This window comes from Teichococcus vastitatis, assembly GCF_003604215.1.
Lineage (GTDB): Bacteria > Pseudomonadota > Alphaproteobacteria > Acetobacterales > Acetobacteraceae > Pseudoroseomonas > Pseudoroseomonas vastitatis.
In genome coordinates, this window is the sequence record NZ_QXGS01000014.1 from 1 (window position 1) to 56,603 (window position 56,603).

52 protein-coding genes (1 of these 52 running past the window's edge) are annotated in these 56,603 nt (G+C 67.5%); 30 read left to right on the top strand and 22 right to left on the bottom strand.

The window, feature by feature from the left end:
* Positions 1-133: 133 nt before the first annotated feature.
* From D2K64_RS15475 to D2K64_RS15500, 6 genes are all read right to left on the bottom strand, one after another.
* Positions 134-397 (bottom strand): hypothetical protein, encoded by a 264-nt coding sequence (locus D2K64_RS15475; RefSeq protein WP_157985875.1) that lies wholly within the window; start codon positions 395-397, stop codon positions 134-136.
* A 1,661-nt stretch (positions 398-2,058) separates the two neighbouring features.
* Positions 2,059-3,189, bottom strand: coding sequence for a branched-chain amino acid ABC transporter substrate-binding protein (locus tag D2K64_RS15480; protein WP_120009288.1), 1,131 nt, complete (start codon positions 3,187-3,189; stop codon positions 2,059-2,061).
* A 102-nt stretch (positions 3,190-3,291) separates the two neighbouring features.
* On the bottom strand, positions 3,292-4,008 hold the full coding sequence (locus D2K64_RS15485) for an ABC transporter ATP-binding protein (RefSeq protein ID WP_120009289.1): 717 nt from the start codon (positions 4,006-4,008) through the stop codon (positions 3,292-3,294).
* Positions 4,005-4,832 carry an ABC transporter ATP-binding protein gene (locus D2K64_RS15490; RefSeq protein WP_120009290.1) on the bottom strand — a complete coding sequence of 276 codons (828 nt, stop codon included), beginning with the start codon at positions 4,830-4,832 and terminating at the stop codon, positions 4,005-4,007. The genes D2K64_RS15485 and D2K64_RS15490 overlap by 4 nt, the downstream gene beginning before the upstream one ends.
* A complete protein-coding gene (gene livM, locus D2K64_RS15495; RefSeq protein WP_120009291.1) occupies positions 4,832-6,142 on the bottom strand; it encodes a high-affinity branched-chain amino acid ABC transporter permease LivM in 1,311 nt (436 codons plus the stop codon). Before livM ends, D2K64_RS15490 begins: the two co-directional genes overlap by 1 nt.
* The gene (locus D2K64_RS15500; protein WP_120009292.1) at positions 6,139-7,053 is read right to left on the bottom strand and encodes an ABC transporter permease subunit; all 915 of its coding nucleotides are present in this window, start codon (positions 7,051-7,053) and stop codon (positions 6,139-6,141) included. Before D2K64_RS15500 ends, livM begins: the two co-directional genes overlap by 4 nt.
* 408 nt (positions 7,054-7,461) lie before the next feature.
* Between D2K64_RS15500 and D2K64_RS15505 the strand changes: the two genes are divergently transcribed.
* The 15 genes from D2K64_RS15505 (at position 7,462) to D2K64_RS15570 (ending at position 21,767) form a co-directional block, all read left to right on the top strand.
* Positions 7,462-8,460: a LysR family transcriptional regulator gene (locus D2K64_RS15505; protein ID WP_120009293.1), complete on the top strand. Its 999-nt coding sequence runs from the start codon at positions 7,462-7,464 to the stop codon at positions 8,458-8,460.
* A gap of 149 nt (positions 8,461-8,609) precedes the next feature.
* Positions 8,610-9,500 (top strand): ABC transporter substrate-binding protein, encoded by an 891-nt coding sequence (locus D2K64_RS15510; protein WP_120009294.1) that lies wholly within the window; start codon positions 8,610-8,612, stop codon positions 9,498-9,500.
* A 20-nt stretch (positions 9,501-9,520) separates the two neighbouring features.
* A complete protein-coding gene (locus D2K64_RS15515; RefSeq protein ID WP_120009335.1) occupies positions 9,521-10,402 on the top strand; it encodes an NAD(P)-dependent oxidoreductase in 882 nt (293 codons plus the stop codon).
* Positions 10,403-10,456: 54 nt separating this feature from the next.
* The gene (locus tag D2K64_RS15520) at positions 10,457-11,443 is read left to right on the top strand and encodes a Bug family tripartite tricarboxylate transporter substrate binding protein (protein ID WP_120009336.1); all 987 of its coding nucleotides are present in this window, start codon (positions 10,457-10,459) and stop codon (positions 11,441-11,443) included.
* 16 nt (positions 11,444-11,459) lie between these two features.
* Complete coding sequence (locus D2K64_RS15525) at positions 11,460-12,326, top strand: amidohydrolase family protein (protein ID WP_120009295.1); 867 nt, start codon at positions 11,460-11,462, stop codon at positions 12,324-12,326.
* A 12-nt stretch (positions 12,327-12,338) separates the two neighbouring features.
* A complete protein-coding gene (locus tag D2K64_RS15530) occupies positions 12,339-13,067 on the top strand; it encodes a PIG-L deacetylase family protein (protein ID WP_120009296.1) in 729 nt (242 codons plus the stop codon).
* Positions 13,064-13,756 (top strand): 4-carboxy-4-hydroxy-2-oxoadipate aldolase/oxaloacetate decarboxylase, encoded by a 693-nt coding sequence (locus D2K64_RS15535; RefSeq protein ID WP_120009297.1) that lies wholly within the window; start codon positions 13,064-13,066, stop codon positions 13,754-13,756. The genes D2K64_RS15530 and D2K64_RS15535 overlap by 4 nt, the downstream gene beginning before the upstream one ends.
* A gap of 151 nt (positions 13,757-13,907) precedes the next feature.
* On the top strand, positions 13,908-14,828 hold the full coding sequence (locus D2K64_RS15540) for a Bug family tripartite tricarboxylate transporter substrate binding protein (protein WP_238384222.1): 921 nt from the start codon (positions 13,908-13,910) through the stop codon (positions 14,826-14,828).
* Between the two features lie 625 nt (positions 14,829-15,453).
* Positions 15,454-15,768, top strand: a complete 315-nt coding sequence (locus D2K64_RS24455; protein ID WP_157985876.1) for a hypothetical protein — start codon at positions 15,454-15,456, stop codon at positions 15,766-15,768.
* Between the two features lie 495 nt (positions 15,769-16,263).
* Positions 16,264-16,965 carry a GntR family transcriptional regulator gene (locus D2K64_RS15545; protein WP_120009298.1) on the top strand — a complete coding sequence of 234 codons (702 nt, stop codon included), beginning with the start codon at positions 16,264-16,266 and terminating at the stop codon, positions 16,963-16,965.
* A 53-nt stretch (positions 16,966-17,018) separates the two neighbouring features.
* Positions 17,019-17,696 carry an RraA family protein gene (locus D2K64_RS15550; protein WP_120009299.1) on the top strand — a complete coding sequence of 226 codons (678 nt, stop codon included), beginning with the start codon at positions 17,019-17,021 and terminating at the stop codon, positions 17,694-17,696.
* Positions 17,697-18,815, top strand: coding sequence for an Ldh family oxidoreductase (locus D2K64_RS15555; protein ID WP_120009300.1), 1,119 nt, complete (start codon positions 17,697-17,699; stop codon positions 18,813-18,815). It begins immediately after the preceding gene.
* A gap of 39 nt (positions 18,816-18,854) precedes the next feature.
* Complete coding sequence (locus tag D2K64_RS15560; RefSeq protein WP_120009301.1) at positions 18,855-19,823, top strand: Bug family tripartite tricarboxylate transporter substrate binding protein; 969 nt, start codon at positions 18,855-18,857, stop codon at positions 19,821-19,823.
* Between the two features lie 5 nt (positions 19,824-19,828).
* Positions 19,829-20,743, top strand: coding sequence for an NAD(P)-dependent oxidoreductase (locus tag D2K64_RS15565; protein WP_120009302.1), 915 nt, complete (start codon positions 19,829-19,831; stop codon positions 20,741-20,743).
* Positions 20,744-20,783: 40 nt separating this feature from the next.
* Positions 20,784-21,767: a Bug family tripartite tricarboxylate transporter substrate binding protein gene (locus D2K64_RS15570; RefSeq protein ID WP_120009303.1), complete on the top strand. Its 984-nt coding sequence runs from the start codon at positions 20,784-20,786 to the stop codon at positions 21,765-21,767.
* Positions 21,768-21,935: 168 nt separating this feature from the next.
* On the opposite strand, the gene D2K64_RS15575 is transcribed toward D2K64_RS15570, so the two are convergent.
* Genes D2K64_RS15575 through D2K64_RS15600 form a run of 6 tightly spaced genes read right to left on the bottom strand, consistent with a single transcriptional unit; the run spans position 21,936 to position 26,970 of the window.
* Positions 21,936-22,790 (bottom strand): HpcH/HpaI aldolase/citrate lyase family protein, encoded by an 855-nt coding sequence (locus D2K64_RS15575; RefSeq protein ID WP_120009304.1) that lies wholly within the window; start codon positions 22,788-22,790, stop codon positions 21,936-21,938.
* Entirely contained in the window at positions 22,790-23,251 is a 462-nt protein-coding gene (locus tag D2K64_RS15580) for a MaoC family dehydratase (RefSeq protein ID WP_120009305.1), read from the bottom strand. The genes D2K64_RS15575 and D2K64_RS15580 overlap by 1 nt, the downstream gene beginning before the upstream one ends.
* Before the next feature lie 26 nt (positions 23,252-23,277).
* Positions 23,278-24,444: an acyl-CoA dehydrogenase family protein gene (locus tag D2K64_RS15585; protein WP_120009306.1), complete on the bottom strand. Its 1,167-nt coding sequence runs from the start codon at positions 24,442-24,444 to the stop codon at positions 23,278-23,280.
* Positions 24,444-25,565 (bottom strand): CaiB/BaiF CoA transferase family protein, encoded by a 1,122-nt coding sequence (locus D2K64_RS15590; RefSeq protein WP_120009307.1) that lies wholly within the window; start codon positions 25,563-25,565, stop codon positions 24,444-24,446. Before D2K64_RS15590 ends, D2K64_RS15585 begins: the two co-directional genes overlap by 1 nt.
* Positions 25,562-26,563: a Bug family tripartite tricarboxylate transporter substrate binding protein gene (locus tag D2K64_RS15595; RefSeq protein WP_120009308.1), complete on the bottom strand. Its 1,002-nt coding sequence runs from the start codon at positions 26,561-26,563 to the stop codon at positions 25,562-25,564. The genes D2K64_RS15590 and D2K64_RS15595 overlap by 4 nt, the downstream gene beginning before the upstream one ends.
* Positions 26,560-26,970 (bottom strand): cupin domain-containing protein, encoded by a 411-nt coding sequence (locus D2K64_RS15600; protein WP_202910685.1) that lies wholly within the window; start codon positions 26,968-26,970, stop codon positions 26,560-26,562. The genes D2K64_RS15595 and D2K64_RS15600 overlap by 4 nt, the downstream gene beginning before the upstream one ends.
* A gap of 111 nt (positions 26,971-27,081) precedes the next feature.
* Between D2K64_RS15600 and D2K64_RS15605 the strand changes: the two genes are divergently transcribed.
* Together D2K64_RS15605 and D2K64_RS15610 are read left to right on the top strand one after the other, a co-directional pair.
* A complete protein-coding gene (locus D2K64_RS15605) occupies positions 27,082-28,038 on the top strand; it encodes a LysR family transcriptional regulator (RefSeq protein WP_120009309.1) in 957 nt (318 codons plus the stop codon).
* A 468-nt stretch (positions 28,039-28,506) separates the two neighbouring features.
* The gene (locus tag D2K64_RS15610) at positions 28,507-29,343 is read left to right on the top strand and encodes a tripartite tricarboxylate transporter substrate binding protein (RefSeq protein WP_202910686.1); all 837 of its coding nucleotides are present in this window, start codon (positions 28,507-28,509) and stop codon (positions 29,341-29,343) included.
* 787 nt (positions 29,344-30,130) lie between these two features.
* Here the strand turns inward: D2K64_RS15610 and D2K64_RS15615 are convergent.
* Entirely contained in the window at positions 30,131-30,313 is a 183-nt protein-coding gene (locus D2K64_RS15615) for a hypothetical protein (RefSeq protein WP_120009311.1), read from the bottom strand.
* Positions 30,314-30,654: 341 nt separating this feature from the next.
* Here D2K64_RS15615 and D2K64_RS15620 point away from each other — a divergent pair, with 341 nt between their 5' ends.
* The 4 genes from D2K64_RS15620 (at position 30,655) to D2K64_RS24460 (ending at position 37,605) form a co-directional block, all read left to right on the top strand.
* Positions 30,655-31,017, top strand: a complete 363-nt coding sequence (locus D2K64_RS15620; RefSeq protein ID WP_120009312.1) for a DUF6481 family protein — start codon at positions 30,655-30,657, stop codon at positions 31,015-31,017.
* A 257-nt stretch (positions 31,018-31,274) separates the two neighbouring features.
* The gene (locus D2K64_RS15625; protein ID WP_238384223.1) at positions 31,275-32,084 is read left to right on the top strand and encodes an ABC transporter substrate-binding protein; all 810 of its coding nucleotides are present in this window, start codon (positions 31,275-31,277) and stop codon (positions 32,082-32,084) included.
* A 578-nt stretch (positions 32,085-32,662) separates the two neighbouring features.
* Entirely contained in the window at positions 32,663-36,913 is a 4,251-nt protein-coding gene (locus tag D2K64_RS15630; protein ID WP_120009314.1) for a choice-of-anchor I family protein, read from the top strand.
* Between the two features lie 359 nt (positions 36,914-37,272).
* Entirely contained in the window at positions 37,273-37,605 is a 333-nt protein-coding gene (locus tag D2K64_RS24460; RefSeq protein WP_157985878.1) for a hypothetical protein, read from the top strand.
* A 168-nt stretch (positions 37,606-37,773) separates the two neighbouring features.
* Here D2K64_RS24460 and D2K64_RS15635 read toward each other — a convergent pair whose 3' ends face one another.
* From D2K64_RS15635 to D2K64_RS15645, 3 genes are all read right to left on the bottom strand, one after another.
* Positions 37,774-39,690, bottom strand: a complete 1,917-nt coding sequence (locus tag D2K64_RS15635) for a DNA/RNA non-specific endonuclease (protein WP_120009315.1) — start codon at positions 39,688-39,690, stop codon at positions 37,774-37,776.
* Between the two features lie 166 nt (positions 39,691-39,856).
* The gene (locus tag D2K64_RS15640) at positions 39,857-42,709 is read right to left on the bottom strand and encodes a glycerophosphodiester phosphodiesterase family protein (RefSeq protein ID WP_120009316.1); all 2,853 of its coding nucleotides are present in this window, start codon (positions 42,707-42,709) and stop codon (positions 39,857-39,859) included.
* Between the two features lie 368 nt (positions 42,710-43,077).
* Positions 43,078-43,701, bottom strand: a complete 624-nt coding sequence (locus D2K64_RS15645) for an antibiotic biosynthesis monooxygenase (RefSeq protein ID WP_120009317.1) — start codon at positions 43,699-43,701, stop codon at positions 43,078-43,080.
* Between the two features lie 213 nt (positions 43,702-43,914).
* Between D2K64_RS15645 and D2K64_RS25110 the strand changes: the two genes are divergently transcribed.
* The 3 genes from D2K64_RS25110 to D2K64_RS15655 all read left to right on the top strand — a co-directional run bounded on the left by D2K64_RS25110 (position 43,915) and on the right by D2K64_RS15655 (position 46,003).
* Positions 43,915-44,211, top strand: a complete 297-nt coding sequence (locus D2K64_RS25110; protein ID WP_202910687.1) for an ArsR/SmtB family transcription factor — start codon at positions 43,915-43,917, stop codon at positions 44,209-44,211.
* Between the two features lie 16 nt (positions 44,212-44,227).
* Positions 44,228-44,587, top strand: a complete 360-nt coding sequence (locus tag D2K64_RS25115) for a hypothetical protein (protein WP_202910688.1) — start codon at positions 44,228-44,230, stop codon at positions 44,585-44,587.
* A gap of 258 nt (positions 44,588-44,845) precedes the next feature.
* Positions 44,846-46,003, top strand: a complete 1,158-nt coding sequence (locus D2K64_RS15655) for a hypothetical protein (protein WP_157985880.1) — start codon at positions 44,846-44,848, stop codon at positions 46,001-46,003.
* A 105-nt stretch (positions 46,004-46,108) separates the two neighbouring features.
* Here the strand turns inward: D2K64_RS15655 and D2K64_RS15660 are convergent, their stop codons facing one another.
* Positions 46,109-46,843, bottom strand: coding sequence for a CGNR zinc finger domain-containing protein (locus tag D2K64_RS15660; RefSeq protein WP_162306200.1), 735 nt, complete (start codon positions 46,841-46,843; stop codon positions 46,109-46,111).
* Between D2K64_RS15660 and D2K64_RS15665 the strand changes: the two genes are divergently transcribed.
* Positions 46,842-47,873, top strand: a complete 1,032-nt coding sequence (locus D2K64_RS15665; protein WP_120009320.1) for a DMT family transporter — start codon at positions 46,842-46,844, stop codon at positions 47,871-47,873. The genes D2K64_RS15660 and D2K64_RS15665 overlap by 2 nt on opposite strands.
* Positions 47,874-47,949: 76 nt before the next feature.
* Here the strand turns inward: D2K64_RS15665 and D2K64_RS15670 are convergent, their stop codons facing one another.
* Entirely contained in the window at positions 47,950-48,615 is a 666-nt protein-coding gene (locus D2K64_RS15670) for an RES family NAD+ phosphorylase (RefSeq protein ID WP_238384225.1), read from the bottom strand.
* Positions 48,616-48,620: 5 nt separating this feature from the next.
* Positions 48,621-49,151 carry an MbcA/ParS/Xre antitoxin family protein gene (locus D2K64_RS15675; RefSeq protein WP_120009322.1) on the bottom strand — a complete coding sequence of 177 codons (531 nt, stop codon included), beginning with the start codon at positions 49,149-49,151 and terminating at the stop codon, positions 48,621-48,623.
* Between the two features lie 463 nt (positions 49,152-49,614).
* Between D2K64_RS15675 and D2K64_RS15680 the strand changes: the two genes are divergently transcribed.
* The gene (locus tag D2K64_RS15680; protein WP_120009323.1) at positions 49,615-49,926 is read left to right on the top strand and encodes a hypothetical protein; all 312 of its coding nucleotides are present in this window, start codon (positions 49,615-49,617) and stop codon (positions 49,924-49,926) included.
* Between the two features lie 147 nt (positions 49,927-50,073).
* Here the strand turns inward: D2K64_RS15680 and D2K64_RS15685 are convergent, their stop codons facing one another.
* Entirely contained in the window at positions 50,074-51,270 is a 1,197-nt protein-coding gene (locus D2K64_RS15685; RefSeq protein ID WP_202910689.1) for an acetyl-CoA C-acyltransferase, read from the bottom strand.
* A gap of 69 nt (positions 51,271-51,339) precedes the next feature.
* Positions 51,340-51,813: an AAC(3)-I family aminoglycoside N-acetyltransferase gene (locus D2K64_RS15690; protein WP_120009324.1), complete on the bottom strand. Its 474-nt coding sequence runs from the start codon at positions 51,811-51,813 to the stop codon at positions 51,340-51,342.
* Positions 51,814-52,086: 273 nt separating this feature from the next.
* Here D2K64_RS15690 and D2K64_RS15695 point away from each other — a divergent pair, with 273 nt between their 5' ends.
* Genes D2K64_RS15695 through D2K64_RS15710 form a run of 4 tightly spaced genes read left to right on the top strand, consistent with a single transcriptional unit; the run spans position 52,087 to position 55,537 of the window.
* On the top strand, positions 52,087-53,076 hold the full coding sequence (locus tag D2K64_RS15695; RefSeq protein ID WP_120009325.1) for a TRAP transporter substrate-binding protein: 990 nt from the start codon (positions 52,087-52,089) through the stop codon (positions 53,074-53,076).
* Positions 53,077-53,106: 30 nt separating this feature from the next.
* Positions 53,107-53,757 carry a cyclase family protein gene (locus tag D2K64_RS15700; protein WP_202910691.1) on the top strand — a complete coding sequence of 217 codons (651 nt, stop codon included), beginning with the start codon at positions 53,107-53,109 and terminating at the stop codon, positions 53,755-53,757.
* A complete protein-coding gene (locus D2K64_RS15705) occupies positions 53,754-54,263 on the top strand; it encodes a TRAP transporter small permease (protein ID WP_120009327.1) in 510 nt (169 codons plus the stop codon). The genes D2K64_RS15700 and D2K64_RS15705 overlap by 4 nt, the downstream gene beginning before the upstream one ends.
* Positions 54,260-55,537, top strand: a complete 1,278-nt coding sequence (locus D2K64_RS15710) for a TRAP transporter large permease (RefSeq protein WP_120009328.1) — start codon at positions 54,260-54,262, stop codon at positions 55,535-55,537. The genes D2K64_RS15705 and D2K64_RS15710 overlap by 4 nt, the downstream gene beginning before the upstream one ends.
* Before the next feature lie 193 nt (positions 55,538-55,730).
* Here D2K64_RS15710 and D2K64_RS15715 read toward each other — a convergent pair whose 3' ends face one another.
* A protein-coding gene (locus D2K64_RS15715; RefSeq protein WP_120009329.1) for an Ldh family oxidoreductase crosses the window boundary here: on the bottom strand, positions 55,731-56,603 show its 3' portion. The gene runs 219 nt beyond the window's last position; 873 of the gene's 1,092 nt are visible here — the last part of the coding sequence; its start codon lies beyond the right edge, outside the window; the stop codon is at positions 55,731-55,733.

Sequence of the window (56,603 nt, forward strand, 5' to 3'; positions counted from 1 at the left end):
ATCATCGAGGCGCCCTTCAGCATCATGGCGATGCCGCGGGCGGTGGTGGCGTCGTCTTCAACCAGGAGAGCACGCATGTCGGCAAGGTCCTGCGGCAGGGCGGGGAAGGGCGTGGGGAAAGCGCGGCGTCGGTTCAGGAATGCAGCGGCCGACCGTCGGCGGGGAGGATGTCGGCCAGGCCGGCCATCAGCGCGTCGAACCCGGCCAGCCCGCTGTCGGAAGGATCCGGCCCGTCCAGCTCGGCGGCGCAGTCCAGCACGTCCTGCAGGTAGTCCGCCGCCGTGAACAGGGCTTCGGAGCAGGGCTCGCCATCATGGCTGGCCAGCGTCGCCAGGTGCTGCAGCAGGGTGATGGCGGTGTTCATCTTGGAGGAGGGGAGGCAGGGGATCAGGGGCATCGGTTTCACCGAGAGGGTTATCACTCAACCTTGAGTAGTAGAGTTGTGAACCAAAACTACATCAGAGAGCAATCTCATTTTTACGCTATCCGCAGCCGGTTCCGCGTTTTTCTGGAGCCACCCTGCAGGCGAGATCGTCATAAGCTGATGAAAAAGCCAAGATCCTGGCGGGATCTGCCTCAAGGAAAGGCAGACATGAAAAAATGTCCACCTGATTACGACAACCAAAGGTTGTGTTCCGGCGACAAACGCCCGGATCGGCCGAGGCTATGTGGCCGTAACCATGGCGGGAGCCGGCCCCCCTTCTGTGGAACCGCCCGCGCTGCCCTGACGGACAGCGACCACTCCGTCTCACGCGCCATCACCTGATCGCCCCGCCCGGGCCAGCCAAGCTCCGCCGTTCCGCAGATGCCACATCGGATTGATCGGCGGTACAGCCTTAGCCACCAGGCGACAGCTGCTGATGTGGCCCCACATGACAGCGCAGCTTCGTCAACCACCTGGATGTCCATAACATTGCCGGTCGTATCCCGGCCGGCACTCCCGGCCGAACAAAGTGCAATCTGAAATCGCTGGAACGGCGAGGCTTCGCCGAGCGCATCGAGCTCCGCCGTCGTCAACTCTCTGCATTTCAAGCCAGAACCGATGCCGCACATGCCCGGATCTTCTTCCGGCATCGAGCATGTCCCCACCGCGCAGAAGCATGGCATGGCATGGCATTGTTCGTCCGTGATATCGGACTTGCTTAAGCGCGGAGGGAATCGGCATGGCCAATTTGGCCTACAACGTCAGCCGTCTTGCTTGGCAACCGACCGCGCCTGCTTGACACTGCGGCCTACTTGGATGGCAGCGTTGCCTCTCTCAGGTCAAATACTAGCTCAGGACGCATTGATCCAGAAGAGCATGGTGACCGCGAGGCAGATGGCGGACATGAAGGTGTGGGCGCATCGGTCTCCCCCCTTCTGTGGAACCGCCCGCGCTGCCCTGACGGGCAGCGACCACTCCGTCTCACGCGCCATCACCTGATCGCCCCGCCCGGGCCAGCCAGGCTCCGCCGTTCCGCAGGATCTGGAATGAGCAAGAAGCGCACCGTCCATCCGGAGGCCGCGCGGGTCAGCCTTCCCAAAGGGCCCCGGCCCGCATCTCGGATGTGGCCGGGTGCGGCGGCTCACCCAATCGCAGCACGGCAGGTGCAGGCCATCATGGCCGCCTGGCGCGCAGATGCCGAGTTGCACCAGAGCGAAGTTAACGGAGCAACTGGTGGAATGCCGAGAGGATCAAGCCGGCGCGACCAGATGGAGGATGGCGACAGCAGCGACAAGGTGGCTGCGGTCCAGGAGGCCGCGCCTTTGGGGCGCCTGTCGCGCCATGAACCAACCTGGCCGCCAGTGAAGGGGCACAGTGAGCGGGCGCCGAAACCTCGCCCAACCCCGCCCCACACCGCTGCGGTCGCACCTCACGAGCCGCAATCGACGCATCGGCACAAATGACGGCTACCAGACCGGAGCTCCGTGGACCCCGACTTGGTCATCTCCCGCAGTCGAGCCCCGGAGCCGCCCGATCATCGATGAGCCGGCAGCGCCCTCCGTTTTCGGAACCCGAGCAGCGGAACGCCGCGCCGGCCTCTCACCAGCACGGAGCGATGGCTCCGGCCGAACGCATCAGACCTCGCCGTAGGAGCCATTCTTCCAGACGTAGAAAACATAATCCGGAACGGTGACGTCGCCCTTGCTGTCGAAGCTGATCGGTCCCAGCACGCTGTTCCATGGGCCGCCGGATTTCAGCGTCTCCGACACCTTCTCGGGATCGGTGCTGTTGGCCTTCTTGGCCGCATCAGCCCAGATCTGCACCGCGGCATAGGTGTAGAGGACGTAGCCTTCCGGATCGACGTTCTTGGCCCGGAAGCGTGCCACCACTTCGGCCGCGCTGGGGCGCTTGCGCGGATCGGACGCGAAGGTCATCAGCGTGCCTTCGCCCGCGGCGCCGGCGATCTGCCAGAACTCATTCGTCACCAGCGCATCGCCGCCGATCAGCGTCACCGGCATGCCCTGTTCCTTGGCCTGACGCAGGATCAGCCCGGCCTCGGTATGGTAGCCGCCGACGTAGATGATCTCGACGCCCGAGGATTTCAGGCGCGACACCAGGGCGGAATAGTCACGCTCCCCCGGTGTGTAGGCTGCATAAACCGTTTCGGTCGTGCCGGCCGCGTTCAGCGACTTCTTGGTTTCATCGGCCAAGCCTTTTCCATAGGCCGAGTTGTCGTGAAGAATGGCGACCTTCTTGCCTGCAAAGGTCTTGGCGATGTAGGCGCCAGCCACCTTGCCCTGCTGGTCATCACGGCCACAGGTGCGGAAGGTGTTCCAGCCGCCGGCATCGGTGTATTGCGGGTTGGTGGAGGCTGGGCTGATCTGCAGCACGCCTTCCTCCGCGTAGACCTTGCTGGCCGGGATGGACGAACCCGAGCAGAAATGCCCGGCGATCAGCTTCACCTGACGGCTGGCCATCTGGTTGGCCACGGAGACGGCCTGGCGTGGGTCGCAGGCATCGTCGCCGATCTCCAGCGCCAGCTGCTGGCCCAGCACGCCGCCGGCCGCATTGAGATCGATCACCGCCTGTTCAGCGCCCGCGCGCAGCTGCGCGCCGAACGCGGCATATTGCCCGGTCATCGGCCCCACGGAGGCGATGCGCAGCGTACCGGATTGGGCGACCGCGTCCCGGCCGGCGCCCAAACCCGCCACGCCGGCGGCCGTCAACCCGGCCACGGTGCCAAGAAGCTGTCTGCGCTGCATCATCGGAGCCTCCGTTCTTCAGCCGCCGGAACCGATCGCCGGCTGGTGTTGTTTGTTGCAGCCTAGGAAGCTTCGCGCCGCTCCGCCAGTCCGATCTGCGGGGCGTCAATGACCTCCCAAATAGGCGTCGCGCACGTCCGGGCGCGCCAGCAACTCACGCCCGGTGCCAGACATGGTGATGCGCCCAGTGACCAGCACGTAGCCGCGATGCGCCAGGCGGAGCGCCTGGTTCGCATTCTGCTCCACCAGCAGCACGGTGAGGCCCGTCTCCATGTTGAGCTTGCGGATGGCCTGGAAGATCTGCCGCGACACCAGCGGCGCCAGCCCGAGCGAGGGCTCGTCCAGCAGCAGCAGGCGCGGGCGCGACATCAGGGCGCGGGCGATCGCCAGCATCTGCTGCTCGCCGCCGGACAGCGTTCCCGCGCGCTGCGCTTCCCGCTCCTTCAGTCGGGGGAACAATGTAAAGGCCTGATCCAGCCCTGGACAGGGATCGATGCCGGAGCTTTGCGCTCCCATCAGCAGGTTCTCGTGCACGCTCATGCGCGGGAAGATGCGCCGTCCTTCCGGCGATTGCGCGATGCCGCTGCGCATGATGTGGTGCGTCGGACGTTCCGTGATGTCCTGGCCGTCGAAACATATGCGGCCGGACCGCGCCCGGGGATCGCCGCAGATGGTCATCAGCAGCGTCGACTTTCCCGCGCCATTGGCACCGATCAGCGTCACGATCTCGCCCGGCGCCACGGTGACGGACACGCCCTTCAGTGCCTCCACCGCGCCATAGAAGGTGGAAACGTCCCGGATCTCCAGCAGGGGCGTACTCATGCCACGCCGTCCTCGTCCTCGTCGCCCTCGCCCAGATAGGCTGCAATCACCTTGTCGTCGGCACGGATGGCGGCCGGCGTGCCGTCGGCGATCTTGCCGCCGTGATCCAGCACCACGATGTGATCCGAAATTCCCATCACCACGCCCATGTCGTGCTCGATCAGCAGGATGGAGCAGGGCGGCGCGCCATCGGCCGCCGTGCCATCCCGGATGGCGCGCAGCAATTCGCCGAGGGCCGTGGATTCACGGGGGTTGAGGCCGGCCGCGGGCTCGTCCAGGCAGAGCAGCACCGGTTCCATGCACATGGCGCGCGCGATCTCCAGCCGGCGCTGCGCGCCGTAGGGCAGGCTTCCCGCCGGATCGTCGGCACGGTCGATCAGCCCGCAGGCTTCCAGCCAGGTGCTGGCCCGCCGGATCGCCGCCTGCTCCGCCGCCTTGTAGCCAGACAGGCCGAGCACGGCGCCGATGCCGAAGCCGGTGGACGCCATCAGCGTGCGGTGCTGCGCCACCAGCAGGTTCTCCAATGCCGTCATGCCGGCGAAGAGGCGGACGTTCTGGAAGGTGCGCGCGACCCCGGCCCGGGCGATGCGGTGGCCGGCCAGGCGGTGCAGCGCGACACCGTGCCCGCCATGATGAAGCGTCAGGCTGCCACTGGTGGGCCTGTAGAAGCCGGTGATGCAGTTGAACATCGTTGTCTTGCCGGCTCCGTTCGGACCGATCACGGCGGTGATCGCTCCCTGCGCGGCGGCAAAGGACACGTCCTTCACCGCGGTCAGGCCGCCGAAGCGCATGGTCAGGGATTCGACCGTCAGGATCGGCGCCATCAGCCGCGGCCCTCGGCCACCATGCTGGCGCTGATGGCCCGTTTCTCGCCCAAGGCAACGGTGGGGGTGCGGCTGCCGACCAGCCCGCGCGGCTTCCAGATCATGATCAGCACCATGGCGCCGCCGAACACCAGCATGCGCCATTCCTGCAGGTCGCGGAACACCTCGAAGCCGCCGATCAGCACCAGCGCCGCGACGGCGACGCCGAGCTGGCTGCCGAGGCCGCCCAGCACCACGATGGCCAGGATGATGGCGCTCTCGATGAAGGTGAAGGATTCCGGGCTGATGAAGGCCTGCCTTGTCGCGAAGAAGGCGCCGGCGAAGCCGCCGAACATGGCGCCCAGGGCGAAGGCCGTCAGCTTGGTGGTGGTGATGTTGATACCCAGGCTGCGGCAGGCGATCTCATCCTCCCGCATCGCTTCCCAGGCGCGGCCGAGCGGCTGGCGGCGCAGGCGCAGCGTGACCCAGTTGGTCAGCAGAGCGAGCGCCAGGATGAGGTAATAGAGGAAGACGACGCGGTGCGTCGGGCTCGGCTCCAGCCCAAAGAACTCGGCAAAGGAGCCGGGACCGCCCCCGACGGTGAAGGTCAGGCCGAAGAAGGTGGGGCGCGCGATGCCGGAGATGCCGTTCGGGCCGCCGGTCAGCGTCACCCAGTTCAGCAGAACCAAACGGATGATCTCGCCGAAGCCCAGCGTGACGATGGCCAGGTAGTCTCCGCGCAGGCGCAGCACGGGAAAGCCCAGCAGGATCCCCCAGAAGGCGGCCAGCAGTCCCGCCAGCGGCAGGCAGATCCAGAAGGATAGGCCGAAATACTGGGCCAGCAGCGCGTAGGAGTAAGCGCCGACCGCGTAGAAGGCGACGTAGCCGAGATCGAGCAGCCCGGCCAGGCCGACCACGATGTTCAATCCCCAGCCCAGCATGACGTAGGTCAGCACCAGGATGCCGAGATCCAGCTCGTAGCGCCCGACCCCGGGAAGAACCGGCAGCAGCACCGCCAGGAGCAGGAAGACCGGTGCGACGAAGCGGCCGGACCGCGACAATGGACCGGCGATGCGTTGGCTGAAGCCCGGGGCGCGGCGCTCCGTCTTCCATTCCTGCCAGAGCCGCACCAGGAAGCGCCCGGCGAACACGACCAGCATCAGCAGCAGCACATCGGTCCAGCGGGTCCGCAGGAACAGCGCGCCTGTCGGACCCACATCGGTGCGCAGCCCGACCATGGGCAAGAAGAGGCCGGCCGCGATCAGCGCGGCCAAGCCTGCGTCCCGCAGCGCGACGCCGAGGGCGGGACGCCGCGTTCGGGCCAGGCTCATACCTTCTCGACCTCCGCACGGCCGAGCAGGCCGGTCGGCATGAAGACCAGCGTCAGGATCAGGATGGAGAAGGCCGCGACGTCCTTGTACTGCACGCTGAAGTAAGCGGACCAGAAGGTCTCGATCAGACCGATCAGCAATCCGCCCAGCACGGCGCCCGGAAGGCTGCCGATGCCACCCAGCACGGCGGCGGTGAACGCCTTCACCCCCACCAGGAAGCCGATGTAGAAGTCGATCACGCCGTAGCGCAGCAGGTACATGGTGCCGGCGACTGCCGCCAGTGCCGCACCGATGACGAAGGTGATGCTGATGGTGCGGTCGGTGTCGATCCCGAGCAGGCTGGCCATCTTCCGGTCCTGTTCGCAGGCGCGCATGGCCCGGCCCAGTCGCGTCCGCGTCACCAGCCAAGTGAAGATCGCCAGGATCACCAGCGTCGTCAGGATGATCAGGATCTGCATGGTGGAAAGCTGCACCGCGAAAGTGCCTTCCTGCATGATGGTGAAGCCGCCCTGCACCACGGGTTCGATCGGCTTGACCCGCGCGCCCTGGCTGACCTGCACGTAGTTCTGCAGCACGATGGACATGCCGATGGCGGAGATGAGCGGCGCCAGGCGGAACGAGCCGCGCAGCGGGCGATAGGCGAGCCGCTCCACGGTCCAGCCATACAGGGCGGTGAAGGCCATGGACAGGGCCAGCACCAGAACAATGGCGCCCGGCCCGTCCAGCAGCCCGCCTGACGTGATCAGCAACAGGCCAATGAGGGAGAGAAAGGCACCGATCATGAAGATGTCGCCATGGGCGAAGTTGATCATGCCGATGATGCCGTAAACCATGGTGTAGCCGATGGCGATGAGCCCGTAGATCATGCCGAGCGAGACGCCATTGATGAGTTGCTGCAGCGCGTAGGCCAAGCGGCACGCCCCCTTCTTTGATGGACCCCTCCGGGAAGCCTAGTCTCGGCCCGGAGGGATTGGAAAGAAGGATCATGGTCGGGGCGGCGGCGGCAGCGGCGTGCCGGGCTGTTCATTGTGAGGCAGCATGCGGCGCCGGTGGCCCCGGCCCTTGCGGCGCCTCAGACCCTGTGCTGCGGCATCGGCGGAGCCTCGGATTCGGCCGTTTGGCAGCTCCCGGACCGGAGTGCTGTGCGGTCCTCCTTCCCCCGCACTCCCCGGGGAAGCTGCATGCCGGGCCATGAACTTGGCAGGTCCCGGGTGCTGCCCGTGTTGATTGTCCGGCAGCAGCTATTAGACTCGGGAATAGGTGGCTGTCCGGGCAGGGAGCGCCGCCGGGCAGGTTGGGGTGGAGGAGCAAGGCCGGGCATGACGAACCGACGCTACCTCGATCAGAGGCTGAAGCTGCACCACCTCAGGGCGGTGGATGCCATCGCGGCTCACCACAGCCTGTTGAAGGCGTCCGCCGCCCTCGGGATCACCCAGCCCGCCCTGACCAAGACGCTGCAGGAATTGGAGGAGATCCTGCGGCAGCGCCTGTTCGACCGTCTTCCGCGTGGCATGCGGCCGACCGAGGCCGGCGCTCTTCTCGCCCAGTTCAGCCGGCGCATGCTGGCCGAGATCCGCCGCCTGGACGAGGAGCTTGACCGGCTTTCCGGCCCGGACGGCGGCGTCGTCGCCATCGGAACCCTTCCCGTGGCGGCCACCGGGGTTCTGCCGGGTGCGCTCACCCGGCTCAAGCGGCAGCACCCTCAGCTGCGCATCCGCCTGGAGCAGGGACGGACCGAGGACCTCCTGCCCAAGCTCGTCTCGGGCGAGATCGACCTGATCGTCGGCCGGCTGTACGAGCCGGCCATGCCCGACGGCCTGCTCCGGGAACCGCTCTGGGAGGAGCCGATCTCCGTGCTGGCACGCCGGGACCACCCGGTGTTCGAGCTGCCGGAGATCACCTTGCATGCGCTCCGGCACTACGAACTGGTGCTGCCGACCGTGACGCAGAGGGTCGGGCAGGAGATCGAAGCGTTCCTGGATCGCCTGGCCCTGGCTCCGGCGTCCTCCCTGCGCTCCAGCTCCTATGGCTTCATCCGCGAGATGTTGCACGCCACGGACATGCTCTCGGTCATGCCGCGCTTGATGATGGCGGGAGACCTGTTACGCGGGACGCTGAAGGTCATCCCGCTTCCAGAGGCGGCACCGCCCCGCCCGGCGGGGATCATCCTGCCACCGAACCGGACGCCGGCCGCCGCGGGACAATCCTTTCTCGCGGCGCTCCGCGCACACATTGCCGAAATCGGCGAGCGGGGCCTTGCTTCTATAACCTCGCCTCATAGCTCGGCCGCTCGAAGCAATAAGACCCGTCTGCGCTGAGGCGCTAGCAAGCCTTCCGCAGCGGAGGCCGCCGATCCGTCCGGCGGTTCGGCGCTGATGTCCCGGAGGAGGAGCGAGCGGATGGGATCTCTGATTGATCGTGGCGGCCCCCCCCGCGACGATGCCGCCTCCACGACCAGCATTGAACCATGAGCGGGGCTGCACAGCCCGTGGCATTGCGGGCGGCGATTGGGGATTATCCGCGCACCCGTGCCTTGAAGGACGGGCGGATCGCCTCCTCCCTGCTGCGGCTGGATTTCGCGGAAGTTCCGGTGATCAGCCGCGCCTTCGCGCCCATGGTGCGGGAAGGCCGCTTCGACGCCTCCGAGATGGCGATCGCCACCTTTCTGCAGGCCCGCGCCATGGGACGGCCCTTGGTGTTGCTGCCGGTGGTGCTGGCCGCCCGTTTCCAGCAATCGGCGCTGCTGTGCCGTGCTGAGAGCGACATTCGGGGACCCGCGGACCTCAGGGGTCGCCGCATCGGCGTCCGTGCCTATAGCCAGACCACCGGCATGTGGCTGCGCGGCATCATCGCCGAGGAGGGCGGCCTGCGGCCGGAGGAATGCCGCTGGATCACCTTCGAGGATGCGCATGTGCCGGGCATCGCCGATCCGCCCTGGGCCGAGCGTGCGGCGCCCGGGCAGGACATGCTGGCCATGCTGCGGACCGGTGCGCTGGATGCGGTGATCGTCGGCCATGACGTGCCGGACGATCCCGGCCTCCGCACCGTCTGGCCCGATCCCGCTGCGGCTGCGGCTGCGTTCTGGCGGCGGCACGGCCTGGTTCCCGTGAACCACATGCTGACCATGTCGCGCGACCTGGTGGACCAGCAACCCTGGCTGGTCGGGGAATTGCTGCGCATGGTGCGTGCCGCCGCGGCCCCGGTGCCGGCGGGCGAGCATGGCGCCCCACCTGCCAGCCGTGCCGCGCTGCGCCCCGTGCTGGCGCTGGCGCTCTGCTACATGGAGGCCCAGGGCATGCTGCCGCAGCCGCTGACGCTGGAGGAGGCCTGGGAGGGCCTGCCGGACGGGGTTGAATGACAGCTCAGGAGGGAATGGCCATGACATGCTTTGCCATCATCGGCTTCGGCGAGGTCGGCGGCATCTTCGCCCGCGACCTGCGGGCCGGTGGCGTCACGGAGCTGCACGCCTTCGACACCGCGCCGGCCGCCCTTGAGCGGGCAGCGGCCGCCGGATTGACGCTGCACCCTAGCGCGGCCCAGGCCGCGGCACGGGCGGAGGTGGTGTTCGTGCCCGTCACCGCCGGCTCGGCGCTGGAGGCCGTGCGCGCGCTGCAAAACGGCCTGTCGCACCGGCCCTTCGTGGTGGATGTGAATTCCGTCTCGCCTGGCACCAAGCAATCGGCGGCACAGGCCGTCACCGCGGCCGGGGGGCGCTATGTCGAGGCGGCGGTGATGGCGAGCGTGCCGCCCAAGGGCCTGCGGTCGCCGATGCTGCTCGGCGGACCGGAGGCGGAGGCCTTCCGGGCGGTGATGGCCCCCTTCGGCATGGATCTGACCGTGTTTCCCGGCCCGATCGGCAAGGCCTCGGCGGTGAAGATGTGCCGCAGCGTGATGGTGAAGGGCCTGGAGGCGCTGACCACCGAATGCCTGCTGGCGGCGCGCCATTACGGGGTGGAGGGGGAGGTGCTGCGCTCCCTGTCCGACACCCTGCCGCACCCGGATTGGCGCGGTCTGGCCCGCTACGTCATCAGCCGCGCCTTGATCCACGGCAAGCGCCGGGCCGAGGAAATGCGGGAGGTGGCGCGCACCGTGCAGGAAGCGGGGGTCGACCCGCTGCTCAGCGGCCCGATTGCCGAGCGGCAGGACTGGGCGGCCGCGCGTGGCCGGGCCATGGGCAAAGCGGAACTGGCCACCACCGACCTGGACACCCTGCTGGCCGGTGTGGAAGCCGCCACGCCACGCCGCGCCGCCGCCGAATAAGCACCCACCGAGGCCGCCCCAGCAAGAAGGCGGCCCATGTCGGAGGAATTCACCATGCTATCTCGCCGCGATGCCCTGCGGCTGGCCGGGCTCGCCGCCGTGGTCGGCTGGGCCGCTCCCGCCATTCGCGCCCAGGGTGCTGCCGCCCTGCCGGACAAGCCGGTGCGGCTGATCGTGCCGAATGCCGCCGGGGGCGTGGCCGACCTCACGGCCCGCACCGTGGGGCAGGCCTTGTCGGAGCGGCTGGGGCAGCCGGTGGTGGTCGAGAACCGCCCCGGTGCGGGCGGCATCGTCGCCGGCCAGACGCTGCTGTCGTCGCCCGCCGATGGCTCCACCTTGATGGTGGCCACGAACGCGCATGCCATCAGCGCCTCCCTGTTCCGCTCGCTGCCCTTCGACCCGATCCGCGACTTCGCGCCGGTCGGGCTGATGGGCACCTTCGCCATCGCCATCCTGGTGGCACCGGACTCGTCCCTGCGCACTTCCGGCGATCTCGTGGCGAAGCTGAAAAGCGATCCGGCCGGCAGCAACATCGGCACCATCAGCGTGGGCAGCACGCAGAACCTCGCCGCCGAGTTGTTCAAGACCGCCGCGGGCGTCGAGGCCGTGACCGTTCCCTTCAACGGCACGCCGGCGCTGCTGACCGCCTTGCTGCGCGGCGACGTGACGGCGGCCTTCGAGATCGTGGCGCCGATCACCGGCCAAATCCGCGACGGCTCGCTGCGGGCCATCGCCGTCACCTCCGCCGGCCGCGCCGCTAACCTGCCGGATGTGCCAACACTTCGGGAGGCGGGACTGGCGGATTTCGATGTCACCTCCTGGAACGCTGTGGTGGCGCCAGCGCGGACGCCGGCGCCGGTGATCGCCCGCATCAACCAGGAACTCAATGCCGTGCTCGGCCAGCCCACCGTTCGGAGCAAGCTGCTGGAAGCGGGGGTGGAGGCCAAGGGCGGCGATCCAGCCTCGCTCGCCCGGCTGATGAGCGAGGAGGCGGAAAAATGGCGGGCCGTGATCCAGCGCGCCGGCATCGAGAAGCAGTGACGAGAAGGCATCCAGCATGAAGACCTGCAAGGCCCCCGACCCTCATCCGAAGACCCCGTCCTACCGGCTGCCGCCCGGCGCCTGCGATTCGCATTGCCACGTCTTCGGACCGGCGGACCGGTTTCCGTATGCGGCGGATCGCTCCTACACGCCGCCCGATGCCCCGGTCGAGGATCTGCGGCGCGTTCACGCCGCGATCGGAGTGGAGCGCGCCGTGATTGTTCAGGCCAGCTGCCACGGCACCGACAACACGGCCATGATCGACGCGATCGGCCGCAGCGAAGGAGCCTATCGCGGCGTGGCCATCGTGGACGGCACGATCACCGAGGCCGGGCTCGAAGAGCTCGACCAGGGCGGCGTGCGTGGCGTGCGCTTCAACTTCGTCAAGCATCTGGGCGGCACACCGGATCTCGACGTGTTCGACCATGTGCTGGACCGGATCCAGCCGCTGGACTGGCACGTCGTGCTGCACCTCGATGCCGGCGACATCCTGGAACATGCCGAGCGGATCTCCCGCATCCAGGTGCCCTTTGTAATCGACCACATGGGCCGCGTGCAGGCGAAGAACGGGTTGGAGCAGGAGCCGTTCCGTCGTTTGCTGCAGTTGATGGAGAACCCGCTCGCCTGGGTGAAGATCTGCGGGCCGGAGCGCGTGTCCTCCAGTGGCAGCCCGTTCCACGACGCCGTGCCCTTTGCCCGCCGCCTGGCGGAGGCGGCGCCGGACCGCACGCTGTGGGGCACCGACTTCCCGCACCCGAACATCGCCGGCGACATGCCGAATGATGGCGATCTCGTCGACATCCTCGCCCTCGCGGTGGAGGACGAGGCGCTGCGCCGCAAGATCCTGATCGACAACCCGAACCGCCTCTACTGGGCGCGCTGAGAAGGAAGGCCCATGTCCGGCACCCAGAAATCCGGCCTCGTTGTCACGGCGCATCCGGGCGATTTCGTGTGGCGCGCTGGCGGTGCCATCGCGCTGCATGCCAGGCTCGGCTACCGCGTCAAGATCGTTTGCATGTCCTATGGCGAGCGCGGCGAAAGCCAGGGCGCGTGGAAGCAGCCGGGCATGACGCTGGAAGCCTGCAAGGCGGCGCGTCGGGCCGAGGCCGAGGCCGCGGCCGAGGTGCTCGGCGCCGAGATCGAGTTCTTCGACGCCGGCGACTACCCGCTGCGCATCACCGACGCGATGATGGACCGCCTGATCGACATCTACCGCGAGGTCAGGCCTTCCTTTGTGCTGACCCACGCCGTGGCGGATCCCTACAACGTCGACCACCCCGAAGCGTCCCGCATCGCGCAGGAGGCCCGCATCATCGCCCAGGCGGCCGGCCACAAGCCCGGCCCGGGCGGCGTCAGCTACGCCGCGCCGCAGGTGTTCCAGTTCGAACCGCACCAGCCGGAACAATGCGGCTTCAAGCCCAACCGCATCCTCAACATCACCGAGGTCTGGGACGCCAAGTGGAAGGCGTTCGAGCAGCTGCCGGCGCAGAAGCACCTCTGGGATTACTACCACAGGGCGGCGCTGAATCGCGGCATGCAGGGCGGCCGAAACTCCGGCAAGCCGATGACCTATGGCGAGGCCTACCAGACCATTTTCCCGGACGCCGTGGAGGTGCTGGCGTGAAGCCCGTCGTCGTTACCCGAGTGGCCCGGGCGCCGCTGGCCACGGTGGACCGTTTCGCGCCGCTCGGCGTGTCCACGACGCACGAGGCGTCCGGCCGCGCGCCGAACCTGATGAAGCCTTATATGCGCCCGGCCTGGGCGGGCGCGGCGGCCGTGGGCAGTGCCGTCACCGTGCTGGCGCAGCCGGGTGACAACTGGATGATCCACGTGGCCGTCGAGCAGTGCCGCGAGGGGGATATCCTGGTGGTGGCCTGCACCACCGACAACACGGACGGCATGTTCGGCGATCTGCTGGCCACATCGCTGAAGGCCCGCGGCGTGCGCGGCCTGGTGATCGATGCCGGCGTACGGGACTTGGCAACTCTGCGGGAGATGGGGTTTCCAGTCTGGTCGCGCGCCGTCTCGGCCCGTGGCACGGTCAAGGCTACCCTTGGCTCCGTCAACATCCCCGTGGTCTGCGCCGGCGTCGCGGTCCAGCCGGGCGACGTGGTCGTGGCCGATGACGACGGCGTGGTCGTGATCCCGCGCAAGGAGGCGGAGACGGTGTTGACCGCCGCCGAGAAACGCCAGGCCAACGAGGCAGCGAAGCGCGAGAAGCTGGCCGCCGGCGTTCTGGGCCTCGACCTCTATGACATGCGGCCTGCGCTGAAGAAGGCTGGGCTTCGCTACGTCGAGCAGTTCGAAGGCTGAGGCTGCGGTCGATGGAGGCACCGCTTCGTCCCTGCGGTGCCGTTCCAGCAGACAGGAAGACAACAACATGAACCAGCCCATGATGTCGCTGTGCCGCCGGAGCCTGCTGCAGGCCGTCGGTACCACCCTGCTGACGGCACCGGCCTATCCGGTGCGCGCCGCCACGTCCTGGCCGAACGACCGGCCAGTGCGTGTGATCGTTCCGTTCACGCCGGGTGGCTCGACAGACATCCTGGCCCGCGCCATGGCCCAGCGCCTGAGCGAGGAACTGGGGCAGACCTTCGTGGTGGAGAACCGTGGCGGCGCAGGCGGCACCATCGGAACCGAGATGGTGGCTCGTGCGCCCGCCGACGGCTACACGCTGCTGATGGGGCATATCGGTACCCTGGCCGTCAATCCGGCGCTGTATACCAACCTGTCCTTCGACACAGTCACTTCCTTCCAGCCCATCGCGCTGGTGGCCGTGGTACCCAACATCCTGGTGGTGAATCCCAAGGTGGTCGATGTCCGCGATGCCGCCGGCCTGATCGAATTCGCGAAACGGCGGCCTGGGGTGCTGACCTATGGATCGGGTGGCAATGGCAGCGCGGCGCACATCGCGATGGTCGCCTTCAACACGGCCGCCGGGATCGAGATGACGCACGTTCCCTATAAAGGGACGGGCCCGATGATGAATGATCTGGTGGCCGGGCAGATCGCCCTGACCATGACGGGCGGTCCTCCGGCGCTGCCTCCCGTGCGTTCCGGGTTGGTGCGCGCGCTCGGTGTTTCCAGTCCGCAACGCCTTGCCACCGCGCCGGAGATCCCCACCATCGCGGAAACGGGCCTGCCCGGCTTCGACGCGGTGCAATGGTATGGGCTGGCCGGGCCAGCGGGGATGCCGCGCGAAATCATCGGCCAGCTCAACGCCCAGTGTGTACGCATTCTGCAGGAGCCGGCACTGAAAAGCCGGCTGGAAGCCGAAGGCGCCCGGTTCTCCCCCGGATCGCCCGAGGATTTCGCAGCCCTGATCGGCAGCGAACGTGCGCGATGGGGTGCGTTGATCCGACAAGCCAACGTTCAGGCTGATTAGCCCACGAACACTGCCGCACCACCAGGATGGCCGCGAGCGGCACCAAACCGGCTGCGGCGGAATCGCCGCGGGCGCCCAGCGATCTCGATGGCATTGGTGTGCTCGCAGCCTGGATGCCGTGGCGGACGCCGTATGAGGTGCGGTGTTCGGACTGTCGTGCCGATCTCGATGGCAGCCCTGTTCGGCGAAGACCTGCCCGGTGGTTCCGCGGGTGAGACCGTCGCGTAGGGACCGCAAGCCTAACAATCTTTTTCATCCGGCGCTCAGACCCTTCCAGGTGCCGCGTGAGCCCCTCGGAACTGCGGTTCGAGGCGAGGGAGCGGAGCCGGCGATCGGATGCAGCTTTGTTACATGAACCCGAGTCCGCTGATGTCAGCGCGCTCCATCCGGGACCGCCTGCAGGGAAGCGCGGAACGGAAGCGGATTGTGGCTTGTGTTCCGTCACGGAACGGCGCCCGAGTTACGGTCCGGTGCAGATCCAACCCGTTCTGCCCGACCCTTCAGGGATAACTCGGCACGGTTCGGGCCTCCGGCCCTGGAACGAAGGTCATGCTGCTTTTCGGCGCTTCCAACGAACTGGACACACCTGCGTTGAAGCGGTGCATCCTTAAGGAGAAACGCAGCCATGTTCACGCTTGAGATCGGCGGCAAGCCCGTAGCAGTGATCGATGCGGAGGAGGGCGATGCCCGCGAGATCATCGAAAGCGAGGCCTTTCGGGAGGATCTTCAACGCCTGCGCACAAAGGGAACTCCGCTCTGGGACGGTCAGGCGTCGCTCAATCTCCGGCCCGCATCCGAAGATGAAATGGCTCAGTTCGATGACAGTGATGATGCCCTGGATGAGTCGGATTTGGATGAGGACGATGCCGCCGAGGAAGAGGACGATGAAGACGGCATGGAAGTGGTGTTCCTGGTTCCGATGGATGATGACGAGACGTGAAACTCTCCGCTCAGGCTGTCGCCAAGCAGCCACGAATGATCCCGTTCGCCTGAACAATCAGAACGGTCAGGTCCCGGCCGCAACATTCGAAGCTGCGGCCTGTTGATGGTATCGGATGACCGCAAGGTCGAACTTCAAGGAGGATTTTCCATGCTTCGTCTGTTCCGCAACCTCGCCATTCTTCGAAGCCTTTGGGGCATGTACAAGCGGAGCCGCCGCCGTTAGTTCTCCGGCTCGCGAGGTGCCGTTTTGTTGACATGGAGCCGCGCGGGAAGCGCGGCTCCATTGTTTTTTACTCTATGAAAAGCATCAAGATATACACAGCAAGATAGCTTTTTCTGTAGATCGCATGATCAGTTATTCAATACGAGGCGCCTAATACTGTTAACCTGAATAAAAAGATCTCGGAGCCGGCAAATATCTTCCGGCGATCAACCTCCACTGCAGCTGCAATCATGTGTTGCCAACTCAGCAAAGATTGTCGACAATTCGGGAATGATTGCTTCCCCATCAGCCCGGACCAGCGGATCGGACCGTACGGAACCCAAGGGTGATAAGGGCGTCGATGCCATCGCGCGTCGGATTGAGGACATGATCCTCCGAGGTGAGGTCCTCCCCGGAGAGCGGCTCAACGAGCTGGCCCTTTCCCGAAGGCTGAGCATTTCCAGGAGCACCTTGCGGGAGGCGGTCCGCGGCCTGCAGCAGGGAGGATTGCTGGAGATCATTCCGAACCGGGGAGTCCTGGTCAGGCAGGTCTCCGTGAAGGACGCATTGGATCTGTATGATCTGCGGGCCGCATTGTTCCGCGGCGCGGCCCGCCTGGCCGCGCGCCGTGCACTCCCTGAGTACAAAATCCGATTGAAGCACCTCAATGATCGGATGACAGAAGCGGCGGCAGCTGGGCGCTTCACGGACTACTACGCCTACAATCTGGAGTTTCATGCGACTGTGCTGACTGCAGGCGGCAATGCGCCGATGGCGCTCGCCTATGATCAGGCAGTCAAGGGGTTGCACCTGTTCCGGCGGCGCTCGCTGGTGCATCCGGCGCAGCTCGACCTGTCATTGCGGGAGCACGAGAGCCTTCTGACCGCCATCGCGGCCCATGACGTGGCCGCGGCCGGAGAGGTCGCGGAGCGCCACATCATGCTCGGCCGGGACCGCATGCTCGACACGCTCGATGGCAGCATCCCGGCCTGAGCGAGTCGTCTCACACTGTCACCCTTGCAGCATCAGCATCTGAGGATCGTCCCATGACCATTGGTTTTCGTGTGTCCGAACGCGAGATGTCCCGCGACCCGGCCCTCATCGAACGCGCTGCGGCGTTGCCGGTCGCCAATATCGGCGACGTGATGAACCGCATGCAGGCCATGCGCGGCGGGTTTCGCGCCTTTGGAGGGCAGCGCAGCGTCGTCGGGCATGCCGTCACGGTGCGCGTGCGCGCGGGCGACAATCTGATGCTGCACCGGGTGATCGACCTTGCGCAGCCGGGCGATGTGGTGGTCTGCGACGGCGGCGGCGATCTGTCCATCGCGGTCGCGGGCGACCTGATGATCGGCCACGCCACGCGTCGCGGCCTCGCCGCCCTGATCATCGACGGCGCGGTGCGGGACATCGACAACCTCGGCAAGATGGATATCGGCGTCTGGGCCTGCGGCGCGACGCCCGCCGGCCCCTACAAGGACGGGCCAGGCGAAATCGGCTATCCCGTCTCCTGCGGCGGGCAGGTGGTGATGCCGGGGGACCTGATCGCCGCCGATGAGGACGGCGTGGTGGTCATCCCCCGGGCGGACGCCGCCGCCGTCATTGCCGCCGCTGAGGCGCACGCCGCCAAGGAGGTGCAAGCCACCGCGGCCATCGCCGCCGGCACCTGGGACCGCGTCTGGGTCCAGGAAAGCCTGGCCGCGAAAGGCTGTCAGGTTTCGCGCTGAATGGCCGGTCCGTCCGAAGCCCCGGGCGTGCTGCGGGTCGCCGCGGATAGCGTCCGCCGGCAAATCCTGGGCATCCTGCAGCGCTGGGGCATGCCCGGGGACCTGGCCGACACCACGGCCGAGGCCATGGTCGAGACCGACCTCATGGGCGTCGACAGCCACGGCATCTCGATGCTGACGATGTATGAGGGGTTGCAGCAGAGGGGGCAGGTGGACCTCCAGGCCCGGCCCCGCCTGGTGCGGGACCTGCCCTCCCTGGCGCTGGTTGATGGCGGCAGCAATCTCGGTCACCCCGTGGCGGTCGTGGCCATGCAACTGGCCTGCGACAAGGCCGAGGCGGGTGGCATCGGCGCGGTGGGGGTCCGCAACTCGCATCATTTCGGGGCGGCGGGCTATTATGCCCGCCTTGCCGCTTCGCGGGGGCTGGTGGCGCTGATCACCAGTTCCGCCCGCACGATGCTGATGGTGCCGACGCGAGGCACGGTTCCGCTGCTCGGCAGCAACCCCATCGCCTTCGCGGCGCCGATGACCGGTGGCCCGCCCTTCGTGCTGGACATGGCGACCACCACCGTCGCCGCCAACAAGGTCAAGGTTTATGAGCTGAACGGCAAGCCGGTGCCGCCTGGCTGGGTGGCCGATGAGCGCGGCGCAACCGTGACCGACCCTGTGGAAGCCATGGACGTGATCTTCCGCCGGGCCGGCGGCGGCATCACGCCGCTGGGCGGTGCCGAGGCAACCGGCGGCCACAAGGGCTACGGCCTCGGGCTGATGGTGCAGATCCTGTCAGCCACGCTGACCGGCGCCGCCTTCGCTCCGCTGCGCTCCGGCACGCGCGGCGCGGCGGAGCCGGACGATATCGGCCATTTCTTTCTCGCTCTCGACCCCCGGGCCCTTCGGCCGGAGGGCGGCTTTGAGGATGAACTGGCGGGCATGGCGGCATCGTTGCGCGGCTCGGCCCCGGCAGACCCGTCGCGCCCCGTACTGGTGCCGGGAGATCCGGAGGAGGCGGAGCGCACCCGCCGCGCACGCGATGGCATTCCGGTCCCGGCGGCGCTGGACCGGCAATTGCGCGAGATCTGCACACGCTGCGGCGCCGACTACCTGCTGCGGGCAATGTAGCACGGCGAACACGCCGTCACGGGGGGAAGGAATCCATCAATGAAGCTCATCAACCGGCGCCTTGCTTTGGGTGGCATGGCCCTGGCCCTGGGCGCACCGCGCATCCTGCGGGCGCAGGGCGGCGGGTGGCAGCCGACCCGGCCGATCCAGCTCGTCGTCGGCTTCGCGCCAGGTGGCGGCAGCGACGTGATCGCCCGCATCATGGCCGAGGCCGCGGCGCCGTTCATACCGCAGCCCATGGTGGTGGTGAACCGACCGGGGGCGGGCGGCGCCCTGGCGGCGGAACAGGTGGCCCGCGCCTTGCCGGATGGCCACACCCTGCTGCTGGCCGGCGGCAGCGAGAGCACCTCCCTGCCCGCACACCGGGAGGTGCCCTATGATCCCAAAAAGTCCTTCCGCGCCGTGATCCGGCTGACACGTCACCCGCACTTCATCTGCGTGCGGGGCAAGGGCGGCCGCTTCACCACGATGCAGCAGGTGATCGCGGCCGCGCGCGCCGAGCCCGGTCGGATGACCCACGGCTCTGCCGGCGCCGGAACGCTGTCGCATTCCTTGTTCATCATGCTGGAGCAGCGCGCCAAGCTGGAGTTCCTGCATGTGCCGTATACCGGCGGCGGACCTGTGGCGCAGGCGCTGCTGAGCGGCGACATCGACCTCGGCGTCCAGGCCTCGGACGAGCTGGGCGGCCTCGTCGCCTCGGGAGACATCAAGCCGATCGCTGTGGCCTCAGCCGAACGTGCCGTGTCCCAGCCGGACGTGCCGACGCTGCGCGAGCTCGGCTTTGACGTCGTGGCCGACAACCAGAAGGGCTGGGTCGGCCCCGCCGGCATGACGGACGAGATGGTAGCCTTCTACCACGACCGCTTTCGCCAGGGCATGGCCGCGCCGGCGTGGCGACGTTTCCTGGAGCGCCTCGGCGAAGCGGATGGCTATGCCGATGGACCGGGCTTCCAGACGGCGATGGACACCCTGCTGGACGACATTCGCGCCGCGCTGCGCAGGAGCTGACATCGATGACCGTGCAACCCATCGCCCCGCCCGCGCCCGTGGCCTTCATCGGCCTCGGCGTCATGGGCGCCGCCATGGCGGCCAACCTGCTGCGCGCGGGCTTCCGTCTCACCATCAGCAGCCGCAGCCGCGGCAAGGCGTCCTCGCTGGAAGACGCGGGTGCCGCCTGGGCCGATACGCCGGCCGTGGCCGCACGGGATGCCGCCTGTGTGGCGCTCTGCCTGCCCGACACGTCCGACGTGGAGGCCGTGCTCTTCGGCCCGGCTGGCGTGGCGGAAACCGTGCAGCGCGGCGCCGTGGTGGTGGATTTCAGCACCATCGCCGCCGCGCCCACGGCCGCCTTCGCCGACCGGCTGGCGCGGGACCGCGGCGCCTTTCTGCTGGACAGCCCGGTGAGCGGCGGTCCCGCCGGCGCGCGCGACGGCACCCTGACTTGCATGGTCGGCGGCGATGCCGGCGCGTTCGCCGCAGCCGAACCGGTGCTGCGCGCCGTGGGCGGCAAGCTGACGCATCTCGGGCCTGCCGGGGCGGGGCAGGTCTGCAAATCGGCCAACCAGCTGCTGGTCGCCGCCACGCTGCAGGCCGTGGCCGAGGCCTTGGCGCTGGGCCGCAAGGCAGGGCTCGAACCGGAGGCCATGCGGCAGGCGCTGCTGGGCGGCTCCGCCCGCTCCTTCGTGCTGGAGAACCATGCCAAGCGCATCATCGAAGGCACCACCACGCCGGGCTTCCGGGCGGAGCTGATGCGCAAGGACATGCGGCTGGCGCTGGCCGCCGCCCGCGACCACGGCGTCTTCGCACCCGCAACCGCCACGGCGGCGCAGATGTTGGAGGCGCTGGTGAACAGCGGGCGCGGGGGGATGGATTCGTCGGCCCTGGGCGAATTGGTGGCGGAGCTTTCGGGTCTCGCCGCGACACGCTGACGGAACGGCGGAAAGCCGTCGACACACGGAGAGCAATGCCATGACCGATTTCTCGCTGCGCCGCCGCGGCGCCCTCGGCGTCTTCGCGCTGGCCGCCGCGCAGACCCTGGCCAAGAGCGCGCATGCCGCGGAATGGCCGAACGAGCGCCCCATCCTGGCGATCGTGCCATTTCCCGCGGGTGGCGGCGTGGACGTCATGACGCGCGTGCTGCTGCAGCACGTCCAGACGCACCTGCCGGGAGCCCGCTTCGTGGTGGAGAACCGAGTCGGCGCCGCCGGGCAGCTCGGCTTCGAGGCGATCTTCCGCGCGGCGCCGGATGGCTACACGCTCGGCGCCCTCACCACCCCGGCCGCCAACACCATCGCGATCGAGCGCCAGCCCCAGTACCGGATCGCCGACTTCACCTTTCTGGCCAATGTGGTGGACGATCCCGGCGGATTCTTCGTGCGGCCGGACTCGCCCTGGCGCAGCCTGGATGACCTGCGCGCAGCGGCGCGGCAGCGGCCGGCGGAATTGGCCTATGGCACGGCCGGCGTCGGTTCGGACGACCACCTGCTCGGGCTGGCCTTCGAGGCGGCGGCGGATGTCCGCCTGTCCCACATTCCCTACAATGGCACCCCGCCGATCATCACCGACCTGATCGGCGATCGCTTGGCACTTGGCTCGCTCAACATGGGGGAGGGCTTTCCGCTGCTGCGCGAGGGCCGCGCCCGCGCATTGGCCCAGGGGGGCACGGAACGCTGGTCGGGCACGCCCGATGTGCCGACCTTCCGGGAGCAGGGGCTGGACGTGATCGGCGGCTCCGCCCGCGGGCTCGTCGCGCCGCCCGGGCTGCCTGCCGCGATCCGCGACCGGCTGACAGCCGCCATCGGCGCGGCCCTGGACGGCGCACCCTTCAAGGCCGAGGCCGCCCGGCTGAACCTGCCCCTGCGGCCGATCGTGGGTGCGGAGTACCAGGCCTTCGTGATGGCCAATGACGCCGCCGCCAGGGCGCTGTGGCAGCGTCGCCCGTGGCGGGAATAGGCGATCGGCGCGGCACCGCTGCAGGGCGCCGCCTGCCGACATCGGATCCGGTGACCGGCTGCGTAGAGGCGGCGGACCCCACCGCGCCGGGAGCCGGGAAAATGGCCGCCCGGACGCCCGCGGTGAATCGATGCTGAGCGGGAAGTGTCTCGGTTGCTGGGGTTCCCGCTACTGCGCCGCGTCCAGGATGCGGCGCGCCAGGCGGAGGTGCAGCCCTTCCACCATCTGCCCTTCCAGCGAGATCACGCCGGCATCTGGCCGGGCCGCAAAGGCCGCCTCCACCCTGCGTGCCCAGCCCAGGCGGGCCGCGTCCGGCGTGAAGGCCCTGACCACCGGCATGATCTGGTCTGGATGGATGCAGAGCTTGCCGGCGAAGCCATCACGCGCGGCTTCGGCCGCTTCCCGCACCAGGGCTTCCGGCTGACGCGGATCGGGGAATGGCGTATCGAGGGCGGGCAGCCCCGCGGCACCGGCGGCCAACAGCAGGGCGGCGCGCGCCTGTTGCACCGGCGCGGCGTAGCGCCCCGCCGCATCCCGCGCCGCCACGCCAAGATCGGAGGACAGGTCCTCCGCCCCGAAGCACAGCGCCGTCAGGCGCGGCGGCGCGCCCCGGTAATCCAGCCCGTGCAGGGAGGCTGCCGTTTCCGTCACCAGCGCCAGGATACCGGTTTGCCCGACCTCCAGCCCGGCGGCGGTTTCCAGCGCCTCCAGGTGGTGATCCAATGCCAGGATGTCGGCCATGCCGGTGCATTTCGGCAGCATCACCGCCAGCGGCGCGCCCGGCATCACGGCCGCCAGATCCCGCAGATACCAGGGAGTGGCGCGCGCATTGACCCGCACCACCACTTCCCGCCGGGCGCGGCCGGGCAGCAGGGCGGCGACCTGTTCCCGTGCGGCGTCCTTGCTGTCCGGCCCGACCGAGTCCTCCAGGTCCAGCACCACGGCATCGGCGGCGCTGGCCAAGGCCTTATCCCTCTTGCGTACGGAATCGCCGGGCGCGAAGAGCAGGTTGCGCAGCCGCATCACGCCGCCTCCGCCGGGCGGCGGCGCATCAGCGCGGCGCGGTCGCAGCGCGCCACCACCTCGTCCCGTTGGTTGTAGGCCTCGTGCAGCAGCGTGACGATGCCGGCATCGCCGCGGGACTTGCTGGCGCGGGCGCTCAGCACGGTGGTGCGCACGCCGATGGTGTCCCCGGCGAAGACAGGCACGGGAAAGCGGACATCGGTCATGCCGAGATTGGCGATCGCGGTGCCATTGGTGGTGTTGTGCACGCTCATGCCGATCATCAATCCCAGGGTGAACAGCGAATTCGTCAACGGGCGGCCGAACTCGCTGTTCTTCATGTATTCGGCATCGAGGTGCAGCCGGGCCACATTCATGGTCATGCCGCAGAACAGGGTGTTGTCGGCTTCCGTCACCGTGCGACGCCACTCGGCATCGATGATGAGCCCCTCGGTCATTTCCTCGAACCACAAGCCGGCCATGCCGGTTCTCCTTTGCACAGGTCCCGTCAGTAGGATTTCGGCAGCCCCAGCACCTTTTCCGCGATGAAGCAGAGGATGAGCTGCGGGCTGACGGGGGCGATGCGCGGGATCATGACCTCGCGCAGGAAGCGTTCCACATGGTATTCGCGGGCATAGCCGAAGCCGCCATGCGTCATCACCGACTGCTGGCAGGCCTTGAAGCCGGCTTCTGCGGCGAGGTACTTGGCGGCGTTGGCCTCGGCGCCGCAGGGCATGCCCTGGTCGTAGCGCCAGGCCGCCTGCAAGATCATCAGCCGCGCCGCCTGCAGCTCCATCCAGTTGGCGGCGAGCGGGTGCTGGATGGCCTGGTTCTGCCCGATGGGACGCCCGAAGACCCGCCGATCCTTGGCGTATTCGGTGGCACGCTCCAGCGCCACGAAGCCCAGTCCCACGGCCTCGGCCGCGATCAGGATGCGCTCGGGGTTCAGGCCATGTAGGATGTATTCGAAGCCGCGGCCTTCCTCGCCGATCCGGTCCTCCTCCGGCACCTCCATGTTGTCGAAGAAGATCTCGTTGGAATCGACCGCCTTGCGGCCCATCTTCTCGATCTCCCGCACATCGGCGCGGCGGCGGTCGAGCGTGGTGTAGAACAGGCTCAGCCCTTCCGTCCGGCGCTTCACCTGCTCGACCGGCGTGGTGCGGGCCAGGATCAGCACCTTCTCGGCCACCTGCGCGGTGGAGATCCAGATCTTCTGGCCGTTGATCACGTAACGGTCGCCGCGCTTCTCGGCACGGGTGCGCAGCTGCGTCGTGTCGAGGCCGGCGTTGGGTTCCGTGACGGCGAAGCAGGCGCGTTCCTGCCCCGCCACCAAGGGCGGCAGCATGCGGCGCTTCTGCTCCTTCGTCCCGAACACCACCACCGGGTTCAGCCCGAAGATGTTCATGTGCACGGCGGAGGCGCCCGTCATGCCGGCGCCGGATTGCGCAATGGCCTGCATCATGATGGCCGCCTCGGTGATGCCGAGGCCGGCGCCGCCATAGTCTTCCGGAATGCAGATGCCGAGCCAGCCGTCGCGCGCCAGGGCGGCGCAGAATTCGCGCGGAAAGAGGCCGTCCCTGTCGCGGGCCAGCCAGTATTCGTCGCCGAAGCCGGCGCAGATGCGCGCGATCGCCTCGCGCAGCGCCTCCTGGTCGGGGGAAAGGGAGAAATCCATCAGCGGGTCTCCCAGGCGGCGCTGCCGGGCGCCGGCCAGGATGGCGGCGGGCCGGGCGGGGCCGGCGGCGTGGCGGACCAGCGGCCGAAGGGGGCCGTGGTGTTCAGGGTGCCGCCATCCGGCAGCGGCACCTCCCGCCAGAAGCCGGTGGCCCGGAGGTGCGGGTCCAGGCGCAGGGCGGCGATGTCATTGACCGGCGCGGCGGGGATGTCCGCTTCGGACAGCAGGCGCAGCCATTCCGCCGTGTCGCGATGCGCGAGGGCTGCGGCCACCTGCGCGTAGGCATGGTCGATATTGGCCTGCCGCGCCGCGTGGCTGGCGAGGCGCGGGTCTTCCAGCAGGTCCTCCCGTTCGATCAACGCGAAGAAGCGGCGCCAATGCGCATCGCTGTACAGCAGCACCGCGATCCATCCGTCACGCGAGCGGTAGGGGCGGCGTTCCGGCGACATCAGCCTGGCGTAATAGGGGCCGCCCTCGGGCGGATCGAAGCTGAGCCCGCCGAGGTGGTCGCCGGCCACCAGATCGGCGAAAGTTTCGAACATCGGCACCTCCACCTGCTGCGCCACGCCCGTGCGGTCCCTGCAGGCGATGGCGGCGGCGATGGCGAAGGCCAGGTGCGCGCCCACCACGCGGTCCGCCAGCGTCAGCGGCACGTAGCGCGGGTCGCCGCCGGCGGCGCGGCCGATGGTGTCCGCCAGCCCGCTCGCCGCCTGGATCAGGTCGTCATAGGCCGGGCGCGCGGCGTAAGGGCCGCCCGCGCCATAGCCATAGGCGCAGGCCACCACCAGTCGGGGATTCAGCGTCGCCAGATCCTCCTGCCGCAGCCCGAGGCGCGCGGCGGCCTCGGGACGCATGTTGTGCACCAACACGTCGGCCCCCACCGCCAGCGCACGGAAGGCTTCGCGCCCGTCCGGCGCCTTCAGGTCCAGTGCCACGCCGCGCTTGCCGCGGTTGAGATGGGCGAAGATGGCGCCGCCCTGGCCGGCGCGGCGGATCACGTCGCCCTCCGGCGGCTCCACCTTCAGCACCTCAGCGCCCAGATCGGCCAGCAACCGGGTGGCGTAGGGCCCCATCACCACGGTGCTGGCATCCAGCACCCGCAGCCCGGCGAGGGCGGTCATTCCTTCTCGATCCCGGCCGCCTCGATCAGGTCGCGCCATTTCACCAGCTCGGCGCGGACAAAGGCGTCCAGCTCCGCCGGCGGGCCGGAAAATGCCTCGAAGCCGATGGCGGCGAAGCGCTGCCTGACCTCCGGGCGGCCGATCGCCTCGCGGATCGCGGTGTTCAGCGTCGCGACGACCTCCGGCGGCAGCTTCGCGGGACCGAAGACACCGTTCCAGGAGTTGATGTCGAAGCCTGCCAATCCAGCCTCGGCCATGGAGGGCGCCTCCGGCATCAGGGCCGAGCGCTCCTTCGTGCTCATCGCCAGCACGCGCAGCTTGCCGGCCTGGGTGTTGGCGAGGCCGGCGGCGATGTCGACGAACATGCAGGTGACGCGGCCCGCGATCACGTCCGTCATGGCCGGCGGTGTGCTGCGATAAGGCACGTGCAGCATCTGGACGCCGCCCATCCGCGCCATCGTCGCCCCGGCCACGATGCCGGTGCTGTTGCCGCTGGCGTAGCTGACCTGGCCCGGGGCTTGGCGCGCCATCTCCAGCACGTCGCGCACGCTCCGCGCCTTCACGGCTTCGCCCACCACCAGCATGAAGGGCAGGTTTCCCACCCGCGCGACCGGCGTGAAGTCCGCGACAGGGTCGTAATCGATGTGCTTCATCAGCGACGGATTGGCGGAATGGGTGGTGTTGGTGGTGACGAAGAGGGTTGTGCCGTCCGGTGCCGCGCGCGCCACATGCGCGGCCGCGATGGTGCCATTGGCGCCGGCACGGTTGTCCACCACCACCGGCACGCCGAGGCGCGAGCCCAGCAGGTCGGCCAGGATGCGGGCCACCGCGTCGGTGCCGCTGCCCCCAGCAAAGGGGACCACCAGGGTGATCGAGCGGTCTGGCTTCCATTCGGCGCTCCGGCTGCTGCCGCCCTGGGCGCGGGTCCGGGAGGGCGCGAGCAGCGGCAGGGCTGGCAGCGCCGCGGCGGCCCGGAGCAGGCTGCGGCGGCGGGTCATGCCTGCAGCCCCGCCAAGTGGCGGATCACCTTGGCAGGGTCCTCGCCATACGGTGGTGAATAGATCACCAGCAGTTTCACCGGCTCGGGGCCGACGACGGTGAAGATGTGCTCCTCGCCGGCCGGAAAGAAGCACATCTCACCAGGCCCGATCTCGCGGCTTTGGCCACCCACTTCGGCACGGGCACGGCCGGAAAGGATGTAGCAGGCCTGCTCCATGCCGGGGTGCGCATGCGGCGCAGCTCCCTGGCCTGGCTCGATGCTGCCGAGCAGCACCTCCATGGTCTCGGCCCCCACCGTTTCCGGTCCGATCAGCCGCCGGTTCACCGTGCCGGTGTGATTGGCCGGACTGTAGCCGGGCACATCCTCCGCCCGAACAAAATATCGGCGTTCCGTCATCGTGGACATCGGCATCCTCTCCGTTGTCGCCCTTTTCGATGGGGCGTTTCGAGCGGAGTTCGGACCTTCGAAGCCCCATAAATCAATTGAAATGATTTTCCTGTGCGATAAAGATTTTTGATGGCAGTAACACTCAAGGGGCTGCGCGCCTTCAGCACGGTGCTGCGCTACGGCAGTTTCACCCGCGCAGCAGGATTGCTGAACATCACCCAGCCGGCGCTGACCGTGCAGATCCGTCAGCTCGAGGACAGCCTGGGACTGAAATTGCTGGACCGCATTCCGAAGGGCGCGGAGCCGACCGCAGCCGGTCGTGAGCTGGCCCGGTCGCTGGAGCCCCTGCTGCAAGAACTCGACCACACCATTGCCGGGCTGCAGGACCTCGCGGCCCGCCGCCGCGGCATGGTGCGGCTGGCGGCCCTGCCGTCTGTGGCGTCCAGCGTATTGCCCGGCGCGATCGCGCGGCTTCGCGAGAGCCATCCCAGTCTGCAGGTGCGGGTCCGCGAAGCCGTGACCGGGCAGGTCTATGACCTCGTCCGCGCCGGGGAGGTGGATCTCGGCATCGCGACGGATCTGAAGCCTGGCGGGGAGTTGTCGCTGCAACGATTGTTCGAGGACCAGATCCTGGCGGTGTTGCCGCCCGGCCACGCCCTGGCGGCACTGTCGGCCATCCCCCTGTCCGCCTTGGCCCGGGAGCGGTTGCTGCTGCTGGAGGCCGACAGTTCCATTCGCCGGCTGGTGGATGATGCCTTCGCGGCAGCCGGGCACATCGTCGCCGCGGCGCAGGAGGCGGTGCATATGGGCACCCTGGTCAGCATGGCGCGTGCCGGCCTGGGAATTGTTCTGATCCCGTCCTCGGCCGCCGAGATCAGGATGGCACCGGAACTGGCGGTCCGGCCGATCGGCAATCCGCCGATCCGCCGCGCTGTCAGCCTGATCTGCCGCAGCGACCGCTCGCTCTCCCCCGTTGCGGAAGCATTGGTTGAAAAGGTGCGGGAGGTGCTCGAAGCTCCATCCGGACACGCGGCCCGCGACTGGAACCCCGACGATCCGGCGGCTGCATCGGGAACCGGATCATGATGAACGTTTCGCGGTGAGTCTTTCACCGGCTTCACCGGTGTTGACGTTCCGCTCCTCGCGAAACCGGGCCATCGGGCGGACGGCTTCCGGTCCATCAGAGGGATCGGCTGCTGCCCTTGGCGAGGGAGGCCTGCACCTCGGTGGAGATCATGCAGCCGCACGCGGCCTCGCTTCAACATCGGCATGAATGGTGGGGCATGAGGGATTGGCCCTGGTCGGCCCGGAGCCTTTTGCTTGACCCCTGGGGATCGCCGGCGGACAAGTTCTGACGGTCGTGGCGTCGTGAAGGTTCCGGTATGGGGGCCAGCCCGCCACGGCGAAGGGGAGTGATCTGCGATGTACAGGCGGCATCTGCCTTTGCTTGCCGGCAGTTTGCTGGCCGCGCCACGTCTTGCCCGGGCACAGGCGTGGCCCGCGAGGCCCGTCACGATGATGGTTCCGTGGGCGGCTGGAGGCGGCGCAGACAGCGTGACCCGCATCTTCGTCTCCGGCCTGGAGCAGGAGATCGGTACGCCGGTCAATGTAGTGAACCGCACCGGCGGCAACGGCGTCGTCGGGCATAGCGCCATCAGCATGGCCCGGCCGGATGGCTACACGCTCGGCGTGGCTAGTTCCGAGTTCTCCTATTTCCGGGCGCTCGGCATGTCCGACATCTCACCGGACAACTTCGATATCCTCTCCCGTCTCGCGACGATCCCGGCAGGCGTCACGGTCAGGGCAGGCAGCCCGTGGCGCACGGTGCAGGACATGCTCGACGCCATCAAGGCAGGCCGCAAGGGACAGTTTACGGCGTCCGGGTCCGGGATCGGCGGCTCCTGGCACATCGCGCTGGCGGGCTTGCTGCGCGCGGGCGGGATGAGTGCCGACACGGTGCGCTGGGTGCCCTCGCAGGGTGGCGCCCCGGCCATGCAGGATGTTGTGGCAGGCGGCATCAGCCTGGCCACCTGCTCACCCATCGAAGGCAAGGGGCTGATCGACGCGGGCCAGGCGCGCGGCATGGCGGTGATGGGCCGGAGCCGGTTGGACATCCTGGCCGACCTGCCGACGCTGACCGAACAGGGCATCGACTGGACCTTCGAGAACTGGTTCGCCCTGGTGGCGCCGCGCGGCCTGCCGGAGGAACTGCACCGCCGCATCCTCGAGGCCTCGGCGCGGGCGCAGGCCCGGCCCGAAGTGCGCAGCATGCTGGCGCAACGTGGTATCGTGGCGATGTGGGAAACGCCGGAGGAAGCCGACCGCTTCGCGCGCGATTACGCGACAACAGCCGCCGAGCTGCTGCGGGCGCTGGGCCTCGCCAAGGCATGAGCCGGCGGGTGCGGCCGCACGATGGTCGATGCCTATCAGCTTTTCCAAAGGTCGCAGCAAGGATGCAGTTCCAGGCTCGCGCCGGGCATGATGTCATCGGGACGGATCCGGCGGGCGCGATCGTCCCATTTCGGCGCAAGGCTGGGTGGCCGCAGAAGCCGGGAGAGCCTCGGATGCGGCGCAGTCCGACGCTTGGCCCGGTGTCGCGGCGTGGCTATGCCGAACCCAGGCGCGGGCTGCACTTCCCCCCTGCCGACGCCGTGATGAAATCTGGACGAGCCAGCGGATTCGGCTCCCGATTTCCCAGACACTGATCGTCCCCACCCCTGCAGATCTCCCCGCCGCTCGCAGCGAGCATGGCCGGCCGGCTTGGCGGGACGCCGTGACGCGCTTCGCCACCTGTCCTGACGCGCGCAGAAAGGAAAACGGCTGTGCCAGCGAGGTCTCTCCTTCTTTCCGGATCGGTGGTCCTCGGCGCCGCGACCGGCCCTGCCGTCGAGGCGGCAGCCGAGGTGACGTACCCGCAAGGACATCACATCAATCTGCCGCCCAACGTCCGGGCCTATACTGTGCCCGATGCGCTGGCCGTGCCGCGAAGCCGAGGAGGCTGACCTGGAGGCCGGGCCTCGAGAACGCGGCTGGCCGCCCCACCACGGCACGAAGGCAGGATCCGGACGGGTGTACTGGCGTTGTCCGCCGCCGAGCAGTCTCCTTCAGCCGGGAGCAGCAAGCCGGCTTGCGCTGGAGCGGCGCGGTACGGGCGGAAACCTTTCAATCAAGTTCCGGATCATAAACTCGAAGCGGCCGGAACCGTTTTCCGGCTGAACCTCTGGAGAAAAGCTCCATATCCGATCCGCACGAAAAGACCGATTTTCATCTGCCGGGGGAGGTTGGTGCCGGCGGCGCTGATCACCTGCCCGATTGTCCGACACAGGAATTCCAGCACGGGCTGGAACAGCGCCTTGATCATCTGCGCGCCGTGCTGCTCGAGGCGGGCTATCCTGCCCCTGCGACTACGCTGATCTTCCAAATGGCGCGCAAGGTGGCACAGGAGGCGCTGCGGCAGACTGAGCCGGACACACCCGTTGCCGGATACGGTGCGGGAGACGCGGTTCGAAGCATCTGGGATGACCGCCGGGTGCCGGGGCGATTTTCACGGAATGCTGCCGGCGGACAAGTCGGGCACATGTCGAGCACTGATCCCTGCGCAATCAGAAATGAGATGCGGAACGGAGTTGGCGTGCAAGCGGGCCAGCAGTATATGACCGCGCGGATCGATCCCTCCATTCCTTTCAGAAGTCGGCACTTGTCATGGCCAAAGCAAAATCCGGAACCATTGCCCAGCGTCTGGAGGACGCGGCCAAGGCCAAGCAGGCGATGCTGGAGGCCTTCCGCAACCGGCCCGCTGCGGACGATCCGGAAGTCGCCGCGCGTCGTGCCGAGCGCCTGGAAATCGCTCAGGCCCGTGAAGCTCGCGTCACCGCCCGCCGCCTGGCCCGGGAAGCCGAGGTCGCCCGCCAACGTGCGGAGCGGGAAGCCGAAATCGCGCAGCGGCGCGCCGAGGAGGAAGCACGGGAGGCCGAGCGCAGGGCAAACCTCCGCAAGCGGCCGGGTCTCGCCTCTGTTCTGGCGAGCCACAACGCCGCCAAGGCCGCCAGGAAGGACCGGCACTGAGGAGCGCGCGGATCCCATACGGGCCCGTCGGGCCGCCGCCGGCTCCTTCCACTGGATGGAGCACGGCGTGGCCTCTTCGGCCTGTCGGCCGCCGTCTAGTACTCGCCGCCCTTGCCGGCGGCCTCGCCGCACCTGCCTTGGCCGGTAGCGGCACTCGCATCCGTCACGCCTATGGCGAGATCCTGCTGCCTGCGCCGCCGCGCCGGGTCGTATCCCTGGGCTTCACCGCGCATGATACGGTTCTGGCGCTTGGGGTCATGCCTGTCGCGCTCCGACACTGGTTTGGGGACCAACCTGGCGGCCTCTGGCCCTGGGCGCGGCCACTGGCCAGCGGTCCTCAGCAGCCGATCCTGTTGCCGCGGGAGATCTCGGTCGAGGCCGTTGCCGTGCTGGAGCCCGATCTCATTATCGGCATCGGCTCCGGAATCTCGCCGGAACAATACGCCGTTCTTTCCCGCATCGCGCCGGTACTGATGCACTCCGCCGATCGGCCCCCCTTCGGCATGGCCTGGCATGACGTGGTGCAAAGCCTCGGCCAGGCGTTGGAACGACAATCCCAGGCGGAGAAGCTCATCGCCGGACTGCGCGAAACCTTCGCCGCCGCCCGCGCACGCCATCCGGAATGGGCCGGGCGCAGCGCCGTGGCCGCATACAATCATGGCGGCGAAAGCGGCGTGTTCATGCCGGAGGATACCCGTAGCCGCTTCCTTTCCGAACTCGGCTTCGTTGCTCCGGCTGCATTGGGCAGGCTGAGCCGGACGCAGGGCTTCTTCGCTCCCCTCTCGCCGGAAGATCTTTCCCCGCTCGATGCGGATCTTCTGCTCTGGGTTTCCTCGCTCGGGCAGGTGCCGGAGATCGTATCGCTGCCCTTGAGGCGCTTCCTGCGCGCCCATGTCGAAGGGCGGGAAGTACTGACAAGCCCGCTCGCCGCCGCGGCTCTGTCATTTGGCAGTGTACTTTCCCTGCCCTTCGCGTTGGAGGCGCTGGAGGCGGAAATCGCTCTTGCGTCGGATGGCAGCGCGGCAACACAGGTGCCGTCTGCGGTAAAGGCCGGACTCGCGCCGTAACCGGCAAGGGAGCGATCCGCGAACAGCCCGATCTGGAAAGCCGCGACGCCGACGCATGATCGGGAAGGTCACCGATGTTCGCCGGCTCGATCCCACACTCCGGATTGATGCGCTCGACCGATCGTCCGGATGCGCTGGCGGTTGTGGGGAGACCCGGGCCATCGGCCCTGACATGCCTTTGCCCTCATGCGGAGATTCGCCGGCCAGCCGGAGAGGCCGGCATCCGCCGGCGCATCGCCATTCGCCTTGCCACCAGCGCCCCAGGTGACCCGGAACTCCGCGGCTTCGGCGCATGGAGCGGGCCCGACGCAACCCGTGTCCCGGGCCTTCCGCTGCCTCGGATCAGCGAGAAGGCACTCATCATGCGGGTGTCCCGGCAGCATGTTCAGTCAACTGATCGGCCGCCACAGCGAGAATGCCTCCAGGGACTTCCAGTAAACTGAATAGTGGAATGTGGTGACCAGAGACTTGAAGTAAGGCCTTGTGAAGCCATCGCATTGTCATGGAACCATGCATGTACGATCAGTAAGTCTCGACTAACTCTGCCGCTTCCGATCAAGTTCCGGAAGGGAAGAAACATGGCGACGCTCGGCAAGGATCTGCTCTGGACTTCGGACGTCGGAGCAGGGCTCGCAGGGGGCGCTGAAGTGAGCGCCTATGACAGCCAGCGCGGCCTCGCGCTGATCCTCGGGCCGGAAGGCGTCCAGGCGCTGAACGCTGCCGACGGTACGCCGCGTTTCTCTCTGCCTGCCAGCGATCTCGGCGATCTCGGCAATGGCAACAGTGTCGCTGTGCATGGCGACGTGGTGGCGGCTTCTTATGACAGTGCCGAGGCTGGCGGCAATGGTGTGGTCGCCTTCTATCAGCTGAATGCCGATGGCAGCTCGGCCGAACTCCTGCGCGTCACGGAAGTCGGCGCTGTCCCGGACATGGTGACTTTCACCCCTGACGGGAAGCAGCTTCTGGTTGCGATCGAAGGTGAGCCCAACGACGGCTACGGCGCCGGGGCTTCCGGCGATCCGGTCGGTGGGATCGCCATCATCGACGTCGCGACCGGCGAGAGCCGCTTTGCCGGCTTTGACTGCTTCAACACGGACGCGCTCCGTGCCGATGGTGTGCGCATCACCGGTGTTGAGGAAATCACTGCCCGGACGGATCTGGAGCCGGAATACATCGCCCTGTCCCCGGATGGCGCCACCGCCTACGTGACGCTGCAGGAGAACAACGCCATCGGTGTGCTGGACATCGCCAGCGGCCGCTTCACCGCGGTCCATGGGCTTGGCACCAAGGACCACTCGGTGGAGGGGCAGGGCCTCGACACCACCGACGCGGACGAAGCCAGCAACGTCGTCACCGCTCCCCTGCACGGGCTGTACATGCCCGATGGCCTTGCCAGCTTCACGCTGGAAGGCAAGACCTACCTGATCACCGCCAATGAGGGCGATGCCGCCGAGTGGGGCGATTACAGCGATGTGGCGCGCATCGGCGAGGTGGTGCTGGACCCGGAGGCCTTCCCGGATGCCGCGGCGCTGCAGCAGGATGACGTGCTGGGCCGGCTGGAAATCTCCACCGCCGATGGCGACGTCGACGGCGATGGCAATTTCGACAAGCTCTACAGCTTTGGCGCACGCTCCTTTTCGATCTGGGAAGTGACCGAGGATGGTCTGAAGCAGACCTACGACGCCGGCGACATGATGGAACGCATGCTGGCGCAGGACGCGCCGGAATTGCTGGATGACGGCCGCTCCGACAGCAAGGGTCCGGAGCCGGAGAGCGTCACCATGGGCACGATCAATGGCCAGCTCTACGCCTTCCTGGCTCTGGAGCGGGCGGATTCGGTGATGGCCTTCGCCATCAACGGCCCCGACCAGGTCGAATATGCCGGCATCATTCCCACCGATGACGCGCCGGAGGTGATCCACTTCGTCGCTGCCGAGGATGCACCGGGCGCTGTGGGCGGCCCGATGCTGATCGCGCCGAATGAGGGGTCCGGCATCGTCACGGCGCACCGGCTCGAAACGGAGGCGCCGGCGGAGGGCGACTTCACGCTGCAGATCCTGCATGCCTCCGACTTCGAGGGCGGCCTGGCCGCCGTGGATCGCGCCAGCCAGTTCGCCGCGATCGTCGACAAGCTGGAGGATGAGGCGGAGAACAGCATCACGCTCTCATCCGGCGACAACTACCTGCCTGGCCCATTCCTCGCCGCCGGCTCGGATGCCTCCGTGGAGGACGAGTACCAGGATCTCTATGCCTGGCTGCTGGGGGTGCCGAAGGAGCAACTGGCCGGCCTGTCGTTGAGCCCGGCCGCCGCCGACATCGCCATCCTCAACGCCATCGGTGTCGAGGCGAGCGTGTTCGGCAACCACGAATGGGATCTCGGACCCAACGTCGTCGCGGACGCCATCGGCTTTGCCGAGGATGAAGGCGAGGTGAGCGCGATCGGCGCGCTGTTCCCCTATCTTTCGGCCAACCTAGATTTCAGTGGAGAGGCCGGGCTGGCCGCGATCTACACCGAGTTGCTGCTGAACGCCGCCGACTACGCCACCACGGCCGGGGATCTCTCCTCCGCCGAGGCGCTTGCGGCGGAGGCCGCCGCGCCGCAGATCGCTCCCTGGACCACCATCACCGAGGGTGGCGAAACGATCGGTGTGCTAGGCGTGACCACCCAGCTGCTCGCCTCCATCTCCTCGCCGGGCGGTGTTGAACTGCTGGACCCGTCCGGCGATGGCGGTGTCGATAATACCGATGAGTTGGCCACCATCCTGCAGCCCCTGGTTGACGAAATGGCGGCCCAAGGCATCAACAAGATCGTGCTGCTGAGCCATCTGCAGCAATATCAGCTGGAACTGGATCTGGCTGCCAAGCTGTCCGGTGTGGATGTCATCATCGCCGGCGGCAGCCATGCCGTGTTTGCCGATGCCGGTGATGCGCTGCAGCCCGGTGACGTCGCGGCGCAGGATTATCCCGTGCTGGTCACCGGCGCCGATGGCAACAGCGTTGCCGTAGTCAACACCGGCAATGAATACAGCTATGTCGGCCGCCTGCAGGTCACTTTCGATGAACAGGGTCACATCGTCCCGGACAGCCTCGATCCGGCTAGCTCGGGCGCCTACGCGGTGAACGAGGAAGCCGTGTCCGCGCTGTGGGGCACGGATGACGCCTATGCCGAAGGAAGCCGCGGCGGTGAGGTGACGGCCCTGACGGATGCCATCGGGGGGGTCATCAACACCAAGGATGGCAACCTGTTCGGCTTCACCGAGGTATTTCTGGAAGGCCGCCGGGCGGAGGTCCGCACGGAGGAAACCAACCTCGGCAACCTGTCTGCCGATGCGAATCTCTACGTCGCCAAGCAGGTCGATGACGAAGTCACCGTGTCGATCAAGAACGGCGGTGGCATCCGCGCCGAGATCGGCACCATCGGCACGGGTGCCGAGGCCGGCGAGTTGCCGCCGGGCGCCAATCCGGATGCCGGCAAGCCCCAAGGCGCGATCAGTCAGCTGGATATCGAGAACTCGCTGCGCTTCAACAATGCCCTGTCCGTTGTTTCGGTCAGTGCCGAGGAGCTGGCGCGCATCTTCGAATATGCCGTGGCCGGTGTGGCCGAGGGAGCAACGCCGGGGTCGTTCGGCCAGGTCGGCGGCGTGTCGTTCAGCTATGATCCCACTGGCACGGCCCAGGTGCTGAACGAGGATGGCAGCGTCGCTACGGCCGGCACCCGGATCCGCAACCTCGCGATCCTCGACGATGCGGGAACGGTGCTCGACACCGTGGTCGCCGACGGTGCGCTGGTCGGCGATGCCGGACGTGCCATCAAGATGGTGACGCTCAGCTTCCTGGCCGATGGCGGGGACGGCTATCCGATCGGCCTCTACGCCGATGAGCGGACCGACCTCCTCGACAACGGGGCCCTTGACGAGGGCGCCGCCAGTTTCGCCGACAGCGGCACCGAGCAGGACGCCCTGGCCGAGTATCTCGCGGCGAAGCATGGCACGGCGGAAGCTGCCTTCCGTCAGGCCGATACCGGCGCGGTGGAGGATGAGCGCATCCAGAACCTGGCGCTGCGGGAGGATACGGTGCCGGTCGATGGCGATCTTCCAGCGGTCCCCGTGGATGGCACCGACGGAGATGATCGGCTGTCCGGCACCGATGCGGGAGATCTGATCAGCGGCAACGCCGGCGATGACGTGATCCGTGGCCTGGCAGGTGATGATGTGCTGCGTGGCGGAGCCGGCGACGACCGCCTGCAAGGCGATGAGGGCGATGACGTGCTGATCGGCAACGCCGGCGATGATCGCTTGCGCGGCCTGGCCGGCGAGGATGAGCTCCGGGGCGGTGCCGGCGACGACCGTCTGGATGGCGGTGAGGGCCGTGATTTGCTGCGCGGCGGCACGGGCGATGATCTGCTGGCTGGTGGCGCTTGCAACGATGATCTGCGCGGCGGAGCCGGCGATGACCGCCTGCTCGGCGGCGCAGGCGATGATCGTCTGGCGGGTGGCGCTGGCAATAACCGTCTTCAGGGCGGCGCCGGCAGCGACACCTTCGTCTTCGGCACGCTGGAGCCAGGCACGCTTCAGCGCATCGCCGATTTCACCGTGGGCGAAGATCGGCTGGAACTGTCCGCGGAGGTGTTCACGGCCCTGGGGAAGCCGGGTGCGCTGTCCGAGGATGATTTCGCGCTGCGCGGCGATGATGCCGCGGCTTTGCTGTACGATGCGGAGAACGGCAACCTCTACTATGACCAGAACGGTTCGGAAGGTGGCGATGCCGTGCGCATCGGCTTCCTGGGCCGTGATCTGGCGCTGACGGCGCAGGATTTCTGGATCGCCTGATCCAACACCGTGGCGAGGTGGCGGCTTCGGCTGCCACCTCAGCGCTGTCCGGGAAAATCCCGATGCTCTGGTGGCATGCCCGGATCAGGCGGCCCGGGGACCTTTCCCGTGCCCGCCATCCGTCACCCGATGAATCGCCGCACCCCCTTCCTGCCGCGTCGGCGGCGCGCCATGGCCGCCATCGCATGGCTTCAAGCCGCCCGTGATCAAGAAGGCCGATGACTTGCTTTCTGCGGCGCACCGGAATCGGCTTCTGGCGTGACCAAGTCGCCTCCAATCTGCGCTCGCTGTGGGGCCGGGCCCGGCACATTCAAAACGTCATCCTGCGAAGCTTCGTCCGGTGCTAACAGGCGGCCGCCATGCACATCTCCTCTCCCGCCTCCTTTCCTCCTGCAGCCTCCGGCTACCCGACCTCCTGCCTTGCCGCAGAATGGAGCGAGTCGCTGCTCGTCGTGCTTTTCAACGATGAACTGGCTGCAGACCGCTGCATCTCGGAGCTGTCCTTGGCGGTGCTTGAGCAGCGGGGAGCCGGAGTCCGCATCCTCGCGGCAGAACCGGGTCTGCGTGAGGCGCTGTACGCAGCGGGAGCGGTTCTTGTTCTCTGCCAACCCCGATCCGAGGAGATCGGGGCATCGGCGAGACGAGGAAAGCGGTCGATGCGGGGCCGCCAGTGCGACGAGAAGCGAGGCTGACGCACGAAACAACCTAGCCCTCCTCGATCCGGATGGTGGCACGCGCTGCGCCAGCGCCCCATCGATCCGGATCAACCGCGGCTCGGACCCTTGGTCCCGGCAGGCCGCGCCTTGAGGCGCCCATCCGGCCCCATCGGCACCGGATTGGAGGCAAGCCTCCGCCGACCGTCACATCGTGATGCCGATGCGGCTTCGGACCTCCAGAACGGCGGCGGCATGCCTCTCACGGCGACGATACTGGGTACTCGGTGACGTCCTGCTCGCGTCGGCCAGCCTCAAGGTGCCGAAATCCAGGCTTGTGCGCCGCTCCACCTCGGTGACAGGGACGCGGAACAGCCGGAAGGGATCCAGCTCCAAGGTCTCGATCCGGTCCAGCAAGTTCTCCTGCGTCATGATGAAGGCGCGGGCTGTCAGCCGGTCGCCATCATCGGCATCGCGATAGGCGACGATCTTCCAGAAGGCACGCGGGATCCTGGCATCGCGGTACACGGGATCGTCCTCCTCGAGCAGGGGACCGGCCATCACGGAAAGACGCAGCCTCTCGATCTCCGCTTCCTCCATGATGGCCTCCTCCAGTTCTCCCCAGAGGCCGCCCGCACCACTCTGGTTAAATACTTGATGCTGCGGCGTGATGTTGGTGAAGTAGAAGGAGTCCCGGTTGGCCTGGCGGGCCTCGGCATCCGGCCCCCAGACGAGATCCGCCCGCCGGGCCAGATGCCCGCGATCCAGCCGGTTGCCGGCGTAAAGTTCGTCGCCGAGCTGGTTCTCGACGCCGACCTCGGGATCGATCCGGAAATCCAGGCCTTTGCGGCCGAAACCCTTCAGCGCCCGGCCATCGATGTTCCAGGCCACCCACAGCGCCAGCTTGCGCGACCGGCTCATCGACAGCGAGAAATGCGTGTGGTGCACCACCGTTTCCCCGTTCTTCAGTACCAGCACATCCTCGCGCCGGGCACCGCGCGCCTCCGGGAGCGGCACGATGTCCTGCAGGAAGCCGGTATCGAAGCCTTCGCCTCGCGCCTGGCGCACCATCTCGGGAGCGGGCGGTTCCAGCCGCGCATCCAGCTTTTCCAGCGCGGCATGGGCCTGGCAGGCGATGGCGTGCTCTCCCGTCTCGCCCTCGCTCTCGCCGGCGAAGTGCAGGCCGAGCATAATGTCGGTCGCCCTGCCTTGCGCATCGCTCGCCATCCAGGCGGCGCCGGAATCCCCGCCGCGGCTGATCTCGCCCTCCGGCGTCGGGCGGCTCTTGTCCGGTCCGATCTCGAAGCCACCGATCTCCCGCAGGCCGACCGATCCGCCATAATCGAGCCGCACCATGACCTCAATACGGGTGACGCGACCATGGGTGATCCCGGTGGTACGGCCCGACTTGACCACCGCATCCCCCAGTGCCGCGCGGGCAACACGCCTCGGTGTCACGCCCAGTCCGATGATCTCCGAGGCCGCGCCGCGCTCCTCCAGCCGGACCACAGCGCAATCCCCTGCGGCGCCGAGATGGCTGCGGAGCAGCGAACCGACCCGGTTCCGCTCGGTCCGGTTGTCATCGAACGGGCCGGGCTGCAGCACGGCGTCTCCGATGCTGCCGTTCGGCCCCTGGAGCACGTGCCAATTGGAAAGCCCCAGGGCGGCACCGTCATGCAGATCATAGACGATGGCGCCGAGGGTTCCGGCGGTTTCGCGCTCATGCGCGATGGAGCAGCCGGGCCGTACCGGATCCAGCCGCTGCTTGCGGAGATCCTTCGTCAGCTGCTCCGGCTCGACCAGCTCCCAGCTCGGACGGAACCGGCGCTCCAGCACGTCGGTCGGGATCTCGAGGCCCTCGATGACGATGTTGGAGGGGAGTGGGGGAAGTCCTTCGGCCTCGAGGCGCTGCGGCTCCAGCTTGCGCCCCACCGTGAACTGGATGGCAAGCTGCCCCGTGTCCCGCCCGCCCTTGACCTTGTGGCCGATCCCGATGGACGTGACATTCGGCCGACGCAGATACTCGCTGCCGCGGGTCCGGATGAAGCGCCGCAACGCTTCCTCATCCGGCGAACCCTGACCGGCTTTCTTGCGCGGCGATGCGGATCGGGGCGTGCGGGCCATGCTGGCGTCTCCTGGCGGCTCAGCCGCGCCCGGCATCGGGCCGGGCGCGCCTCTCGGGCTAGCAAGAACAGCTTACAGGAAATGGACCGGCCCGTGGCATAGTGCCGGTCGCTCCCGCCCCCATCATGCAGCCGGCACTGCCGGGCCGGTTCTGTCGCCGTGGCGATCAGGAACCGATCCAGTCGCCTCCCCCGCAGCCGATCTGGCGCTGGCCATCCAGGAACAGCAGGCTCTCCACGCCATTCAAGCGGTCGGTCATGCCCGTCGCCTTCTCGGTCACGGTTGCCTCGCCATCCTTCACCAAGATGCAATAGGCGTCCATCCTGTCGGAGAACAGCACGGCATCATAGCCGTCGCCGCCGAAGACGTGATCCGCCCCGGCGCCAGCCACCACGATGTTGTTGCCTGCGTTGCCGGTAACATGATTGCCCCGGTCATTGCCGATGATGGTGACGTCGTTTTCGCCTCGCAGCTCGATGTTTTCGATGCCGTCCGGCAACACGATGCGCCCACTTCCCGCAAACAGGGCCGTGTCGACGCCGCTGCTGGCCTTGGCGGATGTCAGCGCGGCGGCCTCGTAGACCCAGATGTCGTTTCCGCCCGTGGCGTTGGCGGCGGCGATGGCACCATCGCCGGCCGCCAGCTGGTCCACGATCTGTCGGCCCACATCCGGGCTGTCGGTGAACACCTTGTCGGCCCCGAGTGAGAAGAATGTCAGGAATTCCTCCACCGGCCGGCGGGTTGTGCCATCCGCGTTCAGCGACTGGAAGGCTTCCTCGGTCCGGAGGGTGTAGGGCACGAACTCCATGCCTGCCGCATGCGCTCGCGCCGCCAGATCCACCACCTCCCCGGTCAGGATGCGGGTGATCTCGGCCTGTCCATCGCCGTCGCCGTCCACCGGCACCTCAAGCGGTTTCGAGGGCAGCACGTCGCGGTCCCAGGGGCTCAGAACATCGGCATAAAGTTCGGCCATCGCTCGCAGGGCCTCTGCCGAATAGAGGTCGCTCTCGCCGCCATTCGGCGCGCTGTCTGATCGAAGCGGGAAATCCAGCAGCGCGTAGAGGCTGGGATCGGCACCTTTCGGCAGGTTGTCCGGGTCCAGATGAAACGCCACGTCCGGCTGGTACGCATCATAGGTGAGCTGCACCAGGGGCAGGTCGATGCCGGCCTCGGGCATGATCTCCGTCTGCAGCTCGATCAGGTTCGCGATCTCGAAGGACTGGACCAGGACCCGCGACGGATCGGTGAAATCCTGTTCCGTCAATGTCTCGATGAGCAGGCGGCTGGTATCCACGCCGATCCGGCTGCCATCCTGGTGACGGCCTTCATACTCGAAATAGGTCGGGTGCTTCAGTTCGGGAATGATGCCGACCTGCCGGCCGGTCTCGTCCTCGACCTGCTTCACCAGGTCGATCACCTCCACCAAGGTCGGGATGCGGAACTGGTTATCGAACTCGGCACTGTCGGGACGGATCTCGGGGATGCGCTCCCGTGCCCAGAGCGTCTTGATTTCGGCCAGGGTGAAGTCCTCGGCGAACCAGTCGGTCACCGTCTCGCCCTCGAGGATCTTGGTGGTGCGCCGTGCGGCGAACTCCGGATGATCGGCGATGTCGGTGGTGCCGCTCAGCATCGGCTCGTGGCGGTCGATCAGATGGCCGTCCTTGGTCAGCACCAGATCGGGTTCGATCAGGTCGGCACCCTGCTCGATCGCCACCCGGTAGGCCTCCAGCGTATGCTCCGGGCGCGAGGCACTGGCGCCGCGATGGGCCACGACCTCGGGCGCCGTGCCGTCCAGGGTGTTGAAGCGGCCCGGCTCCAGTGACAGGTCCATCGAGACGAGGCGGTGGTCGGAAGCCGGGAAGCCGGTTGGCGGCAGGGCCGGATCGTAGTTCCCGGCCAGCGGAAAGAGCGGATCCGCGGCCGTGGGCCAGAACACCTGGCTTTCGACCGGCGCCAGCCCCGCGGCGGACGGCAACACGTAGTCGGCCCGCAGATTGCCCGGCGCGTTGTCGGCGAAATCGGCGGTGTCTTGCGCCGGGTCGCCATCATGCCCGTCGTTTGCACCGCCCTGAAGTTCCGCGGCTTCGGCCGCGCCTTCGCTTTCCGGCACCAAGTCAGCTTCGATGGCCGCGCTGCCCAGCAATTGGTTGATGGCCAGGTCGACGCTGTCGCCGTCACGGGGATCGGCGTTCATGTCACCCATGATGACGAAGCGCGCGCCTTCCTCCAGGCCGCCGCGCAGGCCTTGGTCGTCATAGATGTAGTCCCCGGCGCCGGGCGTGACATAGTCGCGGAGCAACCGGATCTCGTCGGCGTTGCGCAGTCCGTTCCGGTCCTCGTTGCCGTCGAAGGTCGGCGGCGTAGGATGCGCGACGATGATGTGCACCACCTTTCCGTCGACCAGGACCGGGATGTCCCAGTGGGTCTTGGACGACAGCGGCAGAACCGCGAGTTCGTCGGCCGAGTAGAAATCGCCGGGCTTCGGCGTTGAAGCGTCGTCGGGAAGGCGCGCATCCGGCATGTCCTTCCAAAGGAAATTCTGAAAGGTGCGGACCTGATCTTGCAGGATGGGGTACTTGCTGTAGATCGCCATGCCGTACTGGCCGGGGTAGTTGCCAAAGCCCAGCGCGTCGTCGCCATAGCCCGGTGTGCCGGGGATGCTGACCGCGGCGCCGTCATTGTTGAGGTCGAAGCCGGATGCGAGGCCGGTGTTGGACGGCGCGGTGAAGCCGTACGGGTAGTCCACGGGCAGGCCGCCGCCATCCTGCAGTCCCAACGTGTTCTGGCCCGCGGCGAGATAGTTGTCGCGGAAGCGGTTCAGTGCCGCATCGTCGGCGACGTAGTCGAATTCGTTGATCAGGAGAATGTCAGGCGCGCTGCGCTGGATGATCTCGGCCACGGTGCGGGCTTGCGGGTCGGCTCCCGTTGCCAGGTCGCTCAGCAATTCGCCTTCCGCTGCGCGGTTCAGCGATGCGTTGAAGGTGGCAACCCGCAGGTTGCTGACATTGTTCCCGACCATTCTGATCCCCGGCTGATCTCGACAGAGGGGCGGGACGTTGGCAGTTCAAGATGACGTATCGGCGACGGTTGGATGCTTGCGGGATGACGGTGCGGCCGTGTCACCGGCTCCGAATTCACATCGGCGTGAGGCGGGCAGAAGGCGAGGCCCTCCCCGGCTGTTCGTCATGGCGAAGCTCATTCACGCCGTGCCGCTCGGCCACAAGGGTCCAGCATCCTCTTGCTGGATGTCGGCAGGTGGATGCCATGCTGATCTCCTGCCGGTCGTCCGCTCAGGTCCGCCGGACGCTCCATGGAGCATGGTTGTCCCGGATGCGGCGAGTGCTGGCCCCCTGCCGGAACCCGGTGCCCCAGCATGGTCCCTGGCGGCTACGGAACGGCCAGAAGGATGGTCTCGCCCCCCTCCATCTCGGGATTCTCATAGGCCAGTTCGCCCAGATTGCCGCGCATGATCCCGACGACCTGCGCATGGGAATGCAGGGCATCCTCCCGGTTGTTGAACAAGGTCAGGGAAATCGCGCGGTTGGGGTCGTCCTCGTCGCGGAAGGCATAGAAGCCGCGGAAGCCAGGGCCCTGCATCAGGGCAGGGAGCGTGTGTTCGCTCACCAGCGAATGCATCGTCTCGGTTTGCCCCGGTAACCCATGGTAGGTGCGGACCATGGCAAAGAGGGAGGGCTGCCGGTCGCGCTGCTGCTCCTGCGGTTGAACGACCTCGTGGAACACCAGCTCTCCGCCCAGGATGTCAGGCTCATCCGGCATCAGGTCGCTCATCTTGGCCCTGATCCATGGCTCCACGCGGCCCCGGACCGCCTTTGCGGCCTCCCGGCCGTCGAAGATGCCGGCCAGGACAACACTGCCGGCTTCGCTGACGAAGCCGCAATAGCCTTTCAGACCGGTTCCGCCATGGGTCGGCGGTATGGTGTGCTCCCTCAGCCGCCGGGCCAATTCCGCCTGGTCGCCCGCCAGCTTCGCCTTCCTGATCACCACGTACATGGTCATTCCTCCCGAGAGCCATGGAACGCCAGAAGCCAGGCGGCAGCCCGCCGGCCGGCGCTCCGTGGCTCTGCAACGCACCGGAGGGTTGTCGGCTGCGATCCGGTGTTCTGGCACGACGGCAGGGGATTGCCCGATGCGGCAGAATCATTGACGAGGCGGGCCTGTACGGTCTATCATTCTATAGTGCGTTGGAGTGTTGGAAGATATGGGATGCAGGTTGATCGAGCCCACCTCGATGCGGCTGCCGGCATGTTCAAAGCCCTGTCCGACCCCGCCCGGCTGCAGACGCTGGTTCTCCTGGCTCTGCAGGAGCGCAGCGTCGGGGAACTGGCTGAAGCGGAAGGCGACCGGATCGGCACCGTTTCCGCGCGGCTGCAGGTGCTGCTGCAGGCCCGGCTCGTACGGCGGCGCAAGGAAGGCAAGAACGCCATCTACTCCATCGCCGATGCCCATGTGCTGAACATGGTCGAGAACGCTATCCAGCATGCCGATGAACATCATCACTGACTTTGGAGATCGGACCTTGAGCCACTGCACCGCGCCGCATCACGAGCATCACGACCATGAGCACGGGCCGGATTGCGGCCACACCGCCGTGCGCCACAACGGTCATGTGGATTACCTGCATGATGGCCATCTGCATCATCCGCACGTCGATCACGTGGACGAGCACGTGATCGAGGTCAGCCAGCGCAATCCGGACCGCTGCACGGGTGGCGAGGGCTGCACCGGACACGACGCCGGCCACGTCCACGGTCCCGGTTGCGGGCATGAGGCCGTGCCGCATGGCGACCACATCGACTACCTGGTGGATGGGCGTTTGCACCACCAGCATGGCGACCATTGTGACGACCATGGGCCGCTGGAGGTCGTCGGGGGCTGAGCCCTCGGGCTGGCCCTCGGGAGGGAGGCATCTCTGGCTCGGCATGGTGCCTCCCAAGCCGCTCCGCATCCGCCGGAGGCCGCCATAAAGCAGAGCGCTGGCGGCACTGGATGGTTCGCTCCGCTGGCCGGCGGGCAGGTCGTCTGGCTTGCTGACCGGCGACACGGCAAAGAAACCACAATCTTGCAAGACCCGGAGGACCATCGTACTAGGATGTTATAACGTAACCTTGGGAGCAGGTTTATGCACTGCAGCCGATTGCTTTCCACGACACTGGCGGCCTTCATGGTGGCCGGGGCTGTGCAGGCGCAAACTCTGCATGCTGTTCGTGCCGCCGTGACCGACCACACCGTCGGCACCGTCTCGGTCGTGGATCTGATGACAGGCGAGGTGCTGAGTCGCTTCAACACCGGCTCGCCCGGTGGGCTGCGCCATGCCGCGGCACCAGGCCAGGTTTCCATGGCCCAGGGCCAGGCTGGCCGGGTGGACGTGGTAGACCTTGGCGTGACCGTGGAGAGCCATGGCGATCACAGCGACCTGAAATTGTCCGCGCCGCGCCTCATTCCCGCTGTTGCGCAGGGTCCGAAGCCCTCGCATGTCCTGGGCGGCGACGGAAGGCTGGCCAGCTTCTTCGATGGCGACGGTTCGGTGGTGGTAGTGGGCGGGGGATCAACCGCCACCCTTCGTGCCAATGTGCCGCATCACGGGCTGGCTTATCCCTTCCGCTCCGCGGCCGGCGCGCGCCTGATGGTGAGCCACGCCGCCGCCGCGGGGGCGCGGCCCGGCGGCGTGGTGTTGCTGGACGAGGAAGCCAAAGAACTCGTCCGCAACGATGATTGCCCCATGTTGCATGGTGAGGCCACGTCCGGGCGGATCATCGGCCTGGGCTGCGGCAATGGTGTCCTGCTGCTCAACACGCGCACGCAGGAATTTCGAAAGGTGCCGTATCCGGCCGGAACGGAAAACGGCCGCATGGTGCGGAACCTGATCGGCGGCGCCAATTACCACTTGTTCGTCGGTGATTTCGGGCCGGAAGCCGTGACGATCCTCGATCCCGATGCCGGGCATTTCGCCGTGGTGGATCTGCCGGCTCGCCGCGTGGCCTTCACGCTCGATCCTCAGCGGGCGGATGCTTTGTTCGCGCTGACGGAGGATGGCCAGTTGCACCGGATCGATACGCTCAGCGGCAAGATCGTGGCCAGCGCCGCGGTGGTGCAGCGCTACTCGCTGGAAGGCGGCTCGGCGGTCGCGCGGCCGCGTTTGTCGGCTGCCGGCGGGGTGGTGGCCATCACCGATCCCATGCGGTCGAGGCTTCTGGTGCTGGATGCCGCGACCCTGGCGCCGCAGCGGGAGGTGGCACTCCCGGGCACCCCGTTGCATGTGCTGGCGGTTGCCGCATCCGGTGAGCGGCACTGAACAGCGATCGGTGACGGCAGGTTCCGGAATTCCGCCGTCACGGCTCCGCCTGCGCGGAGCCCCCCATTGACGCCCGGTGCTGCACCGTGACAGGCGAGCCGCGCCTCACCCGGCTTCCGATGGATGCTGCCGTGTTCTGGCACGATGACGTGCCACGCGGATACGGGTGCCGCACCCTTCCTCGGAGCACCACCGGCGCGAACCGTTGCGGCTGGTGTCCAGGAACAGCCAGCCGCAATGCGGGCCGAAGCATTCCTTGACCCGCCCGAGCCGGGGGGTCGTCAGCAACTCCGCAGCATCATGGGCCAACCGGCCGACCAGGGCATCGGGGGCATCGTTCGGCCAGATCCAGGCATAGCCGGATGCCGTCCGCGCCAGCCGCCGCTGCGCCTGGGCCCGGCGCGCCTCATCCCCGATCCGTTCCAGGTCAGGCAACGAAGGCTCTGCGCCCGAGGCCAAGGCGGAAAACACGCGGTACAGGGCTTCGCGCAGATCCTTCGCCCGGCGCAGCGTCGCCTCAGCGTCTTCGGGATGTTGCGCTGACCATTCGCGCAACCGTGCCGCTGCCCCGGCCCCGAGCAGGCCCGCCCGTTGTGCCCACTCCACCAGATCAACATAGCTCGTCAGCAGGTCCGGGCCGAACCGGCCGTGCCGGCAATCCACTGTATTAGCGAGGTCGAGGCCGGGATGACCGCCCAGCATCCGCATCGTGGCGACGGACAGGTGCTTTTCCATGCCGAGCAAGATCAGGGCTGGCAACCGCATCCGCAAGACCGCGTTTTGTAATGGGTAAAAACATCTTAGGCCGTTACGTCCGGCCGATCGCGGAGCCAAAGCCATGACCCTGACCTGGCTGCATGCCCTGTTCGTCGTGATGTGCCTGGTCTGGGGTGCCACTTGGATGGCCGTTAAGATCGGCATCGAAAGCGTGCCGCCGGTCTTCTTCGCCGGCACGCGCTTCATGGCGGCGGGCGGCATCCTGCTATGCATCCTGTGGTGGCGGGGGATCGCGGGGCGGATCGCCCGCGTCGACCTTCCGCGGCTGGCGGTGGTCACGTTGCTCATGATCTCGGCCACCTATGCCCTGCTGTTCTGGGGCGCGCAGTTCGTCAGCTCCGGCCTTGCCGCCATTCTGGACCTCGCCTTGATGCCGGTCGCCTTGCTGGCCATCGCGGCGCTGCTGGGCGAGGAGCGGTTCAGCCCGGCGCGAGCCGCGGGCGTCGCTCTCGGGGTTGCCGGGCTGTTCCTGCTGTTCGGCCCGCAGGCGCTGAATGGTGAGCCCGGGCGAAGCGGGGCGGGGACCGCAATGGGGTTCCTCGGCGGCGGCGCGATCGTGCTGAGCGCATTTTTCTACAGCCTCGGCTCGGTGCTGGCGCGCCCCTTGCTCCGCATTTACCCGCCGGCGCTGGTGTCGGGCGTCACGACCCTGGGGGGCGGCGTCGTGTTGCTGGCCGGCGCGCTGGCGCTGGAGCCAGGGGCGGTCGCGGCGTTGTCGGGCCAGTGGGGCGGAGCGGCCTGGATCAGCTGGGGCTTCCTGGTGCTGTGTGGCTCGCTGGTGGCTTACACCGCCTATCTGCGGCTCGTGCACGAATGGGGCGCCTCGCGCGCCGGCGCCTATGCCTTCGTCTCGCCGATCATCGCGGTTCTCCTCGGGGTGCTGGCCTTCGGCGAAACCGTCACCGGCACGGACATGCTGGGCATGATGGTCATGCTCGTGGGGGCCTGGCTCGCCCTGCGGCCAGTCGAGCAGGGGCTCGCCGCATCGCGGGAGGTTCGCAGCCCTGGCAAGTCCGGCCATGGTGCGCGTCAGGGCGGAACCCCGGGGGCGCCGGTGCTGCCCGAAGCCGCTCCCGATGGCCGATTCGGGTGATGCGGAATGCGGGGGAGGGCTGGCCTCAACGCGGATCCCGTCATCGGGAATGCGCGGGTTGGTGGATCGGCGGCCATCACGACGCTTTCAGCCTCGCCATCGCGACTCTGGAAGACGCGGCATCAACGGTGAGGCGCCAATGGTCGGCCTGGGTGACCTTCAGGATGTTGCGCGGTCGGTGGGCAACGATGTTGACGCCGCCAAGGTGCCGGACACTGTTGTAGATGATGCCGGCACCCCCCGAGGCGCGGATGCCCTCGCCCAGGAGCTGTGATGCCGCGTAGCTGTCCGGTGCGTAAACCGCGGGGCGCTGCGCCTGCTGGCGGCGGATGTCCAGGTAGGAGCCCGCGAGCTCGGCCGTGTAGGTGCGATAATCGCGCGTCAGGCCCGCCATGCCGGCCGCCCTGGCCTCCCGGCGCAGATGGTGGGCGACCTCGAAGGCTGCCGTTGGCAAGGCGGCCGCAGCGTACCAGGCCCCCAGATCCGGGCCGTTGAAGCGCGCCCCGGACACCGGGGCGTGCAGGAACGTCGCCATCACGACGCTGGCGTTCGGCTGCCCATAAACCCACTCCTCCTCCGGAAGCCGCCGCAGACGTTCCTCCACCAGGCGGTCGTTGGTCCATCCGGCGAGTTCCATGACCTTCTCGGCGTCGGCGGCCGTCGCCACGGTGTCGAAGAGGCCGATCGGCGGAAAGCGCGACGGAATCAGGCGGTAGGTGGGCGCCGGAGCCGCCGAGAACACGTCGCTCAAGAGATGACGAGGTCCTCATCCCTGTATGGTCGGAAATCCCTGTCCAGGTCTGGTACCGCCTCCATGAAGATGCCGCCCCGCGCGGCGTCGAGGAAGCGCCGGACGGTCATGAGTCCGTCCTGCGTGCCGCTGGCCACCAGGTCGAGCGGGGGCCTGCCACCGAAGATGGTTGCTTGGTGAGGAGTCCTGAGCCAGGCAATCCCGTCCCGCTCCTGGCCGTACAGAACGCCAAGGGCCTGATGGATGCCAAGCACGGCCGAGATCCGGGTCAGAATGTCCACGTCCAGAGTGAACTCGCCATGCTCCCGAGCGGTCTTGGCCCATTTATGGAAGGTCGAGCGGGCAGGGCAGCCCAGGATCAGGAGCCTTTGGCCTTCATCGAGGCCCCAGAGATCGGCGATGGCCAGAAAGGTCCGCATCCCCGGCGCACTCAAGCGCTTCCGGTTTTCCGGCAGGAACCGGCTGCGGTCCAGGCGCTCAGGGCCTTGGGCAATGGGCCGGCGCGCAGCAGTGAGGATCTCCGACATGACCGGCCTCCTTTGTCTCCACATGGACTATATCTCAAACTGGACACAGTCAAGAGGTTTGAAATGCGTTGGCGGATCATCCGGCCTCAAGCGGCTGGAGCTGCAGAAAGCACCGGGGATGGGGCACGGACGGGATGAACGGGACCTGCGTATTGCCCGCCTGCCTGGTGGCGAGCACCCCGGCGCGCGGATTGCCGTGCTTTCTCGGCTGGAGCGGGCAAGGGCCTCTTCCGCGGCACGCCGTGCCAAAGTCCCTTCCCCTGCGGCACCACCATCAAGATTCTGGAGAGGCCGGCCTCCAACCGGCACGCTGCCGAAGGCCGGGGATTTCATCAGAGGTGCCGGAGTTGGGCAGAGATCACGATGCGGCCAAATGGCGCAATGCTATTGTTCCTGATTTGTTCATGATGTTAGCTGATCCTGCCGGAGGGGGCTCACAGGGGGATCGCTGAGGTCACATGCCATGTCCGCAACACCTGCTTTCCCGATTGCTCCATCGCTGCCCTGCGTCACCCTGGTGGACACCCTCGACAGTCCGCTGGCGCGGTGGCGGGGCTGGGAGATCCGAACGCGCTGTGCCGATCCCTGTTGCCCACCCAATCGCCTGATTCCGGTGTGCGAGGTGGTGGAGGCGCATGACACGGTGACGGTGCGCGCCATGGCCGGCCAGATGCGCTGCTGTGTCTGCGCCAAGCCGGCGCGCAACGTGGCACTGGTGCGCGACAAGGCCGACGCGCGGATCATCCAGCCGGTGCGGGGCTGTGCTGAACTCTGATGCCCGGCGGCATTCTGAAGCCAGCGGAACAGCAGCCGGGTGTGGCCGGCCCTGACGCGATCAGCGCCGCATGGTCGAACGGCAGCGCGCTCCCGCCGCGCCAGGAAACGGAACCTGTTGCCGGACCATTCCTGAGACCGCTCTGTTTCAGGTGGCGATGTCGATGGCGATCGCGGTGGCCTCACCGCCTCCGATGCACAGCGATGCCATGCCCCGCCGGAGGCCGTACCGCCTGAGAGCCGACAACAGGGTGACCATCACCCGGGCTCCCGATGCGCCGATCGGATGGCCGAGAGCGCAGGCTCCGCCATGCGGGTTGACCTTGTCCTCGGGGAGCGAAAGGTCGCGGATGGCCGCCATGGGCACCACGGCGAAGGCCTCGTTGATCTCAAACAGATCAACCTCCTCTAGCCTCCATCCTGTTCTCTCGGCCAGCTTGCGGATGGCGCCGGTGGGCGCCGTGGTGAACAGGCCGGGCGCCTGGGCATGGGTGGAATGACCAACAATGGTCGCGAGAGGAGCCAGGTTTCGCCTGTCAGCCTCGGAACGACGCATCAGGACCAGCGCGGCCGCGCCATCGGAGATCGATGAGGAATTCGCCGCCGTCACGGTGCCGCCATCGCGGAAGGCCGGCTTCAGCGCGGGGATCTTCTCGAGCCTGGCTTTCGGCGGCTGCTCATCGGCCGCGACCACGTGGTTGCCTTGGCCGGTCCGCACCGTGACCGGCGCGACCTCCGCCGCGAAGGCGCCCTCCGCCATCGCCTTCCGGGCCTTGGTGATGGACGCAGCAGCGAAAGCATCCTGCGCCGCCCGCGTCAGATCATAGGCCTCGGCGCAATCCTCCGCGAAGCTCCCCATCAGGCGCCCCCTGTCATACGCGTCCTCGAGTCCGTCGAGGAACATATGGTCGAGGAGCCGGCCATGGCCCATCCGGTAGCCTCCTCGCGCGCGATCCACGAGATAGGGGGCGTTGCTCATGCTCTCCATGCCGCCGGCGACGACGATCCCGGCCGAGCCGGCCAGAAGCGCGTCATGCGCGATCATCGCCGCCTTCATGCCAGAGCCGCACATCTTGTTGACCGTGGTCGCACCGGCCGAGAGCGGAAGGCCGGCGCCCAGCGCGGCCTGCCGCGCGGGCGCCTGTCCCTGGCCCGCGGACAGCACACAGCCGAGCACCACCTCGTCGACCTGATCAGGCGCCAATCCTGCCCTTGACAGGGCAGCCATGATCGCGGTGCTTCCGAGCTGCGCAGCAGTCACATCTCTGAACTCGCCCTGCAGGCTTCCGATCGGCGTGCGCGCGGCGCCGACGATAACCACGGGATCCCTGGACAACGGGCGCATGACGATGTCTCCTTCTCAAGCCACGGCATGGATCCGCCCGCGCCGTCGCATGCAGGATGGATGCCCGGGCTAGCGGGACCTCGGCTCCACCGCGATGTCGAAATGCAGAACGTCCTCGCGCTTTCCCAGCCTCTCGTACAGCGCGATGGCCGGATCGTCGCCGTGATCAGCCTGGACGTAAACGACCCAGGCGCCGCGATGCGCCGCGATCTCCCGAAGATGCTCGATCAAGCCGGTCGCGATGTGCCGACGCCGGTATGCGGCATCGACGGCGAGATCATAGATGTAGATCTCCCGCCTCATCCTCTCGAACTTGTCGAGCTCATAGGCGACGAGGCCTCCCAGGACCTGTTCGCCTGCCAGCGCCGCCACGACGATGACATGCTCCTTCGCCAGCAGGTCTTCGAGGTAGGTGTCGACTGGCGGCTGGGCACCGTATGTCTCAGGGTCTTCGAACGCTGCGCCGAACAGCGCATTCAGCTTTCGCAGGAGCGGCACATCGGACGGTCCAAGACGGCGAAGATGCGCGAAGGACTGGGGCATCTGCCGAGACTATCCCGGAAGCATCGGCTGAGCCCAGTGCGGCAGCGTCGTCGGCGCTGGATCCGGAAGAAGGGCCGGAACAGGACGATCATCCCAGCTCGCGAAGAGCGGAGCGTATCGGATCCGGGTGAAAAGGCGGAGGAAGAAGCGCTCTTTGCGGAGCGACCGGGCCAGGGCGGCTTCATTTCTGCGCCAGGAGGAGGATAGTTGCGGAATCGGGCAAGCCGGACGGAGACGCCGGGCAGCCGATGAACCGATCGAGAAAGAACAGCCATGACAGAAATCACCCGGCGCGCAGCCATTGCCGCGGCTTTGACAACACCGTTCATCGCTCGGCCGCTCCATGCCCAAGCTATCCGCTTGCGGTTCGCACACCCTCATCCCGCGAGTGACAGCTGGGAAACCGCCGCCCGGCTCTTTGCCGAGCAGGTGAAAGAGCGGACAGGCGGCGCCGTGACCGTCCAGATTTTTGGAAACGGCGTCCTCGGCAGCGACCAGACCATCATCGCCTCGGCCCGGAGCGGCGCCCTGGACATCGCCCTGACCGGCAACCCCTTCTTCACCGGCATGGCGCCGAGGCTGAATGCGCTGGATCTGCCATTCCTGTTCCGCGACCGCCGCCATGTCACGGCCGTGCTGGATGGCGCCATCGGCGACGGGCTGCGCGGAGAACTCGAGCCGCATGGGCTGCATGTGCTGGGATTCTGGGACATCGGCTTCCGCAACGTCACCAATTCCCGCCGACCTGTTCAGGGACCGGCCGACCTGCGCGGCCTGAAGATCCGCACCACGCCGAATCCGGCGCATATCAAGACCTTTCAGCTCCTCGGCGCCAACCCGGCCCCGCTGCCCTTCACCGAATTGTTCACCGCGCTGGAAACCGGGGCGGTCGATGGGCAGGAGAACCCCACGACCCTGATCCGCAACGCGCGGTTCTGGGAGGTGCAGAAGCACCTGAGCCTGACGCGGCATGCCTACACGACCGGCATCCTGGCCATGAGCAAGCGGCGCTTCGAAGCCCTGCCCGCAGCGCAGCAGGAGGCGGTCATGGCGGTTGCCAACAGCATTACCCCGCAGCAGCGCGCCATGAACGAGGCCGCGGACGCCCAGGCCCTGGCCGAGCTGAAGGAGCGCGGCATGGCGGTTGTCGAAGCCCCGGACCGCGACGCCATGGCCGCCATGGTCGCCGAGCCGGTGCGGCGGGATTTCGTGGAACGCTTCGGCAGCGAACTGCCCGACGCCATCGGCAACGCGGCGGCCTGAGGCAGAACCATGCGGATCATCGATCTTTCCATGCCGATCGCGCCTCATTTCCGCTGGCGCACCCAGGTGGCCGCCACAGGGGATATCGCCGCCGGCGACCAGTTCCGCGTGACACGGCTGGACGCCACCTGCCACGGCTTCACCCATGTCGACGCTCAGGCCCACATTCTGGCCGATGCGCCCACGATCGAGCAGACCCCGCTCGATCGGGTTGTTGGGCGCTGCCGCGTGCTGCGGCTGCCGGATGTCGCGCCGGAGGAGGAAATCGGCCCGGAGCGGCTCGCGGCGGCCGACCCTGGTGGCCAGCCCGGCGAGATCCTGTTGCTCGCGGCGGCATGGGACACGCAGCGGGACAGCAACACGCCGGAATTCTGGCGCCACGCGCCCTGGCTGAACCGCCAGGCAGCGGAATGGCTCGCGGCACGGGAGCCGACCGCCGTCGCCTTCGATTTTCCCCAGGATTACCCGATCCGCCTGCTGCTCGATGGGGTGGAGGTACCTTTCAACCAGCACGTTACGCATGATGTGCTGCTGCGCCAGGGCGTGACGTTGATCGAGTATCTGGTGAACACCGCGTCGCTCCGCGAGACGCGTTGCCTGCTCTCGGCGGCGCCGCTGAAGATCCCTTCGGCCGATGGCGCCCCGGCCCGGGTCTTCGCCATCGAGGAGCTTGGGGTATGAGGCGGGCGGCAGACGGCCTGTTCACCTGGATCGAGATGCTGCTGGCGCTGGCACTGGCGGCCATGGTCGCCATGGTGTTCGGCAACGTCGTGCTGCGGTACCTGTTCAATGACGGCATCGTCGCCAGTGAGGAGCTGTCCCGCTTCCTGTTCCTGTGGCTGACCTTTCTCGGCGCCGTAGTGGTACTGCGGCGTGCCGGGCATCTCGGCTTCGATACCTTGGTCCAGTTGCTGCCACGGCGCAGCCGGCTGCTCTGCCGCGCCGTGTCGAGCGGGCTGACGCTCTGCGTCTGCGCGATCTTCCTGTGGGGCGCCTGGCCACAGGCGGTCACCAACATGGACAATGCCTCGCCTGTTTCGGGGCTGCCCCTGGGCTGGGCCTATGCGTCGGCCGTGGCGTCCGGCATCGGCCTGTCGCTGCTGGCCCTGGCCGATCTGATTCTCGCACTGCGGGGCTTAGAGCCGGTCCATAGCCATGAAGGTGAGATGGTGGAACCCGGCGCATGACATTGCTGCTGTTCTCCGCCGTGCTGCTCGGCGCAATGTTTCTCGGCCTGCCGATCGCCTTCGCCCTGATCCTTTCCTCAATCATCCTGATGCTGCAACTCGACGCGTTCGATCCCCAGGCGCTGGCATTGCAGATGATCAACGGCGCCGACAGCTTCGCGCTGCTGGCCGTGCCGTTCTTCATCCTGGCCGGCGAAGCGATGACGGCCGGCGGCCTGTCGCGCCGGCTGGTGGGATTGGGAACTTCGCTGCTCGGCCATGTACGTGGCGGGCTCGGCTACGTCGCGGTGGTTGCGGCGATCTTTCTGGCCTCCGTGTCCGGATCGGCCGTGGCGGATACGGCTGCCCTGGCGGCCGTGCTGATCCCGATGATGCGCGATGCCGGCTACAACGTGCCGCGCGCGTCCGGGCTGATGGCGGCGGGCGGCATCATCGCGCCGGTTATTCCTCCATCCATCGGCTACATCGTGTTCGGGGTGGCAGGCAACGTCTCGATCACGGCGCTGTTCCTGGCCGGCATCGTGCCTGGGATCCTGATGGGGCTGGCGCTGGCGGTTGCCTGGTGGTTCTGCGCCCGCCACGAAGCCGCAGCATTGTTGCCGAGGGCCTCGTGGCCGGAGCGAAGCAAGGCCCTGCGCGATGCGCTGCTGGCACTGGCGCTGCCGCTGATCATCGTCGGCGGATTGCGCTTCGGCCTGTTTACGCCGACGGAGGCTGCCGTGGTGGCAGCCGTTTATGCCCTGTTCGTCGGCATGGCCGTGTACCGCGAATTGCACTGGCGCGACCTGCCGCAGGTGCTGGTGTCGGCCGTCCGCACCTCCTCCGCGGTGATGTTTCTGGTCGCGGCGGCATCGCTGTCGGGATACATGATCACGATCGCCGACATACCGTCCGAGGTACAGGGCTTGCTGGAACCGTTCAGCGGCGATCCCCGGCTCATGATGCTGGCCATCATGGTTCTGGTCGTGATCGTCGGCACGGCGCTGGATTTCGTTCCAACCATCCTGATCCTGACGCCCGTGCTCATGCCTTCCGTGCGCGCGGCCGGCATCGACCCGGTGTATTTCGGTGTTCTCTTCATCATGAACAATGCCATCGGACTGCTGACGCCTCCCGTCGGATCGGTGCTCAACGTGGTCTGCGCCGTTGCGAAAGTGGAGATGGGGCCGGTCATCAGGGGAGTCATGCCCTTCCTGATCGCACAGCTGGTTGTTCTGTTTCTTCTGGTGCTGATGCCGCAGATCGTCACCGGGCCACTGGCATGGCTGCGATGAGCGGGATCGTCTGGTGAGGAAGCGGTGGAACACGTATAACAGCATCATCGATCTGGAACGCTGATGCCGTGCGGAGGGCAGGGAAGGCTTCCCTGCCGCACAGTCACTGCAAGACCTTCCGGCCGGCGGGAGCAATTCCAAGCCCCGCAAGCATAGACACCGAGCGCGGCTTCCGTGGCGTGGAAGCCGCGCTTCATCCGTTGCCCGACCGGGCGTCCTCACCATTAACAAGGGCTGCAGGCCAGCTATCCGGCACCGGCAGCTTCATGCGCATGGCTACCTGCGCGAGATCAGCAAGGGTTTTCGCCGGAAGGTTCAGGCCTTCCCGGCGATGCCGCTCCTCGTTCCGCGCCTCGATCTCGCCCGGATAGAAAACCTCCTCGCATCCCGGAACCCGCGGCACTGCCTTGATCCGCTCGACCATCTGCTCCATCCGCTCCGCGAAGGCGCCGTCGGGTCCGAAGGCCGCGATGTTGAGGGCCAGGAACATATGGCCGCAGCGGCTTCGTTTCTCCGCCTGATAGGGCCCGTGAACCTCGTCGAGGACACCGCTGCCCGACAGCACGCCCGAGAGCACGTCCATCATCACGGAGATGGCGTAGCCCTTGTGCTCCGCCATGGGCTGGATAACGCCCCTGAGCGCCGCCACGGGATCGGTCGTTGCGGCGCCCGTCTCGTCGATGGCCCAGTGGTCGGGAATTGGCTGGTTCTTCTGCCTTGCCAGGAAGATCTTGCCGCGCGCGACAACCGTATTGGCGATGTCCAGCATCATCGGCGCATATCGTCCGGCCGGCGCGGCGATGGACCACGGGTTGTTGCCCACCAGCTTCCGCCGGCCGCCCCAGGGCGCCATGGCGGGGCTGCCGTTGGTGGTGAGCATCCCGATGCAGCCTTCGGCGGCTGCCATGCGGGTGAAATATCCAAGGGCACCGTGGTGGTTCGAATTCCGGACGGAAACGACGCCGACGCCGTGCGCCTTGGCGCGGCGGACCGCATCCAGCATGGCCCGTGCGGCGATCACCTGCCCGACGCCATCTTCGGCATCGAGGACGGAGATGGCGCCCGC

Bases quoted from the DNA above. Each gene is read 5' to 3' on its own strand.
- D2K64_RS15645 (WP_120009317.1), bottom strand. From the start codon at position 43,701: ATGTACGTGGTGATCAGGAAGGCGAAGCTGGCGGGCGACCAGGCGGAA.
- D2K64_RS15695 (WP_120009325.1), top strand. From the start codon at position 52,087: ATGACAGAAATCACCCGGCGCGCAGCCATTGCCGCGGCTTTGACAACA.
- D2K64_RS15590 (WP_120009307.1), bottom strand. From the start codon at position 25,565: ATGACCGCCCTCGCCGGGCTGCGGGTGCTGGATGCCAGCACCGTGGTG.
- D2K64_RS15530 (WP_120009296.1), top strand. From the start codon at position 12,339: ATGTCCGGCACCCAGAAATCCGGCCTCGTTGTCACGGCGCATCCGGGC.
- D2K64_RS15550 (WP_120009299.1), top strand. From the start codon at position 17,019: ATGACCATTGGTTTTCGTGTGTCCGAACGCGAGATGTCCCGCGACCCG.
- D2K64_RS15475 (WP_157985875.1), bottom strand. From the start codon at position 397: ATGCCCCTGATCCCCTGCCTCCCCTCCTCCAAGATGAACACCGCCATC.
- D2K64_RS15665 (WP_120009320.1), top strand. From the start codon at position 46,842: ATGACCCTGACCTGGCTGCATGCCCTGTTCGTCGTGATGTGCCTGGTC.
- D2K64_RS15600 (WP_202910685.1), bottom strand. From the start codon at position 26,970: ATGTCCACGATGACGGAACGCCGATATTTTGTTCGGGCGGAGGATGTG.
- D2K64_RS15700 (WP_202910691.1), top strand. From the start codon at position 53,107: ATGCCGATCGCGCCTCATTTCCGCTGGCGCACCCAGGTGGCCGCCACA.
- D2K64_RS15690 (WP_120009324.1), bottom strand. From the start codon at position 51,813: ATGCCCCAGTCCTTCGCGCATCTTCGCCGTCTTGGACCGTCCGATGTG.
- D2K64_RS15565 (WP_120009302.1), top strand. From the start codon at position 19,829: ATGACCGTGCAACCCATCGCCCCGCCCGCGCCCGTGGCCTTCATCGGC.
- D2K64_RS15480 (WP_120009288.1), bottom strand. From the start codon at position 3,189: ATGATGCAGCGCAGACAGCTTCTTGGCACCGTGGCCGGGTTGACGGCC.
- D2K64_RS15640 (WP_120009316.1), bottom strand. From the start codon at position 42,709: ATGGTCGGGAACAATGTCAGCAACCTGCGGGTTGCCACCTTCAACGCA.
- D2K64_RS15705 (WP_120009327.1), top strand. From the start codon at position 53,754: ATGAGGCGGGCGGCAGACGGCCTGTTCACCTGGATCGAGATGCTGCTG.
- D2K64_RS25110 (WP_202910687.1), top strand. From the start codon at position 43,915: ATGCAGGTTGATCGAGCCCACCTCGATGCGGCTGCCGGCATGTTCAAA.
- D2K64_RS15490 (WP_120009290.1), bottom strand. From the start codon at position 4,832: ATGGCGCCGATCCTGACGGTCGAATCCCTGACCATGCGCTTCGGCGGC.
- D2K64_RS15515 (WP_120009335.1), top strand. From the start codon at position 9,521: ATGACATGCTTTGCCATCATCGGCTTCGGCGAGGTCGGCGGCATCTTC.
- D2K64_RS15635 (WP_120009315.1), bottom strand. From the start codon at position 39,690: ATGGCCCGCACGCCCCGATCCGCATCGCCGCGCAAGAAAGCCGGTCAG.
- D2K64_RS15625 (WP_238384223.1), top strand. From the start codon at position 31,275: ATGCCTGTCGCGCTCCGACACTGGTTTGGGGACCAACCTGGCGGCCTC.
- D2K64_RS15680 (WP_120009323.1), top strand. From the start codon at position 49,615: ATGTCCGCAACACCTGCTTTCCCGATTGCTCCATCGCTGCCCTGCGTC.
- livM (WP_120009291.1), bottom strand. From the start codon at position 6,142: ATGAGCCTGGCCCGAACGCGGCGTCCCGCCCTCGGCGTCGCGCTGCGG.
- D2K64_RS15560 (WP_120009301.1), top strand. From the start codon at position 18,855: ATGAAGCTCATCAACCGGCGCCTTGCTTTGGGTGGCATGGCCCTGGCC.
- D2K64_RS15520 (WP_120009336.1), top strand. From the start codon at position 10,457: ATGCTATCTCGCCGCGATGCCCTGCGGCTGGCCGGGCTCGCCGCCGTG.
- D2K64_RS15615 (WP_120009311.1), bottom strand. From the start codon at position 30,313: ATGATCAAGGCGCTGTTCCAGCCCGTGCTGGAATTCCTGTGTCGGACA.
- D2K64_RS15605 (WP_120009309.1), top strand. From the start codon at position 27,082: ATGGCAGTAACACTCAAGGGGCTGCGCGCCTTCAGCACGGTGCTGCGC.
- D2K64_RS15485 (WP_120009289.1), bottom strand. From the start codon at position 4,008: ATGAGTACGCCCCTGCTGGAGATCCGGGACGTTTCCACCTTCTATGGC.
- D2K64_RS15505 (WP_120009293.1), top strand. From the start codon at position 7,462: ATGACGAACCGACGCTACCTCGATCAGAGGCTGAAGCTGCACCACCTC.
- D2K64_RS15630 (WP_120009314.1), top strand. From the start codon at position 32,663: ATGGCGACGCTCGGCAAGGATCTGCTCTGGACTTCGGACGTCGGAGCA.
- D2K64_RS15575 (WP_120009304.1), bottom strand. From the start codon at position 22,790: ATGCGGCTGCGCAACCTGCTCTTCGCGCCCGGCGATTCCGTACGCAAG.
- D2K64_RS15620 (WP_120009312.1), top strand. From the start codon at position 30,655: ATGGCCAAAGCAAAATCCGGAACCATTGCCCAGCGTCTGGAGGACGCG.
- D2K64_RS15580 (WP_120009305.1), bottom strand. From the start codon at position 23,251: ATGGCCGGCTTGTGGTTCGAGGAAATGACCGAGGGGCTCATCATCGAT.
- D2K64_RS15510 (WP_120009294.1), top strand. From the start codon at position 8,610: ATGAGCGGGGCTGCACAGCCCGTGGCATTGCGGGCGGCGATTGGGGAT.
- D2K64_RS15585 (WP_120009306.1), bottom strand. From the start codon at position 24,444: ATGGATTTCTCCCTTTCCCCCGACCAGGAGGCGCTGCGCGAGGCGATC.
- D2K64_RS15545 (WP_120009298.1), top strand. From the start codon at position 16,264: ATGATTGCTTCCCCATCAGCCCGGACCAGCGGATCGGACCGTACGGAA.
- D2K64_RS24455 (WP_157985876.1), top strand. From the start codon at position 15,454: ATGTTCACGCTTGAGATCGGCGGCAAGCCCGTAGCAGTGATCGATGCG.
- D2K64_RS15685 (WP_202910689.1), bottom strand. From the start codon at position 51,270: ATGCGCCCGTTGTCCAGGGATCCCGTGGTTATCGTCGGCGCCGCGCGC.
- D2K64_RS15660 (WP_162306200.1), bottom strand. From the start codon at position 46,843: ATGGCTTTGGCTCCGCGATCGGCCGGACGTAACGGCCTAAGATGTTTT.
- D2K64_RS15675 (WP_120009322.1), bottom strand. From the start codon at position 49,151: ATGTCGGAGATCCTCACTGCTGCGCGCCGGCCCATTGCCCAAGGCCCT.
- D2K64_RS15555 (WP_120009300.1), top strand. From the start codon at position 17,697: ATGGCCGGTCCGTCCGAAGCCCCGGGCGTGCTGCGGGTCGCCGCGGAT.
- D2K64_RS24460 (WP_157985878.1), top strand. From the start codon at position 37,273: ATGCACATCTCCTCTCCCGCCTCCTTTCCTCCTGCAGCCTCCGGCTAC.
- D2K64_RS15525 (WP_120009295.1), top strand. From the start codon at position 11,460: ATGAAGACCTGCAAGGCCCCCGACCCTCATCCGAAGACCCCGTCCTAC.
- D2K64_RS15595 (WP_120009308.1), bottom strand. From the start codon at position 26,563: ATGACCCGCCGCCGCAGCCTGCTCCGGGCCGCCGCGGCGCTGCCAGCC.
- D2K64_RS15710 (WP_120009328.1), top strand. From the start codon at position 54,260: ATGACATTGCTGCTGTTCTCCGCCGTGCTGCTCGGCGCAATGTTTCTC.
- D2K64_RS15570 (WP_120009303.1), top strand. From the start codon at position 20,784: ATGACCGATTTCTCGCTGCGCCGCCGCGGCGCCCTCGGCGTCTTCGCG.